Origin of the sequence: Psychroserpens burtonensis DSM 12212 (genome assembly GCF_000425305.1) — a bacterium.
Taxonomy (GTDB): domain Bacteria; phylum Bacteroidota; class Bacteroidia; order Flavobacteriales; family Flavobacteriaceae; genus Psychroserpens; species Psychroserpens burtonensis.
On record NZ_AUDE01000012.1, the window covers coordinates 1 to 57,671 of the forward strand.

44 protein-coding genes (1 of these 44 running past the window's edge) are annotated in these 57,671 nt (G+C 34.2%); 20 read left to right on the plus strand and 24 right to left on the minus strand.

The features are described from left to right. Positions 1-428: 428 nt before the first annotated feature. The 5 genes from H593_RS0105325 to H593_RS0105345 form a co-directional block, all read right to left on the minus strand. Entirely contained in the window at positions 429-2,327 is a 1,899-nt protein-coding gene (locus H593_RS0105325) for a putative porin (RefSeq protein WP_169338348.1), read from the minus strand. A 208-nt stretch (positions 2,328-2,535) separates the two neighbouring features. Continuing rightward, positions 2,536-3,381 (minus strand): hypothetical protein, encoded by an 846-nt coding sequence (locus H593_RS0105330; RefSeq protein ID WP_028871487.1) that lies wholly within the window; start codon positions 3,379-3,381, stop codon positions 2,536-2,538. A 19-nt stretch (positions 3,382-3,400) separates the two neighbouring features. After that, positions 3,401-4,171, minus strand: coding sequence for a hypothetical protein (locus H593_RS0105335; protein ID WP_028871488.1), 771 nt, complete (start codon positions 4,169-4,171; stop codon positions 3,401-3,403). A gap of 16 nt (positions 4,172-4,187) precedes the next feature. Further along, positions 4,188-5,585, minus strand: a complete 1,398-nt coding sequence (locus H593_RS0105340) for a RagB/SusD family nutrient uptake outer membrane protein (protein WP_028871489.1) — start codon at positions 5,583-5,585, stop codon at positions 4,188-4,190. Between the two features lie 12 nt (positions 5,586-5,597). Next, positions 5,598-8,711 carry a SusC/RagA family TonB-linked outer membrane protein gene (locus tag H593_RS0105345; RefSeq protein ID WP_028871490.1) on the minus strand — a complete coding sequence of 1,038 codons (3,114 nt, stop codon included), beginning with the start codon at positions 8,709-8,711 and terminating at the stop codon, positions 5,598-5,600. A gap of 202 nt (positions 8,712-8,913) precedes the next feature. Here H593_RS0105345 and H593_RS0105350 point away from each other — a divergent pair, with 202 nt between their 5' ends. The 4 genes from H593_RS0105350 (at position 8,914) to H593_RS0105365 (ending at position 14,429) form a co-directional block, all read left to right on the plus strand. After that, a complete protein-coding gene (locus H593_RS0105350; RefSeq protein WP_028871491.1) occupies positions 8,914-9,516 on the plus strand; it encodes a ribonuclease HII in 603 nt (200 codons plus the stop codon). 27 nt (positions 9,517-9,543) lie between these two features. Continuing rightward, entirely contained in the window at positions 9,544-11,973 is a 2,430-nt protein-coding gene (locus H593_RS0105355) for a hypothetical protein (protein WP_028871492.1), read from the plus strand. A 127-nt stretch (positions 11,974-12,100) separates the two neighbouring features. After that, the gene (locus H593_RS0105360) at positions 12,101-13,150 is read left to right on the plus strand and encodes a nucleoid-associated protein (RefSeq protein WP_028871493.1); all 1,050 of its coding nucleotides are present in this window, start codon (positions 12,101-12,103) and stop codon (positions 13,148-13,150) included. Positions 13,151-13,166: 16 nt separating this feature from the next. Continuing rightward, positions 13,167-14,429: a porin family protein gene (locus H593_RS0105365; RefSeq protein WP_028871494.1), complete on the plus strand. Its 1,263-nt coding sequence runs from the start codon at positions 13,167-13,169 to the stop codon at positions 14,427-14,429. A 143-nt stretch (positions 14,430-14,572) separates the two neighbouring features. Here the strand turns inward: H593_RS0105365 and lipB are convergent, their stop codons facing one another. The 3 genes from lipB to H593_RS20430 form a co-directional block, all read right to left on the minus strand. Further along, complete coding sequence (gene lipB / locus H593_RS0105370; RefSeq protein ID WP_028871495.1) at positions 14,573-15,271, minus strand: lipoyl(octanoyl) transferase LipB; 699 nt, start codon at positions 15,269-15,271, stop codon at positions 14,573-14,575. A gap of 164 nt (positions 15,272-15,435) precedes the next feature. Then, a complete protein-coding gene (locus H593_RS0105380; RefSeq protein ID WP_028871496.1) occupies positions 15,436-16,206 on the minus strand; it encodes a hypothetical protein in 771 nt (256 codons plus the stop codon). A gap of 40 nt (positions 16,207-16,246) precedes the next feature. Beyond that, positions 16,247-16,405 (minus strand): YqaE/Pmp3 family membrane protein, encoded by a 159-nt coding sequence (locus H593_RS20430; RefSeq protein WP_084142278.1) that lies wholly within the window; start codon positions 16,403-16,405, stop codon positions 16,247-16,249. 115 nt (positions 16,406-16,520) lie between these two features. Between H593_RS20430 and H593_RS21400 the strand changes: the two genes are divergently transcribed. From H593_RS21400 to H593_RS19895, 7 genes are all read left to right on the plus strand, one after another. Beyond that, positions 16,521-17,576 carry a helix-turn-helix domain-containing protein gene (locus H593_RS21400; protein ID WP_281168557.1) on the plus strand — a complete coding sequence of 352 codons (1,056 nt, stop codon included), beginning with the start codon at positions 16,521-16,523 and terminating at the stop codon, positions 17,574-17,576. Positions 17,577-17,679: 103 nt separating this feature from the next. Then, entirely contained in the window at positions 17,680-18,114 is a 435-nt protein-coding gene (locus H593_RS0105395; RefSeq protein WP_245585013.1) for a DUF1573 domain-containing protein, read from the plus strand. 420 nt (positions 18,115-18,534) lie between these two features. Then, on the plus strand, positions 18,535-20,223 hold the full coding sequence (gene lysS / locus H593_RS0105400; RefSeq protein ID WP_028871499.1) for a lysine--tRNA ligase: 1,689 nt from the start codon (positions 18,535-18,537) through the stop codon (positions 20,221-20,223). Positions 20,224-20,451: 228 nt separating this feature from the next. Continuing rightward, a complete protein-coding gene (locus tag H593_RS20435) occupies positions 20,452-21,987 on the plus strand; it encodes a fibronectin type III domain-containing protein (protein WP_084142274.1) in 1,536 nt (511 codons plus the stop codon). A gap of 126 nt (positions 21,988-22,113) precedes the next feature. After that, positions 22,114-23,370, plus strand: coding sequence for a hypothetical protein (locus H593_RS0105410; protein WP_245585014.1), 1,257 nt, complete (start codon positions 22,114-22,116; stop codon positions 23,368-23,370). Between the two features lie 148 nt (positions 23,371-23,518). After that, a complete protein-coding gene (locus tag H593_RS0105415; RefSeq protein ID WP_028871502.1) occupies positions 23,519-26,002 on the plus strand; it encodes a zinc-dependent metalloprotease in 2,484 nt (827 codons plus the stop codon). Positions 26,003-26,128: 126 nt separating this feature from the next. Continuing rightward, complete coding sequence (locus H593_RS19895; RefSeq protein WP_051229628.1) at positions 26,129-26,752, plus strand: RDD family protein; 624 nt, start codon at positions 26,129-26,131, stop codon at positions 26,750-26,752. A gap of 6 nt (positions 26,753-26,758) precedes the next feature. Here H593_RS19895 and H593_RS0105425 read toward each other — a convergent pair whose 3' ends face one another. The 8 genes from H593_RS0105425 to H593_RS20750 form a co-directional block, all read right to left on the minus strand. Then, a complete protein-coding gene (locus H593_RS0105425) occupies positions 26,759-27,505 on the minus strand; it encodes an alpha/beta hydrolase (protein WP_245585015.1) in 747 nt (248 codons plus the stop codon). Between the two features lie 34 nt (positions 27,506-27,539). Then, entirely contained in the window at positions 27,540-28,418 is an 879-nt protein-coding gene (locus H593_RS0105430; protein ID WP_028871504.1) for an alpha/beta hydrolase, read from the minus strand. 57 nt (positions 28,419-28,475) lie between these two features. Next, positions 28,476-29,030 (minus strand): GDYXXLXY domain-containing protein, encoded by a 555-nt coding sequence (locus tag H593_RS19900; RefSeq protein WP_028871505.1) that lies wholly within the window; start codon positions 29,028-29,030, stop codon positions 28,476-28,478. Positions 29,031-29,033: 3 nt separating this feature from the next. Then, the gene (locus H593_RS0105440; RefSeq protein ID WP_028871506.1) at positions 29,034-30,320 is read right to left on the minus strand and encodes a DUF2157 domain-containing protein; all 1,287 of its coding nucleotides are present in this window, start codon (positions 30,318-30,320) and stop codon (positions 29,034-29,036) included. A gap of 6 nt (positions 30,321-30,326) precedes the next feature. Continuing rightward, on the minus strand, positions 30,327-31,022 hold the full coding sequence (locus H593_RS0105445) for a CPBP family intramembrane glutamic endopeptidase (RefSeq protein ID WP_051229629.1): 696 nt from the start codon (positions 31,020-31,022) through the stop codon (positions 30,327-30,329). Positions 31,023-31,447: 425 nt separating this feature from the next. Next, positions 31,448-31,930, minus strand: a complete 483-nt coding sequence (locus H593_RS0105450; protein WP_028871508.1) for a hypothetical protein — start codon at positions 31,928-31,930, stop codon at positions 31,448-31,450. Between the two features lie 96 nt (positions 31,931-32,026). Further along, the gene (locus H593_RS0105455; RefSeq protein WP_028871509.1) at positions 32,027-32,485 is read right to left on the minus strand and encodes a hypothetical protein; all 459 of its coding nucleotides are present in this window, start codon (positions 32,483-32,485) and stop codon (positions 32,027-32,029) included. Position 32,486: 1 nt separating this feature from the next. Then, a complete protein-coding gene (locus H593_RS20750; RefSeq protein WP_157588780.1) occupies positions 32,487-32,645 on the minus strand; it encodes a hypothetical protein in 159 nt (52 codons plus the stop codon). Positions 32,646-32,836: 191 nt separating this feature from the next. On the opposite strand from H593_RS20750, the gene H593_RS0105465 reads away from it, so the two are divergent. The 3 genes from H593_RS0105465 (at position 32,837) to H593_RS0105475 (ending at position 35,351) form a co-directional block, all read left to right on the plus strand. Continuing rightward, positions 32,837-34,348, plus strand: a complete 1,512-nt coding sequence (locus H593_RS0105465; RefSeq protein ID WP_028871510.1) for a hypothetical protein — start codon at positions 32,837-32,839, stop codon at positions 34,346-34,348. A gap of 96 nt (positions 34,349-34,444) precedes the next feature. Further along, positions 34,445-34,909, plus strand: a complete 465-nt coding sequence (locus H593_RS0105470; protein WP_028871511.1) for a hypothetical protein — start codon at positions 34,445-34,447, stop codon at positions 34,907-34,909. A 112-nt stretch (positions 34,910-35,021) separates the two neighbouring features. After that, positions 35,022-35,351: a hypothetical protein gene (locus H593_RS0105475; protein WP_157588781.1), complete on the plus strand. Its 330-nt coding sequence runs from the start codon at positions 35,022-35,024 to the stop codon at positions 35,349-35,351. 49 nt (positions 35,352-35,400) lie between these two features. Here H593_RS0105475 and hemL read toward each other — a convergent pair whose 3' ends face one another. The 3 genes from hemL to H593_RS0105490 are packed head-to-tail and all read right to left on the minus strand — an operon-like array spanning position 35,401 to position 38,385. Further along, complete coding sequence (hemL, locus tag H593_RS0105480) at positions 35,401-36,687, minus strand: glutamate-1-semialdehyde 2,1-aminomutase (protein WP_028871513.1); 1,287 nt, start codon at positions 36,685-36,687, stop codon at positions 35,401-35,403. A gap of 1 nt (position 36,688) precedes the next feature. Then, the gene (locus tag H593_RS0105485) at positions 36,689-37,489 is read right to left on the minus strand and encodes a glucosaminidase domain-containing protein (RefSeq protein ID WP_028871514.1); all 801 of its coding nucleotides are present in this window, start codon (positions 37,487-37,489) and stop codon (positions 36,689-36,691) included. 5 nt (positions 37,490-37,494) lie between these two features. Next, positions 37,495-38,385 (minus strand): 1-aminocyclopropane-1-carboxylate deaminase/D-cysteine desulfhydrase, encoded by an 891-nt coding sequence (locus tag H593_RS0105490; protein ID WP_028871515.1) that lies wholly within the window; start codon positions 38,383-38,385, stop codon positions 37,495-37,497. A 205-nt stretch (positions 38,386-38,590) separates the two neighbouring features. Here H593_RS0105490 and H593_RS0105495 point away from each other — a divergent pair, with 205 nt between their 5' ends. The 6 genes from H593_RS0105495 (at position 38,591) to H593_RS0105520 (ending at position 52,342) form a co-directional block, all read left to right on the plus strand. Beyond that, positions 38,591-42,892, plus strand: coding sequence for a GEVED domain-containing protein (locus H593_RS0105495; RefSeq protein ID WP_028871516.1), 4,302 nt, complete (start codon positions 38,591-38,593; stop codon positions 42,890-42,892). Positions 42,893-43,386: 494 nt separating this feature from the next. Then, the gene (locus tag H593_RS0105500; protein WP_028871517.1) at positions 43,387-47,337 is read left to right on the plus strand and encodes a T9SS type A sorting domain-containing protein; all 3,951 of its coding nucleotides are present in this window, start codon (positions 43,387-43,389) and stop codon (positions 47,335-47,337) included. A 374-nt stretch (positions 47,338-47,711) separates the two neighbouring features. Beyond that, positions 47,712-47,876, plus strand: coding sequence for a C1orf53 family protein (locus tag H593_RS20975; protein ID WP_169338349.1), 165 nt, complete (start codon positions 47,712-47,714; stop codon positions 47,874-47,876). A 21-nt stretch (positions 47,877-47,897) separates the two neighbouring features. Then, complete coding sequence (locus H593_RS0105510; protein ID WP_037051593.1) at positions 47,898-49,895, plus strand: urocanate hydratase; 1,998 nt, start codon at positions 47,898-47,900, stop codon at positions 49,893-49,895. 20 nt (positions 49,896-49,915) lie between these two features. Beyond that, positions 49,916-50,536 carry a DUF4136 domain-containing protein gene (locus H593_RS0105515; RefSeq protein ID WP_084142275.1) on the plus strand — a complete coding sequence of 207 codons (621 nt, stop codon included), beginning with the start codon at positions 49,916-49,918 and terminating at the stop codon, positions 50,534-50,536. A gap of 129 nt (positions 50,537-50,665) precedes the next feature. Then, positions 50,666-52,342, plus strand: coding sequence for a SulP family inorganic anion transporter (locus tag H593_RS0105520; protein WP_028871520.1), 1,677 nt, complete (start codon positions 50,666-50,668; stop codon positions 52,340-52,342). Between the two features lie 75 nt (positions 52,343-52,417). On the opposite strand, the gene H593_RS0105525 is transcribed toward H593_RS0105520, so the two are convergent. From H593_RS0105525 to H593_RS0105545, 5 genes are all read right to left on the minus strand, one after another. Beyond that, entirely contained in the window at positions 52,418-52,789 is a 372-nt protein-coding gene (locus H593_RS0105525) for a hypothetical protein (protein ID WP_028871521.1), read from the minus strand. 202 nt (positions 52,790-52,991) lie between these two features. Further along, entirely contained in the window at positions 52,992-55,043 is a 2,052-nt protein-coding gene (locus tag H593_RS0105530) for an alpha-ketoacid dehydrogenase subunit alpha/beta (protein ID WP_028871522.1), read from the minus strand. 117 nt (positions 55,044-55,160) lie between these two features. After that, entirely contained in the window at positions 55,161-56,459 is a 1,299-nt protein-coding gene (locus H593_RS0105535; RefSeq protein WP_028871523.1) for a dihydrolipoamide acetyltransferase family protein, read from the minus strand. A gap of 53 nt (positions 56,460-56,512) precedes the next feature. Then, on the minus strand, positions 56,513-57,109 hold the full coding sequence (locus H593_RS0105540) for an acyltransferase (RefSeq protein WP_028871524.1): 597 nt from the start codon (positions 57,107-57,109) through the stop codon (positions 56,513-56,515). 86 nt (positions 57,110-57,195) lie between these two features. Then, a protein-coding gene (locus H593_RS0105545; protein WP_028871525.1) for an enoyl-CoA hydratase/isomerase family protein crosses the window boundary here: on the minus strand, positions 57,196-57,671 show its 3' portion. 277 nt of this gene lie beyond the right edge of the window; the window shows 476 of its 753 coding nt (coding positions 278-753); its start codon lies beyond the right edge, outside the window; its stop codon occupies positions 57,196-57,198.

Consider the following 57,671-nt stretch of genomic DNA (forward strand, 5'->3'; position numbering starts at 1 on the left):
AAATGGTCTATTCTTTTGTTTGTAAATTGTCGTTTCCAACAACATACTTACGCTGTCAATTCAATATGTTAATGAACTTTTTGTTTCTTTGCAAAAGCATTTTATTACCTTAGCGGGTGCAAATATAAACCCTTTTTTAATTCTTACAACACTATTTGATTTTATTTTTAAAAACTTTCTAAAACCTAAAAACAATACATTTTCTATAAGAACAGCGCCAAACATAATGCGCTTAGCGAATGCAAATATACAATACTTATTCTATTCTAAACTAACCTTTTTTAAGATTTTTTATTCTTATTTTTTATTTAATCCTCTATACCTTATAAATGAAAGTGTTAGATAATAAACTATTTGCTACATATACATAATACCCTATTTATAGTGTCATAGATACAAAGGCTATCGCAAAGAGTATACTCAAATTATTAAAGAAAAAAGTTCCAGACAAGCCCAAAACGTATCGCAAAATCCCTATAAGGATTATTCGGTGCAGAGAAATAATTATAACCCGTAAATGAAGAATTAAAATGTTCCGCCTTCAAGAAAATTCTTGTTTGTCTAATCTTAGCATTAATAAAAAAATCTAGCCTAGGGAAACCACCTAGTGTAGTTTGATCTTGAGAATAAAATTCTGCTAGTAACGGATCATATCCATCCATGTAATAATCAGTGAAATAATTGAATGTGATTCCTGTTTGTAGAAACAGCGCCTTTTTTTTAAAGAAATGATTTGAATAATAAAACGTATTTCTAACTACAAACTCCGGTAAATTAAGAGATTGAGTATCGTCGTCTACCTTTTGATATAAGATTGAATTATCTAAAGCAAATTTTCCAAACTTTAATTCCTTGTCTAGTCTTACTTTAAAAAATTTAATAGACTGATTTAACTGTTCTGGTCTAATCAAATTGTCATCTCCACCTCGTGAGAAAAATGAAAAATTATCAACAACGACATACTCAGCAGATATATCCAATATAGATTTAGAGTTAAATTCTGCTTTTAAATTTGTACTATTCTGGTTCTTAAAACTATCAACATTATTCCAGTTATAATTTATATAGTCACTTTGGTACAATAAGAGATTATAATTAGGAGAATTTGAAATATGCCCAATATCAGTCTTAATATGCATATCATCATTAACATCATAAACAATTTCAGATAAAAAATAATGGCTATCAAATTGACCAACAATGTTGGCACCCACATCAGTAATTAATCTAAAGCCTCCAAATTGATTTGAGTAATGTCCCTCTAAACTAATAACTTTGTCTTTAATTCTATTAATTATTTGTTGACTATTTAAAATAGTGACTTTATCATAGCCATAATTAATATCATTATAACCAACTCCAAAACTAATATCTCCTATTATAGGTTCTCTGTACTTAATTAAAACCTCAGTTTCAAAGTTTTCGATAGTTACCCTATCTCGAATATTAGATTGGTTAAATGAGTCTCCGAAAAAATCTGAGCTTGCCGTCTGATCAAACTGAAAATATTTATCTTCAAAAGCAATACTATTTTTAATTGATAATGATCTATTGATTGAATCTTTCTGAGGTATTATTATATACTCCTGATTTAAGAAGAATCGTTTACCAACCAAAGTGTTTTCAGCATTATCAAAATTAGGATCAAATACAGATCTATCTATAAAATTTTGATCTCCTGAAATAAAATTTGAAATATCTTCGTTATTTAATCCGCCATTTTCTTGATTTAACAAATCTTGAGTTACAATATGTGTTCTGGCTGAATATCGATTGTTTTTAGATTTAAAACTCGAAGTAAATCGCAAATTACCAGTACTAGTTAAAGCCTGTTGATAATTACCTAAAGACCTCATGCCTTTGTATGCGATTGAAAAATTAAATTGTCTGGATGTATTCACAGTAAAAAGAGCATCCAATAATTGACCTTGTTGAAATGCTGTTTTAAAAAACAACTCTGTTAAAGGCGTTGGAACCTCATAGTATTTCACATCCTCAACTTCCAGATAGTTAAAATGTCTTCCTCGAGCTCCAAACAAGGGTAAAAGATTAGTTGAACTAAAATCTTTAGTTAAACTGTTATATGTCTGGCCTAAATTGGCAAATTGGATTAGACCAAAATTATCCTTTCTTAAATAATTGAATTTATATTCTTTTTGAATCGTTAAAGATGTGTCTAATACTTCTACTTGATTATTAGCATCTATAATTTTATATTGATCGATAACGACGTCTTTCGACGAGACTTTATCTTTTTGACTTTTCCTGAAGACTAAGGAATCATTATTTGTAGTGGGATTTTTAACACTCTTAGTAGAGGATTTCAATTTTTGTGGTAACTTTTCTTGTGCACCACTAATTAAACATAGCAACAAGAAAAAAGAAACGATCGAGGTATGTCTAATCATATGATAAATTGAAAATCAAAAATAATTATTAAATAAGACAAAAACTTATTATGTTTTGTTAAAACAAAAAAAGACCGAGAAAAATTCCCGATCTTTTTTTAAAAACTTTAACTTATAATACTAAGTCCTACTGCTTAGTCAAAATAAATTGGTAAGGTCCAAAATTTCCTAATGGGCCGTCAGCAATCATAACTGCAGGAGACTCTGTATAAGATGTAACTTCTACAACCATATCAGCAAAATCACCTAGATTTAATGGGTCTGAAAACGTAATTGTTCCATTACAAGTATCTAAGGTAGCCGTCGAACCGTCTACAAAAAACTGATTGAATCCAATAGAATTAGTAAGTATAAATATTGTCTGTGTTAAATCAGTTGGATCCAAACTAATTTCAACCTGGTAACTTTCACCAAAGGCAGCTGCCAACGACAGACCTGCATTTACTCCCGAGGTAAAAACTTCATCAACATCGTAAGTACCTTCAATTGCAGCTACATCCAAAGGACATGGCGTTGAAATTCTATAGCTAACAATGCTATTACTCAAACCAACACCCACCGAATTTATATCAGTACTTGTTATAACCACGTCAAAGATGACAACCTCATTTAGCTCTGAAACTCCTGAAAAATCCAATTCAATATTACCAACGAAAGGACTTCCTTCGGCAGTAGCTTGAGCAGCCGGTAAGCTTATACTTGTTCCAGTAGTCAATATACTGTTAAAGTCACCCTGAACTGGCTCAATAACATAGTTTATAGTGATGCCATCTTGAAAGTTAGGAACTCTAACACTAACAGGCAAAACAACTTGTTCTGTAATTATTGTTATTGTTTGTCCAGATGTAGGAGTCGCAAACTCAACCCAACCTGTAGTAGGATCATTAGAAAATCTTGCATTATCGTCGTCACTATCGCAACCCAGAACCAACACTAAACACAAGATTGGAATTAATTTTATTATTTTTTTCATAATTTAAGTTTAAAGTTAGTTATTCTACTATACAAAAATCTGTTGACTCCTCAAAACCAAAGTTTCCGGCGCCAGAAGCATAAGAAACAACGGTTTGAGCCGCACAAAACAGATTGTAAGTTCCTTGAAAATTACCATCATCAAGTCCATCACCAAAAGAATCAGAGACAGTAAGTGTATAGCAACCTGGAGCTAAAGATATGTTAGTAATAATCTCATCACCCGAAGTACCGTCACTATAAGGTCCTCCTGACTCAACAACCGCACCAGTATCATCAGTAATCTCAAATGAGGTTTCTGACGCAAAGTTATCAGTTACAATACTTAATTTAAGATCAGAACATGGAAAAGTCGTGATATCAAATTGCTTCAGTACAAAAAATGTCACTGGAGGAAATGCACTCCCCTCAAGATCTACCTCAACCTGAAATCTATACTGCGTGAAATCTATCAAATCAGCATTATCAAAAGTTAAAGCTAATGTTCCCGTGTACTCTCCAGCTGGTATATTAATTACACCGACAGCTAAATTTGCCTCTGGAAGAGGTAACCACGTATCTGTTGAACCTGGAACTAGAGGTAATATCTGCACATCATAAGTTCTAGACTCTGTTGATACAGTTGTAGATGTTACCACAATTGTAGATACAATACCTTCTTCAGGAATCGAAACCTCAACAACAGTATCCTCAAAACCGATGGCCGTTGAACCATTAAAAAGGACAGGCTCTGTATCTTCACATGATGTGAATAACACAGCCAGAATTAAAATTTTTATTATATTTCTCATAATTTATTTTTTAAAATTAATAACCAGCTGCCTGGCCTATATTAGGATTAGCATTAATTTCGACTGTTGGAACAGGAAAAATCCATCTCTCAGAATTTATAGCAAGCTCACAAGGAACTGCACCAACGCAATCTGACGCATCACGATCAATACCTATATTCAACACTGATTTCATACGTTTAATATCAGTATACCTGTGACCTTCATACGCTAATTCCAAACGTCTTTCAGCTAGAATATCCACAAGAGCCGTTTGAATGCTAGTATGTGAAGGCATTACCGCAGACGTATTTCTAATCGAACGAACAGCAAAGACATCATTCTGTGACAACACACCGAACTGCATTGTTCTTGCGTACGCCTCAGCTCTTATTAAATACGCTTCAGAAACCCTCATAGCCTTAAAATCATTAATTGCTTGTTCATCAGTATTAAGTCCGTACTTACCAACAATAAACTCATTATCATCAGGGACACTTGCTGGATCAATATTTACAGTTGAACGAACATCAGAATCCTCTAATAATCCTCCCAATTCATTAGACATTTCCATAAATGGTCCTGGTCCATTAAAATTCCAAGTAGAGAATAAGCCTAAATTAGCACCTAGTGCACTGTCATATTTCCAAATAACTTCAACAGTATTAGCGTCGTTTCTATACATCGCCAAATATTGTTCTGCATTAGCTAACGGATAATTTGCTATAATATCACCAGCAAAATTAATTGCTCCAGGATAATCACCACTCTCTAAAGCTATTCTAGCTCTCAAAAATGTGACAAAATCTGCTGTCGCAAAATTAATATCATTAGTACCTACTGGCAAAAGGGCCAATACATTATCTAAATCTGCTTGAATACCTATAAGAACCTCACTTGTGGTATTTCTAGCTGGTAATGCTACAGCCGAAACATAATCTACGTAAGGCACCCCTAAAGCCGAATCATCTAAAAAATTAAAACCATAATACAATAACAACTCATAATGCATAAGTGCTCTAAACGCATAACACTGCGCTAAAATATTATTGTATTGATCCACCTCAAGAGTACCAGGAGTTATAGCTGAAGCAGCTTCTAACAATCTATTAAAATCATTAATTGCCCCATAACGTGAAGCCCATAGACCACGGTCACCCGTATCTGCATTCAATATCTGATTATAAGTATTAAGCTCCTGTCCACCATTATCATAACCCAATTTAATGTTATCTGTGAATATCGAGTTGAATGCAACTAATTGGTTTGGAGAATAGCCATTTATTGCACCATTAAGTCCAAGTTGCAGGTCTCCTACAGTTCTATAAGCTGTTTCTTCTACTAATGAATCAACAGGAGTTCTCTCCAATTGATCACTACAGCCCATAAAGACAATAGTAAAAGCCATTGTTAATATTAAAAAATATTTTTTCATTTCAATTTATTTTTAAAAAGTTAAGTCGAATCCTAAAGTAAATGTTCTTGGCACTGGATAATCAAAAAATCCACCTGACCCTGTACCTTCTGGGTCAAACCCTCTCCACTCAGTCCATGTAAACAAATTGGTCGCTTGAACAAATACACGAACACCTGTAAACACGTTAGTTTGTTCTAAGATCTTACGGTCTATATTATAAGATAGAGAAACGTTTCTTAATCTCAAGAAAGACGCATTTTCTAAATATCTGTCACCACTCACTGCTCTTAAACCACCATTAGATAATGCTGGAATATCAGTAATTTGTCCTGGAGTTGTCCAAGCGTTTAACATCGTAACCGATTGGTTCGCAAATCCAGCTAATCCTCCATCCTCAGTAATTGCTAAAGATGAATTCAACTTATATAAATCAGCTTGAAAAGAAAATAATGTATTCAAAGAAAAACCTTTATATCTAATATCAGTTCCAAAACCACCTGTATACGTCGGGTCAAGGTTCTTATCTAAATACACCGCATTAGCAGCACTAAAAGTATTAGTCAAATTACCCTCTACATCTAAATATAATGGTTCTCCATTAGCTGGATTTACTCCCGCCCAACGTGGCAAAAACCAAGTACGCGCTTGTCTTCCCTCAGCAGTTCTTAAAGTATTACCTATAAATCCACCTGGCAAGCTTGTTACTTCATTTTTATTATAGTTACCGTTAGCGGTTAACGTAATATCCCAAGGATTAGAATCTGTCTTTCTTAAGATATTATATGAAATCTGCAAATCAATACCTCTGTTATTTAACTCACCAACATTAGTTTCTACATTACTAAATCCAGTACCTGCAAGAGACAAAGGTTTATCAGCAAACAAATCAGTAGTTGTGTTGTTATAAACATCCAACTCACCACTTACGCGATTCTGCCAGAAACCGAAACTCAAACCAATATTCGTTTGATTCGTAGTTTCCCACTTAATTGCAGGATCTATTAACGCTCCTAACACATATGAATTAGCATTTTGATAACCTGAACCAGAACTCACCGTTTGTTGACCAATATACCTGTTGTTGAAACCTAAATTTTGATTTCCAACAACACCATAACTAGCTCTCAACTTTAGAGTTGATAACCAATCTGCGTTTTCCATAAAGCTTTCGTTGTCAATATTCCAACGACCTGAAACTGACCAGAATATACCATCTCTATTTTCTATAAATCGTGAAGTTGCATCATTTCTTATAGAACCTGAAAGACCGAAACGCCCATCATAATCCAAATCTAAAGTTGCAAAAACAGACGCCAAGGCTAATTCTGTTTCACTCGAACCAACGTCTGGTATATAATTATAAACATCACTATCATCACCTTCAGTCGCTGAACCAGATGTAAACCCACTACCTGATCCAGGTAATCCAGGATTTAAACCAAATGCTCTGTAGAAATCAAATTGTCTGTTGTTGTAGTTATATTCACCATACACCGCAGCATTTAAATTTAGCTTTTCAGTAATGTTATTATCATATCTGATAAATGCATTAGCAATCATACTCATATCCCTAAAAAACTGCTCTGTTTGAGATCCTCTAAACTCTGAAGCTAGATTAGGCGTGTTAATACCTCTAATACTAAGAGGTGATCTTATATCGATAAGTTCCTCGTTGGTATAATCTAAACCAAAAGATGCACCCCCTGTTAAATTTTTTGCAAAATTATAATCTGCAAACACACGAGCAACAACTTTAATTTCGCGCTCTTCATCTGTATTAAGTGCCGCTGTGTTTAAAGCTAAAAAAGGTGTATTTAAAAAACCTGCCGCACCATCAGCATCTAGTGTTCCATCTGCATTATAAGCTCCAGAACCACCAGCACCTGTTGGACCTGTACCCCATATATTAATGGATCCATCAGGGTTGTATGGTGATAAGTATGGTAAGCCAATATAAGGCACAATAAATGGATTATCTAACTGACCACCTGTATTACCACCTCTCGCTGCATCAACGACAAAATTACTTACAGAATAATTCAACGTAAGATTTGTACCAAAGTTGAATTTTTTATCTGCAGAAGTCGTGTTAAAATTATTTCTAAATGAAAAACGTTTTAAACCACTACCTATAGTTATTCCCTCTTGCTCGTAATATTGAACTGAAGTAAAGGATGTAGATTGCTCTCCACCAGTTGTAACTGTAATCTCATGAGATTTTGTTTTTCCATTTCTAAAAAATATATCAGTCCAATCGGTATTAGTTTGTCCTGCAACACGCGCAATATCAGCGTCGCTCAAGGTATCACCATATTGGTTACCTGGCAATAAATCTCTTTGAAATGTCAAGAATTGAGAAGCATTCATTACATCAAATCTAGCTTGAGGCTGCACAGCAACTCCATATAGACTTCTGTATTGTACTTTAACACCAGATCCTAATTTACCCGTCTTTGTAGTAATCAAAATTACACCACCAGCACCTCTGTTACCATAAATAGCTGTTGCTGCTGCATCCTTTAAAACTGACATTGTTTCAATATCATTCTGGTTTAAACTACGAAAGTTATCCTGATCTACAGGAACCCCATCAATAATAAATAGTGGCTCTACATCCCCATTAAGTGATCCTCGACCACGTATTACAATTGTAGCACTTTGCCCTGGCTGCCCTGATCCCGTATTCACGTTCACACCTGCGGCTTGACCTTGTAATAATTGATCAATTGAATTAATTGGAATTTGCTCAATAGACTCTGAAGACACCGTTGCTATTGCAGAGGTTATCTTTGAGCTATTGGTAGCTCCAGCGTAACCAGTAATTACTACCGTTTCAAGCTGGGCTAAATCTTCTGCCATGGCAAGATTCAATGTTGAGCTTTGCCCAATTTTCTTTTCTGACTTTTTCATACCAACAAAGCTAAAAACTAGTGTTTCACCAGTACTCGCTTTAATGGAGTAATTACCATCAAAATCTGTTTGAACTCCTCGTGAAGTTCCTTTTACTATTACACTTACACCAGGCAACGGAAGTCCGTCTGCAGCCGATGTAACTGTTCCTGTGACCGTTTTCTCTTGTGCGAAAGAGAGTTGCATCACAAACGCCATAAATAGCGTCATTAACCATGTTAACTTTAATTTCATAAAACAATTATTTGAGTTAGTCTTCCGCAAACATCTTAATAATATATTAAATAAACAAGTATTTATGCTAAAAAAATGTTAACAAACAATTAATTCTCACAAAGGGTTTTCACTAACTTAAACCTTAGTGTTACTAGTAATTAGATACATAAATTGGAAATAGGTTGCGTTAAAATTTTAACTTTGTTCAAACTTTAACATTTTGAGACTTAAATCTTCGTTTTCCCAATTTCATTTAGAATGTGGCACAGATGAAGCTGGACGCGGGTGTTTAGCTGGTCCTGTGACCGCTGCAGCTGTGATTTTACCAAAGGGTTTTCAAAATTCTATGATTAATGATTCGAAGCAACTTTCAGAAAAAAAAAGAAATCTATTGCGCCCAATAATTGAAAATGAAGCCATAAGTTATTCGTTTTCAAATGTATACCCATCTAAAATTGACAGTATCAATATATTGAATGCTTCCATTCTAGCCATGCACAAATCTATAGAGCAACTTAAAATTTCTCCAGAGTTTATTATTGTTGATGGCAATAAATTTAAACCATTTCATACCATTCCTTTTGAAACCATTATTAAAGGAGACCGTAAATACCTTTCTATTTCTGCAGCTTCCATTCTAGCAAAGACATATAGAGATGACTATATGAATAAGATTCATGAAGAATTCCCCATGTATAACTGGAAAAAAAATAAAGGTTATCCCACAAAAGAACATAGAAATGCTATTAGAAAATTTGGAATAACAAAATACCATAGAAAAAGTTTTAGATTATTACCAGAACAATATCAATTGGACCTCTAACTTTTTATATTTGTAAAAATATTTTCAATGAAAAAAATTTGGTTTGCCTTTTTTTGCTTTTTATTATTTTTTAATTGTGAGAACTCTAAACCGGAATCACTAAGCCTATTATCATTAGTTCCAGAGCAGACAGAAATCTTAATTAAAATAAACTCTTCTGAAGGTTTAGCAAATGGATTAAAGAATAATGCACTAATTAATGAAATTGTAAACTATTCTCAAATTAAAGATTTACAAACTTTACTCCTTCCTTTATATGAGATCAACAAAAAACAAAGTTTAATTGCTCTCTCTAAAAACAGCAATGACAGTTTAGAAATCAGTTATATAATTCCGCTATCTAAAGAAAGCCCTTCTCTTGACTCTATTGACGGTTTAAAAATAGATTCTGTTTATAATACGTTTGGAATACATAAATTAGAATACAACAATCAGACTTTTTACAGCGTCATAAAAGACAGCATTCTATTTGCCTCCAACACACTAGCAATAGCAAAAAAATCTCAAAACCCAACTGTCGTTAATTCAGAAATAGAAACCCTTTATAACGCTTCAAGTGGTGATAAAATGGTGTCAATACTCATAAATCACAATACCTCTTTTTTTAATCCGAAACTATTTAAAGACTCCTCACTTAATGCCATAAAGTTCTCCAAATACACCATGCTAGAAGGTGATATTTCGCAAAACTCAATACTATTCAACGGAATAACTAAGGCGAATGACTCTACAGAAAGTTTAATTAATATTTTCAAAAACACAATCCCTCAAGAAAACAAAGTAGCCTCTATTTTACCTTCAAATATCGAAAGCTTTACAAGTTTAACTTTTGATAATTATGACCGTATCAAAAATAATTTACTGCGGCATCACCTAATTGATACTTCCAATGCAACAAATTTTAATTTTCATAATATTATTGAGGTTTGTCAAGCGAAAACAAAAACACAAGAAGCAGCAATTATACGATCTCTTGACCCATCTGTTACGCTTGACAATTTAAGTGCGAAAACAATACATGATACATACAGAAATATTAGTATTTTTACTTTAGAAAACAGTGCGTCATTTTTAATTGATTTCAAATCTATTTTAAATTTAAAACCGCCAAAGCACTTTATTTCTATTGATGACTTCTTTGTGTTCTCAGACGATATTGATTTTTTAAAATCAATCATATCAAGCCATCAAAATAATGTAATCTTATCTGAAACCGACTCCTATAAAAATTTAAAACTGAACCTAAGTGATGAGTCATCTCTATTAATTTACGGAGATTATGAAGAATTAAACGCGATATTGAATCTTAATTTTACTGACGACAAAAAATTAAACATTTCAAATTATAAGTCCTGTGCTGTGCAGTATGTTTACGAAACAGATTTCGCACATATTGTCGCAGTCTTTGAAACTCATAAGGATAAAAGCAACAATAATTCAGTCACCGAAGAATTCAATATTTCTTTAGATGCTGAGCTTTTGACCACACCACAATTAGTTAAAAACCATACCAATAATCAAATGGATATTGTAGTTCAAGACGTAAACAATAACCTATATCTCATATCAAATCAAGGAAAAGTCTATTGGAAAAAACAGCTTCCTGGAAAAATACTAGGAGAAATCAATCAAATAGACACCTATAAGAATGGAAGACTGCAACTCGTATTCAATACTTCTAAACGCCTTTATGTTTTAGATAGAAATGGCAAAGATGTAAACCATTTTCCTCTAGACTTTAATGACCAGATAACGCAACCTGTATCCGTATTTGATTATGATAAGAAGAAAAAATACAGACTCATGATTACACAAGGAAAATCTGTATTGATGTATGATAAGAATGGAGATATTGTTAAAGGTTTTAAATACAGAAAGGCAGATAACCTGATTACATCTCAACCAAAACATTTTAGAATTGGCAGAAAAGATCATATTGTTTTCGCACATGGCAACACGCTTGAAATTTTAGATCGTGTGGGACAACCAATAACAAAATTAAATGAGCAGATTAGTTTTTCTGAAAACGAAATCTATTTGTACAACAACAGTTTTACCACATCAAATACAGATGGAGAACTTATACAGATAAATTCAAGAGGAACAGTTAATCATAAAAATCTGAACTTAAATAGCAACCACAAAATAACAACTACAAGTAAAACGTTTGTATCGTTAAGCGATAATAAACTAACGATAAAATCTAAGACGATAGAATTAGATTTTGGGGACTATACGGCTCCTAAAATCTTTTACATCAATGATAAAATTTATGTTACAGTTACCGACCTTCAGTCTAAAAAAGGATTTCTTTTTGACAGTCAAGCAAAACCAATTGCTAACTTTCCTATCTATGCAAATTCTCAATTAGAACTAAACAACATCGATAAAGACAGTGCATTAGAAGTCATTACAAAGGGTGATAATAATGCGATTATTGTATATGAAATTCAATAGAAACAAGAGGACTAAAAATGAAGCAAAATACGCTTGTATTTAGTATCAACATGTACCAAGCCTTTTTTAGTATTTTTTTATTTTAAGACCTTAAATTTTAGTAGTATTGTGACTCTAATTATAGATTATGATTAAACGTAACAAAGCCTCGATTTCTAAATGTATTCTTCATAAGGTTGGCAACAAATTTAACAGCACTAAAAATGCTTTTTCTGAGCAACCAATTGATTTTGAGGAGATCAGTTATGATTTAATGCTTCCCTATTTACTGAGACCTTTCACTAGTCTTGCAGAATCTTATAGATTTAACCATCACTCCAACGTTGATCTTAATGAGATCAATAGTTATGCCTCTCAATTATTACAAGATGACACAAATTTTGTAGATATTTCAAAACATATTGTAACGCATTTATTTGAGCAATCTAATTCCTCTCAAATAAAAACTGGAGATGTTATTGTTTGCATGTTCCATGATATTCAATATGAAGATTATCAAACCGATGCCATCGGTATTTTTAAAATAGAAAATAAATCTCATTTCTTTCAAACGTATTTAGAAAAAGGGAGTTATGATATCGTTGCACAAAAAGGAATTGCGACTAAAAAAGTAGATAAAGGTGTCTTAATACTAAATGCAGCTGACGCTGAAGGCAAAATCGTACTTAGTGTCGACAACAACAACTATGATGCCCAATATTGGATTAAAAGCTTCTTAAACATTAAATATCCTGATGATTCTAATCAGCACACAAAGAATTATATCGAAATGTGCCGAGACTTCTCAAAAGAGATTATGCAACCTCAATTTGGCGGACAACAACAAAGCAATTTCTTAGCTAAAACAGTCGATTTTTTTAAAGAAAATGAGATTGTAAATGTTGAAACGTTTAAGGAAGAAGTTTTTGATGAAGAAGACACGATTCAGTTGTTTGAAGATTACAAAAAAGTATATGAAAGCGACCACAACATAGTCCTTAGAAACCAATTTGATGTTTCTGAAGTTGTCTTAAAAAAACAAAAGCAAAAGATTAAAACAGAGATAAAACTTGACACTAACATACAAATTAAACTTGATGTTGATGCTCCGGATGCCTCTGCCGAATATTTAGAGCGCGGTTATGATGAAGAGAAAAAAATGCACTTTTATAAAGTGTTTTTTAATGAAGAAGCTTAAGAATTAAATTTAAAAAATGTATTTTTTTAAAAAAAAACCGATATCAAAGCACGCTTCAATAAAAAATTTATCTACACTATTTATTCTCTTTTTCTCATTATTAGCAACTGCTCAAATACAATATGAAAAAGGCTATATCATAGACAACAGTGATAACAAAACAGAATGTTTAGTACGGTTTTTGGACTGGGATAATAATCCAGAAAAGTTTGAATACAAATTAACGGAAAACGGAGACATAATAACGGGTGATGTGAATTCAATTAGCAAACTTGAGATATACAATAAAATTATATTTGTTAGCAAAACTGTAGATATTGACATCAATACTTCTAAGTCAAATGAATTGAATAAAAATCCAGAATTAGAACTCACTAAAAAAAGAATATTTCTTCATCTTTTAGTTCAAGGAAAAGCAAATCTCTATTTCTATAATGATGCAAATACTAGACGCTTTTATTATCAAATGGATAGTAAAGAAATTATCCTTTTAGAATATAAGAAATATATTAGAGATGATAATAGAATTGCTAAAAACGAGAACTACAAAGGAGAATTGTGGAATAATCTAAAGTGTTCGTCCCTAGATCTAAATAGTATTAATAAAGTAAAATACAAACAAGCCGATTTAATAGCAATACTTGAAACTTTTAATTCATGTAAAAATGAATTAACATATACTTTCAAAAGGGAGAAACGAAAAGATGTTTATAATTTAACACTTCGTCCTGGTATTAATTTTTCGTCATTAAGCCTTGACAATCCTGGAACTAACCAAACACTGATAAGAGACTTAGACTATGATCAAGAAGTGTCAATTCGATTTGGAGTACAATTAGAATACATGTTGCCAACTAAAAGAAGAAAATGGTCTGTAACCCTAGAACCAACTTATCATTATTATAAAACAGAAAAAAATTACAGTACTATTCCAAATTCTGAAAGCGGTCAATCGGTTACTGCCACAGTAGATTATTCATCAATCGAAATTCCAATTGGGATAAGACATTATAGTTTATTAAATACTGATTCTAAGTTATTTATAAGTGGATCTTATGTGTTAGATATATCTCTCAAAACAGATATAGTGTTCTCTGAAAGTTTGAAGTATAAAGGAGATACTGGAAATAACCTAGCCTTTGGAATAGGCTATGTTTTTAAAGACAAATATAGTATTGAAGCTAGATTAAATACGAGTAGAGAATTATTGAAAAATTTTGATGAAGCTAGTGGGGATTTTAAAAGTTTTTCATTGATTTTTGGTTACACAATTTTCTAAACTTAAAAGGCGCTTAGGTGTATCAATTGGCATTAATAGTCGTGTTTTTCGCTTAATTCACAAATCAAGGCATTATAAAAAGAAAAGGCACTTTTATAAAGTGTATTTTGATAATTAATGATAGAAGAAAAAAAGCAGTGATTTTAAACAAAGTCTGCTTCAAAAAGCACTTTAAAATGCTTCAATAGCTTTTCTTTAACCTCAGCTTCATTTACTTTTTTAACCCCTAGCTCAATATTCAAAGACGTCACTGCTTTACCGCGAATTCCGCACGGGATAATATGATCAAAATAACCTAAATCTGCATTGACATTAAGCGCAAAACCGTGCATGGTTACCCATCGACTTGCTCGAACTCCCAAGGCACAAATTTTTCTAGCAAAAGGCGTCCCAACATCTAGCCAAACACCTGTTTCTCCTGAACTGCGTTCGGTTTTTAAGCCATATTCCTCCAAAGTAAGAATAATGACCTCTTCAAGAAATCTGAGGTATTTATGTATATCTGTAAAGAAATTATCTAAATCTAAAATAGGATACCCTACAATTTGACCAGGCCCATGATAGGTAATATCTCCTCCTCTATTTATTTTATAGAAGGTTGCTCCTTTTTGAGTAAGCTGCTCTTTAGAGAGCAATAAATTAGATAGGTCTCCACTCTTACCTAAAGTGTACACATGAGGATGCTCAACAAACAGAAAATAATTATCCGTTTCTAATCCAGCATCCTCGCGTCTATTCTTGATTTTTGTTTCTAAAACACCTTTAAAGAGTTGTTCTTGGTAATCCCAAGTCTCTTTAAAGTCTTTAGTTCCTAAATCTTGGAGTTTTATAACTTTATTCATTGAATTCATCTTGACCTTTAGTTTTAAACCGAAAAGTTTGGTATTTGTGCTGTAAAGCAGGTGTTTTTTCTCAACATAGCACCGCTACATTTATAAAAAACAAGGAAATTAAAGTGCAAACTAGAAATTTTGCAGGTAAAAGAAAAAGTGAAGATAAATTCACATTATTTATCTTCTAAAACAACTTCAAAATCCAATACCTCAGGATCTTTAAGCATGTCCATAAATCCAACTTCAAAAGTAACAGTTTTTCTGTCCTCACTATACATAGCACCTTCTTTAGAGAATGATTTTACAGCTCTAGGAAAATGGTAATTGATTTTATATTTAGACGCACCAAACATCGCAGCAGACTGACCTATACTGTCTATTGACTGGGCATGTAATTCTTTGTCTATAACTTTAGAAAATCGTTTAAAAACAGTCCCATCAAAAGAATAACTAACCGCTGTAGAACCATCCTGTCCCATACCAGAAAAAGGACTTGATGGTGAATTTTGAGACGCTCCACCTTGACCTTGTAAGTTGCTAAAGCTATTCATCGCTTTAAACATGTCCTGAAGTTTATTCGCATCTTTAAAATCTGTAGTTAAATCAAAGACCATTTTCTTTGTTTCAGGATTCATTTGTATGTGCATCTTAAAATCCTCTAATGCCATTATTTTTTGTTGCTCTTCAGGAGATAAATTAGCGATGCTGTCTCTATTTTCTCTAATAAAATCCTTGAAAACTATCGTAGAGTCCATCACTTTATCCATTCCCTTTGCAGCTTCTCCATCTCCCATTTGAGAAACCATTTCCATCATTTCTGAGGCGTCCATAGAAAACTCCATTTTACCGCTTCCGTCCGCATTGATATATATGTTTTCAGAAAACTGACAACTCGTAAGTGTCAATGTTATAGCGCATACTATACCTGTAAAAAACTTATTCATTTCAAACTATTTAATGATTTACTACTACAAAGATACGGTTTTATCTCTCGGGATTATTTAGAATTATTAGTGCTGCGATCACACCGGGAACCCATCCACAAATCCATAATATAAAGACAATTAGGATAGAACCGCAACCTTTTCCTATAACAGCTAAAGGCGGACAAATAATAGCGAGAATAACTCTCCAAAAACTCATATTTAAGTATTTTAATGATGCCGAACTATACCCGACAAGAATTGTATTGCTATAACTATAGGACGTCAATTGCTTTTCTTTGTTACATTTCAATAAAATATAGTAGTTTAGTGCTGTGAGATATTTAGGATACATCATTATTTTTTTCTTCGGAAATGTGGCTGTAGCACAACACCATTTTGAAGGTCATATTGACAATGAGCGTTGGCAAAACGAAATCTATCTTTCGGTTATTGAAGACTACCGAACATTTGATGGCATTGACGAAGAACAGATTATTACAAAAGTTAAAAGTGATTCTAGTGGTTTCTTTAAGTTTGATCAAAACCAGCTGGATATCAACCAAAAAATATATAAGCTGCATGTCGACAACTGTACATCATTTAACCAAAGCGGGAACCATTTTGATGGTTATTGCACAGATTACAAGGATATTTTATTCATTGCGAAACGCACAGACTCTATAACATTCCCACTATCTTTTGATGCCCAAATGTTTTGTGATATCATCTCAAACAATCCAAAGACGAGCGCTTTCATTAAAATTGACTCGCTTAAAGAGGAAATGAAATTTGCTTATTCTGAATATAGAAGCAAAGCCAACCGACAATTAAACAACAAGAAATGGTTTAAAACGTTACAAGATTATGGCCAAGACCTGAATGAACCTCTAGCTGAACTCTACATTTATGCCTTCTTATCTGATCGTGGTAATCAATTACATTACTATTATCTAGAAGATTTAAAAACGAACTCCTATTATGACGAGTTCCTAGAGCGATTAAAAAGCGTATATCCAAACTCTAGCTATACAAAACAGTATGAGGCCGAGTTAACTTCAGATAAGTTTCTTGTGTTTTCTTCGGAAAAAAAGTCAAGTTTTAACTGGTCTTATCTCTGGTTGAGTCTACTTATTGTGTCATCTATCGTAAATTTATGGTTTCTCATTTCAGCAAAACAAAAAAAATCAAGACAGCGTAACAACGCTAAAGAAGGGCTCACAAAGCAAGAACAGAATGTTTTGGACTTACTGCTTGAGGATAAGACCAATAAAAACATAGCAGAAACTCTTTTTATAAGCGTGAGTACCGTAAAAACTCATGTAAATAACATCTACAAAAAGCTAAATGTAAATTCTAGAGACGAATTAAAGTCTCTGTTTTATAAATAGTTACAAAAATCAACCTAGGGACTAGTACCTATTTCAACCTACAATTTCAAACAATTTTAATAGTTATTCATGATGTTTGTTTCCTATTAACCAAAAACAAAATATGATGAATTTCATTACACGTAAAACAAACAGTTTAAAATCAATTTTAAATGTCACTCTAGTTGCCATCGTCTTACTATTTACTAGTCTATCCATTGCTCAAAGCCAGACGTCTGGCATACTTACATTTGAATCTGAAACCATAGATTATGGCACCATAGAACAACATGCAGATGGTGTTAGAATTTTTAGTTTTAAAAATACAGGTCATGCTCCAATTGTTATTTCTAATGTAAAAACGTCTTGTGGTTGCACGGTGCCCACGTATCCTAAAACAGCTCTTCTCCCAGGGGACTCTGCAGAGATTAGCATCAAATATGCAACCAACAGACTTGGTAAGTTCTCTAAAACTATTACTGTGATGTCAAATGCTAGTGAGGGCAATAAGACATTAAGGATTAAAGGTGACGTTTTGAAAAATTTAGATGATCAATAATATATCTAGTATAAACGCTACCGTGTAGACAAAAAGAGACCATTATAACATTTGCTTTGGATACTAAGTTATTTCCAGACAATAAAAATCTCCTAGAAAATCTTGAAGTTGTAAAAACAAACGACATTAAATAGTTGCGCAATTGGGTGTAACCCTAGCATAATTAGTTTAAAGTATCTGTTTTTCAAATCTCCTGGAAACTTTAACACCAAAAGTGGAAACCAAAAATTTAATCGGTATGTCCTGTGGCATTAAGGAGAAATCGATGAAATAATTCAAAATGAACATCGGGTTAAATTAATAGATTAAAAAGAGACCATTAGGATCATAAAACCTAATGGTTTTTTTACGTTAATAATGGTAAATAATGTAATTTTGCGATTCTTATCGTTAAGATAAGTTCTCTAAAATATATTTAGCATGCAGCTTTCAGAACAAGAATTAGTAAGACGCGAGAAACTCGTAAAATTAAGAGCCTTAGGCATCAACCCTTATCCTGCAGATTTATTTCCTGTAGATCACACCTCAAAACAGATTAAAGACAATTTTGAAAATGGTAAAAAGGTTGTTATTGCTGGTCGATTAATGGTTATTAATATTCAAGGAAAAGCTTCTTTTGGACAGTTACAAGATAGTGAAGGTCGCATTCAATTATATTTTAATAGAGATGAAATATGTACTGGCGAAGACAAATCTTTATATAACGATGTCTTTAAAAAATTATTAGATTTAGGAGATTTCGTAGGTATTGAAGGTGAATTATTCACAACACAAGTTGGCGAAAAAACCGTCATGGTAAAGCATTTTAAATTGCTAAGTAAATCTTTAAAACCCTTACCAATTCCTAAACAAAAAGACGGCAAAATTTATGATGCTTTTACAGATCCAGAATTACGTTACAGGCAACGTTATGCAGATTTGGTAGTAAATCCAAAAGTTAAAGAAGTCTTTGTGAAGCGCACAAAGTTGTTCACTGCAATGCGTGAGTTTTTCAATACATCGGGATATTTCGAAGTAGAAACACCTATCCTTCAACCTATTCCTGGAGGTGCAGCTGCTCGTCCGTTTATTACACATCACAATAGTTTGGACATTCCGTTATATATGAGAATTGCCAATGAGTTGTATTTAAAACGATTGATTGTTGGTGGTTTTGATGGTGTCTATGAGTTTTCTAAAAACTTTAGAAATGAAGGAATGGATAGAACTCATAATCCTGAGTTCACCGCTATGGAAATCTATGTATCCTATAAAGATTACAATTGGATGATGGATTTTTGCGAGCGTCTTTTAGAACATTGCGCAATGGCTGTTAATGGTACAACAGAAGCCACCTTTGGAGAGCATAAAATCAACTTCAAAGCACCTTATGCTCGTGTAACCATGGCAGATTCTATAAAACATTTTACGGGTTTTGATATTACGAGTAAGAGTGAGTCTGAAATTCGCCAAGCTGCAAAAGACATGCATATTGAGGTTGACGATACTATGGGTAAAGGGAAGCTTATTGATGAGATTTTTGGCGAAAAATGTGAGGGTAATTATATCCAACCAACGTTTATTACCGATTATCCAAAAGAAATGAGCCCTTTATGTAAAGAACATCGGGATAATCCTGAACTAACAGAGCGTTTTGAATTGATGGTCTGTGGGAAAGAGATTGCTAACGCCTATTCTGAGTTGAATGATCCAATTGATCAACGTGAGCGCTTTGAGCATCAACTAAAACTTGCCGCAAAAGGTGATGATGAAGCTACCGAATTTATAGATGAAGACTTTTTACGTGCCCTAGAATATGGCATGCCTCCAACCTCTGGAATGGGAATTGGAATGGATCGTTTAGTGATGTTTTTAACAAACAATCAATCCATCCAAGAAGTATTATTTTTCCCTCAAATGCGCCCAGAAAGGAAGAAAGTTGAAATGAGTGAAGAAGAGAAAGCAATTTTCACCATCCTTAAATCAAATTCGCCAATAGCTCTTAATGACCTTAAAGCACAATCTGGTTTAAGCAACAAAAAGTGGGATAAATCTATAAAAGGATTAACATCTAAAAGTGTTGCAAAAGTCATCAAGAACGATGATGACTTGTTTGTTGAAATGGTTTAATACCCAATTTTCTGCGGAAAATATATTAAAGACTATATAGAACATAAAATCACAAAGCATATTCTTAATTAGGATATGCTTTTTTGTTTTCTCAAGCCTTGAGAAAACAAATAGATCAAAATTATTATTATTTCAAAGTCAAAATACTACCTAACAACGAATTAATAAGTCTTCTGAGAATAAAATTACTACTTTCGTTGTGCTATTAATCAGAAACAAAGAACCCAAATGTTTAAAAAAATTGCTTTATTGCTGTTTGTCTCAGTATTTATAACTGCCTGCAATACTGATGACGACATGGTAGCTGCTTGTAATGTTGTTAATAGCGTATCATCAAATTCAGTAACAGATAGTTCAACAAATATATCTTGGAATGATGCTAGCAATACAGGATCCTACATTGTCGAATATGGCCTTTCTGGCTTTGCAATAGGCGGAGGTACTTCACTATCGTCAACAAATACTAATATTTCTATTTCAGAATTGCAAGGTAACACAACGTATGATGTGTATGTTCAAACAGTTTGCTCTGAGAATAACATAAGTATGCTTACTGATGTGTATAGTTTTACAACGTCTGAAACACCATGTGCAGCAGTTACAAATATAAGTTCAAGCATGATTACAGATACGTCTGCAGTTATAGCATGGGAAGATACTGTTAACACAGGTAGCACTTATGAGTTAGAATTTGGAGCCCTTGGATTTAGTCTAGGTTCTGGGACAACCCTAGCAGCCAACAATACATCTTTAGAAATTACAGGTCTATTACCTAATACCAATTACGACTTCTATATTAAAGCTATTTGTAATGTTAGTAATGTGAGCCCTAGTACGAATCAAAATACGTTCACAACATTAGCAATTCCTGTTATTCCAGAATTTAGACCAACACTTTCAGAATTGAATTTATTCATAGACGACCTCAACAATTTAGATATTACACCTTATGGTTTTGAATACAATTTAAATTCAAAATTATTTTCAGATTACGCTACAAAACAACGCTTTTTTGTTTTACCTACGGGTGAAAAATTAACATATAATGGAGAAGGCTTACCTATTTTTCCGGAAAATTCAATCATAGTAAAAACATTTTACTACAATATTGATGATAGAGATCCATCACTTGGACAAAAAATTATAGAAACGAGACTACTTATAAAGATTGATGGATCATGGGAAACTGGAGACTACAAATGGAATGACGCTCAAACTGAAGCTTTTTTAGATTTCAATGGAAGCACTGTTCCTGTGAGTTGGATTGACTCTGAAGGCCAATCTAATAGTGTTAACTATGAAATCCCATCAAATACAGATTGCTTTAAATGTCACCAAACGAGTGGCTCAATGACTCCAATAGGTCCAAAAATGCGTACTATCAACTTTGACTTTAATGGATCAAATCAAATACAGCGTTTAATTGATAATGATATGCTCGAGGGTTTATCTGACCCAACAAGCGTGAGTCTTTTACCTAAATGGGACGACCCAACGGTATCTTTAGACAGGCGCGCGCGCGCCTACATGGATATCAATTGTGCGCACTGTCATATTCAAGGTGGTTTTTGTGAAGAACAATCAAATTTAAGATTAGGATATGAAACGGCTTATGAAGAATCTTCAATCTCACAAAGTCGCAATAGTATTCTAACAAGAATTCAAAATACAATCCCACAATATGGGATGCCTTTAATTGGCACTACAATTATTCATGACGAAGGCGTTGACCTGCTTATTGAGTACATCAACTCACTTGAGTAATCCAGCAAAATTTCAAAATAATAAGTAACAAAAAAGCCACGATGTCGTGGCTTTCTTGTCGACACTAAGAATTACTATTTTTTTATTAAATTCGTACTCCAATTGTAAAAAGAAAAAGCATCACATATGTTCAAAAAAATATGCTTATTAATTTTCACCCTTACGTTTTTATTTAATTGTACTAGTGATGATGATTTAATTGCAGCGTGTGATCAAGGTATTAATGTATCATCGAGTTCTGTAACTGATAACTCAGCAATATTGTCTTGGGACAGTGAAAGCACAACAGCACTTTACACACTAGAGTATGGAATTACTGGATTTTCCTTAGGATTTGGAACATTAATTTCTACATCAGAAACTAGTATTGACCTTCTAAGTTTAAATCCTAATACCACCTATGATACTTATTTACAAACTATTTGCTCGGCGAGTAATATTAGTATGTATACCAATGTTTATAGTTTTACGACCAATTCACCAGCTGTAATTCCTGAGTTTAAACCAACACTTTCAGAATTAAATCTGTTTGTTGGAAATATTGAAAACTTAGAACCCACACCACAATCATTTGAATACACTTTGAATAGCACGTTATTTTCAGATTATGCCTACAAACAACGTTTTATCGTACTTCCTGATGGTGAAAAAATGACTTATAATGGAGATGGCTTACCTTTATTTCCTGACAATTCATTGATTTCCAAGACCTTTTACTACAATAATAATGAGACAGATTTATCTCTTGGTAAACATATCATCGAAACTAGAATTCTTATAAAAATTGATGGATTGTGGCAAACTGGTGACTATAAGTGGAATGCCGCTCAAACTGAAGCTTTTTTAAATCCAGATAGTAGTATTGTTCCAGTAACTTGGATCGGTGCTGATGGAGAAACAAACTCTATTAATTACCAAATACCCTCAGACAACCAATGCTTCACTTGCCATAGAAGTAATGAAGTAAAAAGACCAATTGGCCCAAGACTAAGAACATTAAATTTTAATGTGGATGGCGTAAATCAATTACAAAGTTTAATTGACAGTGAACTTCTCGACGGATTAACAAATCCATCTGAGGTGACTATTTTACCAAAATGGGATGATACTAATTACTCATTAGAGGAACGTGCAAGAGCTTATTTCGATATTAATTGTGCACATTGCCATACTGATGGAGGCTATTGTGAAACACAATCTATATTGAGGCTAGACTACGAGAATAGCCTTACAGATTCAAAGATTCAAGATAGAAAGAGCAGTATTATATTTAGGGTCGCCTCAGATTTCCAACCAGGCTTAACAATGCCATGGATTGGAACGACAATATTGCATGATGAAGGTGTTGCATTAATTTCAGAATATTTGAACACTTTAGAGTAAAATTATAAAAAAACTCACTTTAGGCTGGCTTTATCTATTTCTCGATTTACTAAATATTAAGTTAAATTAATATTAAAAGCAGCCTATACATTTTCATCACACATAGGGATTTCTTATTTTAGAAGACTAATTTAAAAAATCAACCACCTTGAAACACTTTACTATTAAACTACTTCTAGTAGTTTCCGTATTCTTCGTTGCTGTATCCTGTTCAACAGCAAAGAAAGCAAGCAAAAAAGAGGCAGCTGCAGCTGCTAAAACTCCAGCAAAGAAGCCTGTAAAAAATGACCCCAAACCTTATAACAAAGTCATTACTAAAGATGCAAAAAGTGATGTTGGACTTTTTACTGTTCACACATTAGATGACAAATACTACTACGAAATTCCAGATTCTCTTTTTGATAGAGAGATGTTAATGGTGACTCGTATTTCTAAAACTGCCAGCGGATTAGGTTTTGGTGGTGGAAAACAAAATGAACAAGTATTGCGTTGGGAGAAAAAAGGCAAAAAAGTAATTGTACGCGTTGTATCTTATAACGTTGTTGCCGCAGACTCACTGCCAATTAGTGAAGCAGTCGTAAATTCAAATTTTGAACCTGTTCTATATACGTTTCCAATTGAGGCATTCAGTAAAGATTCAACAAGTACGGTAATCGATGCGACACCTTTATTTGAAAAAGACGTGAAATCTTTGGGCTTACCTTCTTTCCGAAGAACACCTTACAAAATAACACGCTTAGAAAGTGATAAATCTTTTATTGAAAACATCAAAAGTTACCCAAGAAATATTGAAGCGCGACACGTAAAAACATATGCTGCAGGAAGACCTCCTTCTAATTCAAGCACGGGAAGTATTTCTATTGAAATTAATAACTCTATGATCTTATTACCAGACACCCCAATGAAGCGTCGTTATTTTGATGAGCGAGTTGGTTGGTTTACAAGTAGTCAAACAGATTACGGATTAGAGGATCAAAAAAGTAAATCTTTAGAGTTTTTAGACCGCTGGAGATTAGAAGTTAAAGATGAGGACATCGCTGCATTTAATCGCGGAGAATTAGTGATTCCGAAGAAACAAATCGTTTACTACATAGATAGAGCGACGCCTGTAAAATGGAGAAAATACATAAAACAAGGTATTGAAGATTGGCAAATCGCATTTGAAGCTGCAGGCTTTAAAGAAGCAATTATTGCTATGGATCCACCAACAGCAGAAGAAGACCCGGAATGGAGCCCAGAAGACGCACGTTACTCGGTTGTACGTTATTTAGCATCTCCTATTCCAAATGCAAATGGACCTCATGTAAGTGATCCTAGAACGGGAGAAATTCTTGAGAGTGATATTAACTGGTACCACAACGTAATGTCTTTATTACGTGGTTGGTTCTTTGTACAAACTGCTGCTATTAATCCTGAAGCTCAGAGTCCACAATTTAAAGATGAAGTTATGGGACGTTTAATTCGTTTTGTATCCTCTCATGAAGTTGGACACACCTTAGGTTTACCTCATAATATGGGAAGTAGTGTTGCGTATCCAGTAGAAAAATTACGCGATGCAGCATTTACTCAAAAATATGGTACTGCGCCATCAATTATGGATTATGCACGTTTTAACTACGTAGCACAACCAGGTGATGAAGGTGTCGCACTAATGCCAGATATTGGAACTTATGATAAGTACGCTATTTCTTGGGGCTACAGACCTATCTTCGGAAAAACTGCAGAAGAAGAAAAGCCTATCCTTAACAAATGGATTATGGATCATGCAGGAGATCCAATGTATCGTTTTGGACACCAACAAGGTGGTGATGTTGTAGATCCAAGTTCTCAAACTGAAGACTTAGGTGACGATGCTATGTTAGCCAGTTCCTATGGAATTAAAAACTTGAAACGTATTGTACCCAACTTAATTGAGTGGACTACAGAAGCTGGGGAAGATTATGACGACTTGCAAGAAATGTATGGTCATGTAATTTCTCAGTACAACCGTTATATGGGACACGTTTCTAATAACATTGGTGGTGTTTATGAAAATTATAAAGCTGCAGATCAGCCAGGAGCAGTCTATACTGCTGTACCAAAAGAGAAACAAGAGGAGGCAATGCAATTCATCCAAGATAATTTATTTACAACACAAGATTGGTTGATTGACAAAACTATTTTTGATCGTATAGAATTTACAGGTTCAGTAGAACGTGTTCGCGCAATACAAGTAAGATCACTTAACAATATTATGAGCTTAGGCAAAATGCAACGTTTGACAGAAGCTCATACTTACGATAGTGAAGCGTATTCATTACCTAATATGATGAGTGATCTTCGTAAAGGTATTTGGAGTGAATTACAAACGGGTAGTAAAATTGATACTTACAGACGTAATTTACAACGTGCACATATTGATAGATTAGCTCAAATGATGACTATTGGTAATCAAAGTGGACGCTCATCTAGTCCTTATGTAAAAATCACTCCTGTTAATACAAGCCAGTCAGATATTAGAGCTGTTGTAAGAGCAGAACTAAAATATTTACGTAGCTCTTTGCGTTCATCTCGTGGTGCAGATACCTTAAGTAGAATGCACATTGCAGATGCTCTTGAGCGTATTGATGCGATATTGAATCCTAATGGATAATTAATTAGACTTGTTTATCAGACACTTTAGTGTGTTTATATAAGATAAGAAATATGGGAAAAGCTTCAGAGAAATCTGGAGCTTTTTCTTTTTTTAGTTTATATCTTTGAACCTTAGTTTTAACCTATGAAAATAACGCACCAAAAATACCCAGATCACAACTTAGCCAACGAAACTGAACGTGGTGAAAATCTAGGTATCGATTTTATTTTATCTTCTATTTTAGGACTTCTAGTTGTAGCAATCATCTACCTAATCTATCCTTCAATAATATTAGGGTTTTCAATATATCTTAAAGCTTTCGGCATTTATCTAGGTGTCAGATTTGTGTATTATTTTTGTTTTGAAGTTATGTATAGTAGAACTCCTGGGAAATTCCAAACACAAACAAAAGTGGTCAATAAGGATGGTAAAAAACCGAGTATTTATCAATTACTTATAAGAAGTATAAGTAGATTTATTAGTATTTTTTCTGGAATTAGCGATGACGAAAGAGCTATTCATGACACGATATCTAATACGTTTGTTGTTCAAGACAGTACTTTAAAAAGGATAGAATCTAGACAACCAATGATCCTGTTATTCAATTTACTTTTGGTTGTTTGTTGGGTTTATTACTTCACAGTTAATCTTGATAAATCATCTTCAGAAACCGCCTTACTCCTTGCGCTAATACTCGCAACAGTTTATGCAGTACTGGTTGGATTTAGAAGAATTGGCAAAAAAAAAGCACTAAAAAAATACAGATAAACCGCCTTAGAGAATAGAATCAATTCCTTTCCTATATTCTTCAAAATCAATCAGATTATTATGACTACCACTTTCTATGGTGATCAACATCGCTTTGTTTTTTAAGACCACCGCTTTTAATTTTTCTGCGGAAGAATATGGTACCACACTATCATCTGTGCCATGAAACATAGTAATTGGACATTTTACATCCACTATAAACTCATTTGATGGAAACTTATATTTCAGCAATGAAGACACAGGAAAAACAGGAAATCGATTTTTAGCTACATCCAAAATACTATAATAAGGTGTTTCTAAAACCAATTGCTTCGGGTTATTTTTAGAAGCCAAAAACGTTGCAATACCGGTTCCTAAAGAACGACCGTAGATGGTAATACTGCTTTCCGAATACTGCTTCAATAAATAATCGTAACAATATTGCGCATCCTCATAAAAAGCTTGCTCGCTAAGTTTCCCTTTGCTTTTTCCATAGGTACGATAATCCATAATGAGTACGTCATAATCTTTTGCCACGAAAAATTGAGAAATCAGTCCCCAACGACTTAAATCTCCTGCATTCCCATGGAAATATAAAATAACTCCCTTTGGGTGTTCGGTTTTAAAATGAATAGCATTGATACTAACGTTTTCTGAAGGTTTAAGAAACAGCTCTTCAAAAGGATATGCAAATTGATATTGATAATCTTGAGCTAATTCCGTAGGAAAAAATAGTAGTTTTTCTTGTAAAGAGTAGAGTAATGTGCTTATCATAAGATATAAAATCAAAAGTATCTTGAATACTTTGTTAAGCCTTTTTTTTATTCGGTTTTGAGGAATGGATGACATTGATACTTGTGGTTTGTAAATCGATGGTTTTAGGTATTTTATTTAAAATATCGTCCAACATAGTATGATACGATTCAAAATTATTTAAGTTTTTATGTCCACCTCCTATCACGGTATGTAATTTCGTCAATTTTGGGTTTACTTTCGATAATTTAATACTCGTTTTAAACGGAATTAATTTATCGTGTGTCCCGTGAATAATATGAATTGGACATTGCACATATTTGAGCCATTTATAGGTTGGTAGTGGATATTTTAGCAATAAAGATAAAGGCATAAAAGGAGCATATCGCGCTGTTACTTTGGTTAAACTGTAATATGGCGCATCGAGAACCAACATTTTAGGATGGTTCATTGAAGCGAGTTTTGCTGCAAAACCTGAGCCTAGTGATCTTCCGTAGAGAATAATACGATCTTCTGTTGTTTGCTCTTTGAGCTTATTATAGACGAGTTGTAAATCTCGTTTAATAGCTTTTTGAGAGCGCCTGCCCGTACTTTTACCGAAGCCACGATAATCAACCATCAACACATTATAGCCATGTCTTGTAAAATCTACTGCAAACTTACCCCAACCTTTGATGCTTTTAGAATTTCCTTTGAGGTACAAGACAACGCCTTTGCTTTCTCCCTTAGGGAAAAAGCGTAATCCGTTGATAGTTGCGCCATCACGCGTTTCAAGGTTATACTCCTTCGTTTCCTGATTTTCATAGTCAAACTGAAAATCTATTGGCAACTTCTCTGGCTTAAAGAGCATGTAGTCTTGTAAATAATACAATGCGATACTAATTGCAATATAAATCACAAGAACTGTAATAATACTAGATAACCAATATGCCATATAAGAGACTTTGTTTTAATAACAAGATAAGAAAAAATTACAAGGCATAAGATTTAACTACTTCTCAATAAAAGTGGCGATTGGAATCTCATTAATAAATACGTTATCCAAAACAGCATCGCCATTTTTAATATAAACCAAAGCAAACGTATTATCCGGTAACGAATCACGTTGAGCCTCTCTATATGCTAGCTCTGCGCTATAGGCTTTAGTTTCTTCCATATAAAATTCATTAAAGGATAATGAAAACCTCAAAATACTATCATATTCTGAATAACTGTTGACCTTAGCCTTTAAAAAATCTCCCTTTTTAGGATTTTCTAAACTAGCAGAAATTACCTTAGCAAAGCCCAAACTGTCATTTGTAATTGAAATATAGACCTCTTGATTTCGCATCCAAATTGTATCTTTTGTTTTAAAATTATCAAGTTCATAATTTAAAGAAATATATTTTCCTTTAAATGGATCTGAGGGATCTACCGGTTCTGTCTTAAATTTAAAAGCTGTTCCTGATTTTAAAATAGCCTCGCGATTAAAAATCATTTGTGCTGGCACTGCAATTTGAGCTATCGCCAAAATGATAAATAAAATAAATATATGTTTACGTTGCATAACTTAATGTTTTAATGATTCAACTCTTGATTTCTGTTTTTTGAGCATTACATAATTGGTTAGAAAGAATCCTAAACCAACACATACAAATAATAAACCTCTAATGACAAAGCTCATATTAGTATCAAAAAACCGACAAGTAACTAATGCTGTAATGATTAATAATCCATAATTTAAAACACCAAAATGAAATTTATCTATTCCTATTTTAATAGTCGTAACCCCTAAAGCCAAGACAATAAAATTAACCACTATTGTGCCCACAATTGGTATGTTTAGTCCAAACAAATACATCACAGAAAACAGTATAAATACAAATTGAAAAAAATTGAATGTTTTCAACCATCCCTTTGAATAGGAATATATAAGAAGACCCAAATTAGCTGCAAATAGAATTGTTGACACATAGGTCTCTTGAGAATTAAAAAAGAAACGCTCCATATACCAAAAGTCGTCAAAACTCATGGTTAAAACCATAATTACGATTCCTAAAGAGCCAAAGATTAAATAGCCATTGCGTCGTAATTTTTGTTCATCAAAAAACGGAGTCTTACCAACATTATAAAATAGACTAAACAGTAAGAGATACATTAAGAAGCCTAATTCTGTTAACTGATCTACAAAAGCACCTAATACTATCGTTAGACTTATTGGGATTAACCAATTGAATATAGACGTTATATTAGCCTCTTTGTGATGTTTGAGTAATTTGTAATAATGAGGAACAATTAGAGCCATCATTACAAGATATAACCAAGGTGTATGACCAATTGACATAAAACTATAACCCAGCTCGCAGGCATAATACGTAATACATATCATATTTAATATTGCAACTGTATTTGATTTGAGTAGATAGATTAAAGGCAAACTCAAAATAATCCAAGTCAATATATATGTACTCAAATTGCCTGGGATATTATAAATCTGACTTACAAGCGCAATACTAGATCCTATGGTAAAAAACAGAAAAGTGCCTGATGCCTCTTTCCATGCGACGCTTTTCTTCTTGAGAATTGAAAACGCTACAATACATTGACCAATTACCAATGGCAGAAAAGCTAAAATAGTTTTAGCACCTCTTGGAAAATTATCCCAATTATGGGCAAGAATGAGAATGATACCCAAACCAACCAATAGCGATCCTAAAACTCCAAATACCGCAAATAACCTATTAGGAGCCTGCTGTTGTTTGGCTAAATAATACTGTTCGATTTTTGAAGCAACATCCTGAGAAATCACATCGTTAGTTACCAAATCTGGTAAGTCTTTAATGAGCTTTGAATTCATAACTTATTAATTTAAATATTTTAAAAACACATCTGCAAATGGATCTTGATTAACAACCGTATAATAAAACAAAGCGCCTAGCCAACCGTGAAATACTCCTAATACATAGAGGTTTTTAGCTTTCAAATAAATACACCCATAGAATACGGCGAGGATAAATGTAACAATCAATAACCAAACAGTTGGATAATGTACTAAAGAAAACAAAGTAGAAGTGATAAGAATGACACTGACCTTTTTAAGTTGTATTGATTTTAATGTACCCAGGTTTCCAGCAACCAAACCAATAGTTATAAATTGTTGGACCGTTCCCCAGATAGGATATGTAATGAGTAATGGTATAATGTGCCATGTTAAATTTAGTGTTCCTTGAATATACCCAATACCAATAAAGACAACAATTGATACTGCTGCAAAAGGCATTACTAACTTTAAAACCGATTTAAAATTATCGCGTCTAAATCCCCAGTCTTTTAATACTTGATTTCCCTTTTTATAGCGATATCTTGCATATAGCGACCAAAATAAAATAGCAAAAATCACAAATGCTAATCTCCAATTGAGATAATCCATAAAGACAAACTTCCCCACTCCTGTTAATACAACTGCTAATATTTCAAGTAGTCTCACTTTATCACTACTTGGTCTCGTCAAATTGAAGTTTGAGAAATCTGTTAGATATTTAGTGAGTTTTTGCTTCATGATGATTACATCTAATTTATAGCTATGAACAAAGGTGTTATTGTAAGATACAGGAGAATTAAAATAATGGACAAGATTAAATATGATTTACAAAAACTCAATCTTTCTTTTCGTTTTGCGTGATTATAAAATGTTGAGATAATCAAAAGAAGAACAATTAAATTAGAAGTGAAAATTCCTAAAATTGTAAAAACTGAAAACATACCAGAGCTTACAGCAGACTCGAGACAACATGGCCATCCAGATATTAAACTCAACACAAAAATACCGTAAGGCAAAAGACAAGTGATTAGAAATATAAACGAAAGGTGTCCAATACTTAATTTACAATTCCAAACCTCTTTCAAATCTTTCATCTCTTTTAATTTTTAAAACCCTCTAGGCTTTTACACCTAAAAGGTTTTGGGTTCCTAACTAACCAATCATCAAAACAAAAAAATCATATAAACAATAATACCTTCAGCAATTCCTGTAATAATGCTCATACCTAGAATATCTTTGATCTTACTTTTCAAAAAGAACACGGCACTTAAAATTGCCATTATAGCTGCTAATAATATTTCTAGAGCCTTGATTTCTGAAAGTAAATATGTAATTCCCGTAAATGCTAAAGTAATACCAACTGTTATTAAACAGAATTTAATAATCTCATCTTTAGTATAATTCCCTTCTTTGAAACCTTGCCGTAAATCCCTAAGAATGGATAAAATAAATAAAAGAGGGACCACAGATAAAAAAGGAGCAAAAATGATTTTAATCCCATTTACAACAGGTAAATCATAGTAAAAGAAAAACGCAATAGTTGTAAATGCTAATAAAGCTGTAACAATTATGGATTGAAATGTAAATAGCAATTCCCTTTTGTTTGAATTACTTCTAGGTTTTGGAGGTTGAATAATTGGATTCATAATTTTAAATTTTTGATGATTTATTAATTTGTTTTTTTAGATACTTCACTGCGCTCTGAATGACATCCATCATTAAAATTCATAACAGTTAACCGGTTATAAGAACACATGAATAGCTAATGAGAGTAGGACACCACTTAAAATTCCGTTGACTCTCAAATTATTGTACAAAATGTAATTAAGCACATAGCTACTTATCGTTGTAGAGTTAATGAGATGCGCAAAAATGAGATGGTCTTCTAGTTTTTGGCCTGTTATCCATTCTACAGCCTGCATACTCGCAACACCGATAACGATACTCACCACGAGCAAAATCGTTGCTGGTTTTTGGTGTTTCAGCTTATATTCATCTGTATTTTGTGGCAAAAAATGTTCTATCAATAGAAAACGCACAAAAAACAATAAGGGTATTGGGAACAAAATGGACGCTATAATTTTCACAACATCCTTTAACGTTTTAATTTCATCATATCCCAAAAACACCAAATAAATAAACACTAGTACTGATACTCCAGTGGTGACAATAAATGCGGTATTTAACTTTTTGAGTTGCATCCTAAAAGCCCATAGGATTTGAACTCGTCATCGTTCTACTTGCTAATTGCTCTACACAATGGTTATAACTATCTACAATTTCATCTTGAATTTGTTTTGAAAACACCACTAGTGCGCTTATGGCAAGTATAAAGCTGGTGGTTTTAATAAACTGTCGCATATTATTTTGTTTTGTGGATTACCATACAAATGTGCGACAGTTTGTAGTGCTTACAAATACATATTTTACTAAAAACTGACGATTACATATAGATAAACACATCAATTAATGATATATTTAAAGCATACAATACATTTTAACTGACGACTTATAATATATAAAAAAGATTTTCGTTTCTACGGAAAGTGAACATGACAGACCTAAACGCTATAGTTTCGACGTTTTCTTCGGAAGATGAGCAACATTTCATTAAATATCTAGAAAAGAAGAACAAACGCAGCGACACAAAAAACATAGAACTCTTTAAGCTATTGACCCAAAATGAATTGAGCTCTAAAGCCATTTGCAAAACCCTCTATAAAGCAGATAATAAAGTAGCTTATCACGCATTGAGAAAACGACTATACCAATCTCTTATTGACTTTATAGCGAATTTAAACTTAGAAGAAGAAAATTCTGTTGACATGCAAATCTTTAAGTACATATTGGCATCTCGAACGTTTCTCATTCACAAAAAACCAAACATAGCTTATAAAATTCTAGACAATGCTGAACGTTTAGCCCAAGAACATCAGTTGTTTCCTATTTTAAATGAAATTTATCACACAAAAATCCAGTATGCCTATCTTAATCCGTCCGTGGATATTAATGTATTGATTGCAAATTTCCGAAGTAATCAAAAACATCATTTTATTGAAGAGGAACTCAATATTGTCTATGCAAAGATCAGACAAACCTTAAATGATATGATTTATAAAGGGAAAGTTTTAGATTTTGAAACCATTCTCAATAATACGCTTAAAGAACACAATATTGAAATAAGTGAATCCTTGTCATTTAAATCCTTATATCAGTTAATGACCATTGTGAGTCTCTCTGCTTTTGTAACTAATAATTATTTAAAAATTGAGCCTTTTTTAATCGCTACATACGAGAAAATAAAGAACCACAAAACACGGGACAAACAGTTGGTGTACCATATACAAGTGGTTTATATGATTGCTAATACACTATTTAGAAATAAAAAATTCAAAGAATCTTTGGAGCATTTAGATGTGATGAATGACTTAATGCATCAGCAACGAAAAAAACATTATTCTTCATTTAAACTTAAATATTACTTACTCGCAGCCCTAAATCATAATTACAGTAATACACAAGATAAAGCCATTGAGCTCTTAGAATCTGTCAAACAAACTAAACATGCAGACATTGAATCTTTATTAGATATTAATCTAGGTCTTGTCATGTTTTATATCCAAAAAGCAGAATTCAAAGAAGCTAAAACCATCTTTTCTAAATTCTACCACACCGACAAATACTACATTGAAAAAGCTGGCAAAGAATGGATAATTAAGAAAAATATAGCAGAAATAATTCTCTATATAGAACTTGGAGAATTAGACTTAATAGAGTCCCGACTTAAAAGCTTTAAACGCTCATATTTTGATTACTTAATGCAAATCAAGCAGGAACGTGTTATTACGTTTATAAAAATAGTCGAGTATTTTTACAAAAACCCAGAGCATGTCACATCACAAAAATTTAAAGATAAAGTAGAACATTCCTTTAGATGGATTAATGAACAACAAGAAGATATTTTCGTAATGAGTTTCTACGCATGGCTAAAAAGTAAAATGGAAAATAAAACGCTTTATGAAACCACGTTAGCCCTTGTAAAAAAAGCACAAGGTGTTAATTGAAGGTTAAAATCATAATTGATATTAAACCTAATTTAAATTAAACAGTCTAAATAACAATCGATTAAAAAACAAAACAATAATTAAATCAGAAATATTATGAAGACATTAATTTTAATTGCGTTTGCTTTTATAACACTTCAAGCAGTTGCACAAGACAACAGAAAAGGAGATGAAAAAGGCGAAAGAAACGGTAAAAGAGAACTGATGAAAGACCTCTCTCCAGAAGAAATGGCAACCTTAGGTTCAAAAAAAATGACTTTAGCATTAGACTTATCTAAAGATCAACAAGGTAAAGTAAAGGAAGCGCTCTTAGAGCAAGCAACGATTAGAAAACAAAACATGGCAGAGCGTGAGAAAATGAAAAATAATGATGATGCCAAAAAACCTACAAAAGAAGAGCATGTTAAACATTTGAATGCAAAATTAGATGGCGAAATTGCAATGAAACAAAAAATGAAATCCATTTTAACAGCAGAGCAATATGAAAAATGGACTAAGATGAAAACACTTCGTCAGCATAAATCAAAAGGCAAAAAAGGATCTAAAATTAAAAAGCAATAGTTTAGATTAGATTAGATTTTATTAATAGGCATCGATTTTTAACGTCGATGCTTTTTTTTATGACAAAAAACACTAATTTTATAATTCGTAAAACCATTTACAAAACACCACAATGAAAAAACTAATTACACTTTGCCTATTTGCTCTAACATTATTATTGAGCTCTCAAAATATGACTGCACAAAATACACTAGAGATTAACGCAGAAGCAAACTCTAAAACCAAAGCGCTTAGAAAAACCGTAAAGTTTGAGGAAACAAAAATGGATGCTGTTTATAAAGCTTACCAGTCTTACGGTATCGCTTATAAAAAAATAAGCAGTGACTTAGAAGGTAATGCAGATCGTCTTAAAAAAATTGACACTTTCTTAGATAGCCAACTTGGAGAAATTCTTACCGAAGAACAATACATAATTTATCTAAAGTATTTTAGAGATAAATAAAAATCGAAATACATAAAAAATGCGACTCATCTGAGTCGCATTTTTTGTTTTATAATGTTTGAGCTACTTTTTCAACAGCCCTTATGGTTTCATCTAAATCGGTATAGGTTAAAGCATCTGTTATAAACCATGATTCATAGGCACTTGGTGCGATATAAATACCTTCATTCAACATGCCATGAAAAAAGGATTTAAAGGTCGGATTATCCCCTTTTGCAGCGGTTTCAAAATCCACAACTTCTTCTTCGGAAAAATGAATTGAAATCATTGATCCTTCCCTATTAATTGTATGCGTGATATTATATGTATCTAAAGCTCTAGCAAAACCTTTGTGCAAATACTCAGTCTTATCTGCTAATCTTTGAATTAGATCTTTATCATTTTTAATTGCAGTTAACATAGCCAGACCTGCAGCCATTGCTAATGGATTCCCACTAAGTGTTCCTGCTTGATACACCCTCCCTAAAGGCGCGAGATGATTCATGATCTCATTACGAGCAGCAAATGCCCCAACAGGCAAACCTCCACCTATGACTTTTCCGAAGCAAATAATATCAGCATCAACTCCGTACAATTCTTGGACACCACCCTTAGCAAGTCTAAAACCTGTCATTACCTCATCAAAAACGAGAAGAATATTGTGTGCATCGCATAATGTTCTAAGCTTCTGTAAAAAATTATCTTTTGGCGGAATGCACCCCATATTACCAGCAACTGGCTCTACAATTATGCAAGCAATTTCATCTTTGTTCGCTTCTATTAATGCTTTCACACTATCAATATCATTGTATCTGGCTAATAAAGTATCTTTAGCTGTACCCTGAGTAACGCCTGGACTATTTGGACTCCCAAAAGTCACGGCTCCACTTCCTGCTTGGATTAAAAAAGAATCACTATGACCATGATAACACCCAGCAAATTTTATGATTTTTTCTTTACCAGCGAATCCTCTCGCTAGTCTTACAGCACTCATGCAAGCTTCTGTTCCAGAATTTACAAAACGTATTTTATCAACATTTGGCACCATTGAAACGGCTAACTCTGCGATTTTAGTTTCGATTTCTGTCGGCATTCCAAAAGACGTACCATTTTTCGCTTTTTCAATAACCGCTTTTACAACTGGCTCATACGCATGACCCAACAACATTGGACCCCAAGAATTAATATAATCGATATAACGATTGTCATCTTCATCATACACATAAGCACCCTTTGCTGATTTAGCGAAAATTGGAGTTCCACCTACTGCTTTAAAAGCTCGAACTGGTGAATTCACACCTCCTGGAATAACGTTTTTAGCATTTTTAAATAACGCACTACTACGTTTATATAACATATTAATTTGGTTTAATAATAAGAAATTGACCTAATGAAATCTCATTAGAATTAAGACTATTGAGACGTTTAAGTTCATCAACGGTCGTATTGTATTTTTTTGATAATGAATATAATGTATCACCTTTTATCACAATGTGATTAAAAGACATGTCTTTTACAGCGGACTTGTTACCCAAAATAATTATATCATATTTATCGAGATTATAACGCTCAATTAAGCTAATCAATTTTTCTGGATATTTTCTATCAGTCGCATAACCAGCAGCTCTTAGCCCGTTTGCCCAACCCTTGTAATCATCAGGCTTAAGTTTAAATAGTTGTGCATACCTGCCTCTTCCTGTTAAAAATTCAGAGTGATCTTTAAAAGAAGAATGTGCATAATCATATTTTCTAAAACACTCTTGAGACCGATCATCATCGTGATATATTTTTTCACCAATCCATCCATGACATTTTATTCCGAAGTGATTATTCGCCTCAACCGATAATCGCCCTTTACCAGAACCAGATTCTAGAATCCCTTGAGCTAATGTAATACTTGCTGGAATTTTTGATGTACGCATTTCATCCATAGCGATAGCGTTATATTTCAAAATGTAAATTTCTACAGCATTAAGATTTGAATTTTCGGGTACATCAGGTATAGTCATAACCTTCTTAGGCTGAGTAGCTGTCTTTGGATTTACAATGCCTTGCTCAGTTTTTGGAGTCCTTTTGTCTCTTTTAGTGACGCTCTTTTTCTTAGAACCACAACTAAAAACCACAAAACTCACTAATAAAAAAACAACTATTTTCTTCATAAATATTAAACGATTAAGGGCTTATTTTGTTGTTTTAATCTTTGATTCATTCCTTCAATACCTTGCAAACCACCTGTATGTATTGCTAATATTTTAGAATGCTTCGGAAAATAGCCTTTGTCAATTAAATCGTAAATTCCAAACATCATTTTACCAGTGTAGATGGGATCTAACGGTATGTTATGCACTTTCTTAAAATTATTGATAAACTCTATTAAACTATCGCTAACTTTTCCATAGCCACCAAAATGATAATCGGTAATTAACTCCCAATTTTCATGAGTTACAAATTTAGTGATTTCTTCACTTAAAAAATCACCTTTTAGGGCAGGAAAACCAAGAATTTTTTGGTGTTGAGATGCAGAACTTATTAATCCTGAAATCGTACCTCCGGTTCCTACGGAGCAACAGATATAATCGTATTCTCTATCTGCTTCTGTTAATATTTCTTCGCAACCTTTGATAGCTAAAGTATTTGTACCACCTTCTGGGATAAGATAAAAATCACCAAACTCATTTTTTAAATCTGAAATGAACTCATCAGTTGTCTTATTTCTATACTGCTCTCGTGAAATAAACTTAAATGACATACCAGAAGATTGGGCAAACTTAAGCGTTGGATTTGAATCTATCTTTGAAGCTAATTCTTCTCCCCTTATAATCCCAATTGTTTTAAACTCAAATTCTCTTCCAACTGCGGCAACTGCCGCTATATGATTTGAATAAGCACCACCAAAAGTTAACAAGGTATCTTTTTCTGTTTTTCTAGCCTCAATGAGGTTGTATTTTAACTTTCTGTATTTGTTGCCAGAAATATAAGGATGATTTAAATACTCAGGTTTTATAAAAACCTGAGTATCGATACTTACGTTCCTTTTATCTTTAAATTTCAACATTTAATCGAATAAATTTTGGGTATTAATACAAAGAACGTCAAAAAAACTATCTTTAGTTTAAGATTATAACCTAGTTTATAAATCCTTACTAAGGACACTACTATCAGCGGGTTATAATCTTAAAGAATGACGTTATATCTTTATAAGTTTTTCTTATCCTAGTTATTGTTTAATTTTATTGAGCTATGCTTTAAATTGATTTTTTATGAATAAAAACCTACTATTAAGTGCCGTATTTACTATTATAATTTGCTTAGGATTAAATGCACAGACACCTTCTGCCAATTGCAATACAGCTGCAGGATCAGAATTAACAGTTGGAGTCATTTGCAATAATATTGCGTGGGATTCTAATAACAATAGTGATTACTGGGATGGAGCAGCTGGCTGTTTCTCTGGAGACTTTGATGATGCTTGGGGCTGGTTTACTGCTACAAGTACTTCCACAACCATAACATATGAGCCCAACGCTAACCGAGATGCGATTTTAACATTATTTGATGCTGCATGTGATCCAAATATGGTAAGCCTTGATTGTTCTGATGCAGGCGGAAATGGAGTTGCAGAAACTATTGTATTCAATACAGTTATTGGCATTGACTACAAAGTAAGAATCCAAATATACAATAGCAATATTAATATGAATGGTCAAATCTGCGTCAGTAATACACCTTCTCCACCAGATAACGATGACTGTGCTGATGCAACAAATATTGGAGTAAGTAGTGATGACACTTGCACAACAAGTGTATCTGCGACGACGGTTAGTGCTACCCAAAGCATAACAGGGATTAATTGTAATAATTTTACTGGTAATGCAGACGATGATGTGTGGTTTTCTTTCATAGCGACCGCAACAAATCATGACATTACAGTAAGCCCTGGGATTCTAAACGATTTAGTAATAGAACTGAGGTCTGGGGCTTGTAACGGTACTAATATTGATTGTGCAGACAATACCGTTGGAGCTGCTAATGAAGTAATCAATGCAACAGGTTTAACGATAGGTGCAACATACTACGTTAGAGTTTATAGTTATGGCGGCGCAGGAGATGCTGGCACCTTTGACATCTGTATAACCACTCCTGGCCCATATTGCAGTACTACTACAGAAACACCAGATGCACTCTACATTACAAATGTTAGTTTTCAAGGCACATTAGAAGACACTTCAAACACCTCTGGATTTGCTGCAGGTTATCAAGATTTTACAGGATTGACACCTATAGCAAGACAAGTAGAGGGAGAAGGGGTCAATGTCTTCGTGGGAGCAACTTTTTCTGGACGAATTAAAGCCTGGATAGACTGGAACAATGACGGGAATTTTGATAATGACCCCAATACAGAGCTAGTATACGATACAAATGGAATAAATACAGCAGAAACAACCTTCGGATTTATAATTCCATTAGGCACAGCAGCTGGAGATTATAGAATACGTATTCGAAATTATACCGACTCGGTAGATACGTTCTCCTTTGGTTTAATCGATTATGATGCTTGTCAACCATTTATTGACGGATTTACAGACGATTGGGGAGAAGCAGAAGATTACCTATTCACAGTTGAACCTATTTGCAATGCTATAATTACGAGTATTACAGGCGCAGATACCTGTGGACCAGGAAGCGTAACAATCAATGCGACCGCAACAGGAACACCGTCTGTAATTGACTATCGATGGTACGCAAATGAAATAGGAGGAACACCTCTAGCTACAACAGCAACTGGAACTTGGAATACACCTTCTCTTTCAGCGACGACGACCTATTGGGTAACTACTTATAATGGCGCTTGTGAGTCTTGGGCGAGAACACCAATAATTGTAAATTTCAATCCAATACCGACGCTTTCTGTTTCGCCAGATATAACAAACAGAGTCGTGTGCGGAGAAGACAATGCGCTTGAAATTTCGGCAATTGGAGATATTGACGATGTTTACTTATTTAATGAAGATTTTGAAGTAGGAACACTAGGCGTTTTCTCGAATATAATCATTTTAGATAATGGCCCAACAATTAATGCACTTACAAGCTGGCAAAATAGAACCAGTACGTTTATTCCTAACGAACAAGTATGGTTTCCAGCTATTTCCTCTGGTTTTGGATCTAATCAATTTGTAATGTCCAACTCTGATGTTGGACCATCTATAACCAATAACGCACTAGAAACGACCAATTCTTATGACACCACAGACTTTACTAGTCTAACATTGAGCTTGAGAAGTTACTACTCTCGATATTGGAATGATGGTGATCAAGTTGGCCTCGATTATGTTGCAATAGAAGCGTCAACAGACGGCACGACTTGGACTAACGTTACCCCAAATATTATTGCTGATGTTGGTATTGGGAACAGATTTGAAACATTGTCCTACAACTTAGATGCGTATATCAATGAGCCAACATTAAGTGTAAGAATAAGATTTTACGGTGATTGGGTAGACGGAGTGGCTGTAGATGATGTGAAGCTTTTTGGCGATCAAGATATTACTGCAGTAAGTTGGAGTACATCTCCTGCTGGCATTATTGATTTATATATTGATACAGATAATGATAATATTGGTGATACTCCTTACAGTACTGGAGCATTTACAACGGTGTATGCGATACCTAATATTACACAGCTTGAACAAGCCACCTATTCTTTTACTATTAATGCGACACTATCTAATAATTGTGGTGCGGCTACACTCCCTTTTACGGTAACTAATAACACTAAAATTTGGAATGGATCTGACAATAACACTTGGGGTGATCCTGATAACTGGTATCCTAATGGTATACCTACAAATGATAGTTGCGTTATTATTGAAGATGTTGGAGCTTTACCAAATCCTACCATATTAGGACCACCATTTCCTCCTAGTCCTTCTTTTGCAAGAAACCTTACGATTAAAAATAATGGTTATCTAGAATTAGAGCCATCTACATCATTAACAGTAACAGATTGGATAAACGTAGATCCAAGTGGTACCTTTAATGTTAGAAATAGTGCCAACTTGGTTCAAATCACTAATGTAGCAACCAATAATAATACAGGAACTATAAATATGCAAAGAGAAGTTTCTGGGTTAACGTCCTCAGATTATGTGTATTGGTCATCTGCTGTAGAGAATTTTAATGTCTTAGGCGTATCTCCTGGGTCTAATGCAGGACTTATACTCGAATGGCGTCCAACCGTTGCAGGAAATGGAGCAGGTAATTATGGAGAATGGCAAGCAACTTCTGAAAACATGATTCCCGGTAAAGGCTATGCTATTAGAGGATTAGCAGGAACAGCTACAGCTAATGCTGCTGAATTCACCGGTCGTCCTAGTAACGGTATTATTAATATGCCAATTAATAGAGGAACGTATGATGGTATAGATTATTCAGGATCTGGATCAACTTTTGCTACGGCTATAGATGATAACTGGAATCTAGTAGGCAACCCTTTCCCTTCTGCTTTGAATACTGATACATTTATCACTAGGAATGCTGCGAATATTACAGACGATATAGACCCAACAATAGCAGGAACTGTCTATTTATGGTCTCATCAATCTGCGCCAAGTAATGCGGTAACAGATCCGTTCTATGGTGATTACGTTTACAATTACAATCCAAATGATTATATCGCTTATAACTTAACTGGATCTGCACCTCCTGGGTTTAATGGATTCATTGGAGCTGGTCAAGCATTTTTTGTATTAATGGATGATGCCGCCACTAGCCCTTCAAATCTTGTCTTTGATAATACAATGAGAAATGGTGTGTATAGTAATGATCAATTCTATAGAATAGATCATTCAACTGAAAGCGAAGAAACAACTGTTAATGAAAAAAATAGAATCTGGCTAGATTTGATAGACAGTAATAATAATGCCAACTCAATTCTAGTAGGCTATATCCATGGTGCAACGAATACTAAAGACAGACTTTATGATGGCACCCAATTTGCCGGAACTAACACGCTTTTTTATTCATTAATTGAAAATGATAAAATGAGCATTCAAGGAAGAGCGCTTCCTTTTGAGGTCACGGATGTTGTTCCCCTTGGATATGAAATTCCTCAAAACGGTGATTACTCAATTGCAATTAATCATGTTGATGGATTATTTGAAACATCAAATCAAGATATCTTTTTAGAAGACACTTATACCAATACAATTCATAATTTAAGATTGAGCGCTTATACTTTTAATTCCGAATCAGGACTGTTTAACGATCGCTTTGTTTTGAGATATAATGAAGATACATTATCATTAGAGGAATTAAAATCTATTAATGGACTTACGATTCTAGTGCCTAATGGAAAATATATTAAAATCCAATCAACTCTAAGCCCTATTCAACAAATAGCAGTTTATGACCTATTAGGCAGAGTAGTCATTGACAGACCAGATGTTGGGAATTTATCTGAATTGACTATAGAAACAAAACAGCTATCAACCGGAGGCTACATCGTAAAAGTAAATCTTATTGACGGAATAATTAAAACACAAAAAATCATACTTAAACAATAAAAATAATAGTGTGTCACTTAAATAAAAATCAGTCTAAAAAGGGTCTTAATAAAATATTAAGACCCTTTTTTTTGTGAATAATAATTATTAATATCCAAAAATTACTCAGCTGGTTAATACCTCCAAAGGTCTTCCAATCAATTCTAATTCTCAAAATATATTTAGATTATTTACTTCCTAAATCTAATATTAAATACCTCCTTTTTTTATTAACCTAAATAACTTTATATCTATATTTTTCCAATTTATCACAAGACACAACTTCGTAGTTCACGAACCTTTTTTTTATAATTACTTGATTATCAATTTTAAACTTATTCTAATCGGTTATTTTCAACTGATTAACTAATTATAGAATAATTTCATAAAAAAATGTTAAAATTAAGATTAATTTTAATATTTTAACACTTTCGTTCCCAAATCTATACTTAACAACAGTTACAATTTAAGTAATGCTAATTATCATATAATTGGTGTGTTCAAAAATATAGATTATGATTAAAAAATTACTCTTATTAATGGTACTTGTATTTTTTATTAATACAAGCTCATTTGGACAATGCACTAACACAGTTTCTTATGGTTCTGCAATTGCTCCTTCAAATAACACACCCACTACAATTAGTGGTTGTAATTACCAAAATGAATATGCAACAGTTTCTAATGTAGTGGCTGGTGAAACCTATGAAATCACAAATTCTTGCGGTGGCTACGTTACCATAAGAAGTAACACATTTAATGGACCTCTTGTAGCAAGTGGTAATGCACCTTTTTCGTTTACAGCTCTTAGTAGTGGCAACCATTACGTTCACTTCAATACCAATGCTGCATGTGGCACTGCTACTAATTGCTGTGTTACTGAAATATCATGTACGTCTTGCAGTGGACCTCCTCCAATAACTAATGATGAACCCTGTACTTCAATTTCCTTGGCTGTTAATACAAGTTGCGTCTATTCTAGTTTCACAAATGCTGGAGCAACAGGAAGCACAGGACCTCCAGCGCCTGGTTGTGCAAACTATTCTGGTGGTGATGTGTGGTTTACAATTACTGTCCCTGCGAGTGGTGCAGTTAATATTGATACAAACTCAGGTGTATTGACAGATAGCGGAATGGGAGTTTATTCTGGAGCATCTTGTAATGGTTTAACCTTAATCGAATGTGATGATGATGGTGGCCTTAATCTCATGTCCTCCATCACATTGTCAGGGAGAACTCCTGGTGAAACTATTTATATTCGTTTTTGGAATTTTGGAAATAATAATCAAGGCACTTTTAGTATATGCGTTTCTGAACCTCTTCCTCCACCTCCAAATGATGAGCCATGTAGTGCAGACACGCTCACACCAAATGGTGTTTGTGTAAATACATCAGGTTCTATTTATAATGCTACAGACTCAGGCATTGATGCTTGTGGCGGAACACCAAACAATGATGTATGGTATGTATTTCAAGCTACAAACCCAACTCATACAATTAATATTTCAAATGTAACTGGAAATACGACAGACATGTATCATTCCGTATATGGCCCTTTCACTTCCGCAGATTGCAGTGTTGTGGTCGGAGCCAATTTAAATTGTTCTGACGGCGACAATAGTGTTACTTCAGGATTAGCAGTAGGTTCTTATTATTTTGTACAAGTGTTTTCTTGGTCATCTGCCACAGGTGCAACCTCTGCATTTGATATATGTGTAACAGAGCCTTGTTTAATCTCAACTCCGCCTTTAACAACACTTGCATGCCCTATCGTAGATATTACACCAGATACAGGTTCAATAGCCTCTTGTGGCTCAGCAACTAGCTCTGTAGATTTAACTGCTACTTATACAGATTTAGGAGATACTTCAGATTATGATGTAGATTTAATTACCTTCAACACGACTTCATTCAATAATTTTGCAGGAGCAGCTACAAATTCCGTAGCACTTGCGGGTGACGACAGATGGTCTGATGTTTCTTATGCAATCCCTTTTAATTTTTGTTTTTATGGTGCTACTGTTACTGACTTTGTTGTTGGTGCAAACGGAGTATTGTCCTTTGATACTAGTTTAACTAATACGGCTTCAGGTTATTCATTTAATAATGATTTGCCGAGCACTAATGGAGCGCTCTTTGAAAATGCTATTTATAGTGCCTATCAGGATATAGATCCAAGTGTCGGTGGCTCCATAAGCTATGGAACAACTTCAGTAAATGGATGTAACGTTTTAGTAATATTATGGGACAATATTCCAATGTTTGATAATGGTAATTTTGGATCAAATACCAAACGTCATACAGCAATGATTGTATTGTATGAATACACCAATATTATTGAAGTCCATATTGAGGAAAAGGTTGTTGATGATGGCCCTTGGAATGGTGGTAATGCTATAGTTGGCGTACAGAACCTAGGAGCAACTGATGCAGTTGTAGCTCCCTGTAGAAACAGCTTAGATGATAATTGGGCAACAACCAATGAAGCATGGAGATTTACTCCTGGAGGAACTTCTATTTCCAACTTACAGTGGCTAGTTAATGGAACTCTAGACCCTACATATAATGGGCAACCAACAATTTCAGTAAGTCCGATAGCTACAACAACTTATACTGCACAAGTCACATATAACCTTTGTAATAGCACCACACTAATTATTACTGATGATGCGATAGTGAGCACTGGAGGTGGTAAAATTTGGGACGGATCGGAAACAACAAATGATTGGATGGAACCTTTAAACTGGTCTGATAATGCTATACCAACCTCTTCAGACTGTGTCATTATTCCTGTTACTGGTAATGACCCTATAATTTACATTAATGATAATGGTGATGGCCTCAACTTAAGCATTTTAAATGGAGCCACATTAACAATTCAATCTGACGCTTCTGTAACAATTCAAGATTTTGTTGACATTCAAGGTACAAGTACATTTCAGTTAGATAATGGTGCTAGTTTAATACAAGTAAATAATGTAGTCAATACTGGAAATATTACACTCGACAGAACAACTAATATTAGACTTACTGATTATGTATATTGGTCTTCTCCAACAACTAACTTTAGTGTTTTTAATATTTCACCAGCAACACCTGCTGGATATATCTTACAGTGGAATCCTTCTTTTGACAGACCCAATGGCCCTCCTCCAACAAATGTTCCAAATGATTATGGTCGCTGGGAAACTGCCACAGGGAACATGTTATTGGGGAAAGGATATATTTTAAGAGGCCCAAATGGTCATCCAACCACTCCCACAAACTATACTGCAACTTTCACCGGAACTCCAAATAATGGGGACATAATTAGCAATATTTTTAGAGGTGTAAATATTTCAGATACTTATTTTGATCAAAGTAGTACGCAAATCACATCCGAAGATGATAATTGGAACCTAATTGGCAATCCATATCCTTCAGCAATAGATGCCATTGACTTTCTAACTACAAATGGAAACATCGATGGTGTGGTTTATTTATGGACCCATGGAACTGAAATAAACACAACTAGTGGTGACCCTTTTTATGATGATTATTTTTATAATTATGAAGTTGCAGATTATATTGCATATAACCAAACAGGCACATCTACTCCTGCTAGCTTTGATGGTAATATTGCCTCGGGACAAGGTTTCTTTGTTCTTATGAATGAACCACCAGCACCAGCATCTTCAAGTTCAACTGTCTCATTTAACAATACTATGAGGCAACTATCTCCTAGCTATAATAATAGTCAGTTTTATAGAGTAGATGCTCAACAGAATGATAATAATACAATTGAAAGACACAGAATTTGGTTAGATATGATTACTCCAACAGGAAAAACAAATACAACACTTGTAGGTTACGTTGAAGGCGCAACAAATACTAGAGATAGAATGTATGATGCCGTCACTGCAACTGGAGAAGGTTTCAACCTTTACACTCTAATAGATGATAAAGCGTTCTTGATTCAAGGGAAAGAAGCGCCTTTTATTGATTCGGATACTGTGCCACTAGGAGTTAATCTTATAGAAACCGGGATCTATAGTATTGCCATAAATACTCTAGATGGTTTATTTTTATCTAATCAACAAATCTATATAGAAGATAAACTGTTGAATAGTATTCACAATTTAAAAAATGCTCCTTATGTCTTTACTTCTAATCAAACAGAAACTATTGATGATAGGTTTGAACTTAGATATACAAATGAAACTTTAGGAGTAAACGCGTTAGACGGTACTGATGGTATTTCAATAATTACTCCTAACAGCGACTATATAAAAGTCACTTCGGAAATTGGAATCATCAATACTATAGCTATTTACGACATTGTAGGCAGAGTGCTTTTTAAAACGGAAGCTATAAATCAATCAGACTTTATTTTAAACCAAACAAGATTATCTGATGGCACTTATATTGTAAAAGTAGAACTGTATAACGGTAAGCAAAAAATCCAAAAAGTCGTCATAAGACAATAATTATTAGTAATCAATAAACGACTAAAAAGGCCATGATTTTAAATAATTAAGGTCTTTTTTAGTTACATATGTTTCGCGTCCAAAAGATATATTTTGGGAGGTAACATGACAAGTGCTGTATTTTATCAAATGAGCGAAGACATCCAAACCATAGATGATATAAAAAGGGGTCATCAATAATTCAATTTGCTATCTCAAAATGAATCTGCTCATGATTCATTAAAACAGAAGTTGTTTTCAAATTATAATATTTCAGAAAAATAAAGGAAAAAACAGCCATACCAATGTACCCTCTAAGGACTAAATGTTTAGAAATTATAACCATATCAAACTCTATTCAAAAATCTTTTTAATTTACATTATCTTTGTAAGATATGAAGAAATTTATTCCCATTGAAGACGGTGATTACTATCTAACACCCGAAGGCTATCGCTGTTTCACAGAACAATATCATCTCAAAAGAGGTTATTGCTGTGAAAGCGGATGCAGGCACTGCCCATATGGCTTTAACACTTCAACACAAACCAAGACAAACTAATTCTACATTAAAAAAAAAGTAATGCCAAAAACAACATTTCAAGACCAAATACAAGAAGGCATTCCCAATAGTCTTCCAGAACCAAAAGCCTATGATTCATCTATAAATCATGCACCAAAACGCAAAGCTATTTTATCTTCGGAAGAACAAAAACTAGCCTTAACAAATGCACTTCGTTATTTTGATAAAACGCATCATAAAACGCTACTTCCAGAATTCAAGAATGAATTGGATACCTATGGCAGAATTTATATGTACCGTTTTCGTCCGGACTATAAAATATATGCTAGACCAATTGATGAATATCCTGCAAAGTCAAAACAAGCAGCGGCCATTATGTTAATGATTCAAAACAATTTAGATCATGCTGTAGCTCAACATCCACATGAGCTTATTACTTATGGAGGTAATGGAGGTGTATTTTCTAATTGGGCTCAGTATCGACTTACGATGAAATATCTTTCAGAAATGAATGATGAGCAAACACTTGCCATGTATTCTGGTCATCCAATGGGATTATTCCCTAGTCATAAAGACGCACCACGAGTTGTGGTCACCAATGGAATGATGATTCCCAATTACTCACAACCTGATGATTGGGAGAAATTTAATGCTTTAGGTGTTACACAATACGGACAAATGACCGCAGGAAGTTACATGTATATTGGTCCACAAGGCATTGTACATGGAACCACAATTACAGTACTTAACGCCTTTAGAAAAATAAAAAAATCACCAAAAGGAAACCTCTTTGTGACCTCAGGACTTGGAGGAATGTCTGGAGCGCAACCAAAAGCAGGAAATATTGCTGGCTGCATTACGGTTTGCGCAGAAGTAAATCCTAAAATCACACAAGTACGATTAGACCAAGGTTGGATTGATGAAAAAATCACAGATTTAGACCAATTAGTTACTCGTGTTAGAAAAGCAAAAGAAGAGAAAGAAACTATCTCTTTAGCGTACTTGGGAAATATAGTTGAGGTCTGGGAAAAATTTGATCAAGACAACATTCATATAGATTTAGGGAGTGATCAAACCTCACTTCACAATCCTTGGGCTGGTGGCTACTATCCTGTTGGGTTATCTTTTGATGACGCTAATGAGATGATGTCTAATGATCCAGATGTGTTTAAAGCGAAAGTTCAAGAATCATTACGACGCCATGCACAAGCAGTTAACAAACATACCGCTAAGGGCACTTACTTTTTTGACTACGGAAACGCCTTCTTATTAGAGGCTTCTCGCGCTGGAGCTGATATCATGGCAGAAAACGGTATAGATTTCAAATACTCTTCATACGTTCAAGATATCATGGGACCTATGTGCTTTGATTATGGTTTTGGTCCGTTTAGATGGGTTTGTGCCTCTGGAAAACCAGAAGATTTAGCGAAGACTGATGCGATTGCATGCGCTGTACTAGAAGACATTAAAAAGAATTCACCTGAAGAAATCCAACAACAAATGGAAGACAATATCCAATGGATTAAAGGAGCTCAAGACAATAAATTAGTTGTTGGCTCTCAAGCTAGAATTCTATATGCAGATACAGAAGGACGAATGAAAATTGCGCAAGCTTTTAATGATGCCATTCAAAAGGAAGATATAGGCATCGTGATTCTAGGAAGAGACCATCACGATGTATCAGGGACAGACTCTCCATATCGTGAAACTAGCAACATATATGACGGCTCGCGCTTTACAGCAGATATGGCCATTCAAAATGTAATTGGAGATAGCTTTAGAGGAGCAACATGGGTAAGCATACACAATGGTGGAGGTGTTGGTTGGGGCGAAGTCATAAATGGTGGTTTTGGTATGGTTATTGATGGTAGTAAAGATGCAGAAAGACGTTTAAAATCTATGCTTTTTTGGGATGTCAACAATGGGATTTCAAGACGTAGTTGGGCAAGAAATGAAGGCGCTGTTTTTGCCATAAAACGTGCGATGGAAAACGAACCTAATTTAAAGGTAACACTTCCTAACATAGTAGATGATACACTATTGGCCACATTACAGTAACTCAAATAAAAAAAATCAATATGAACGATTTAAAAAATGTCCACGATCACTTAATCAATACGAGTGGCGTGGGTAGAAAAATACTGAGAATAGCACCAATCTTAATACTTTTAATGTTCATAACCTCATGTAGTTCTATAAAAGTTGCTGCAGATTATGATAAAGAAGCAAATTTTGATAGCTACAAGACATTTGCCTTCTTTAAAACAGGTATCGATAAGGCCGAAATTAGTGATCTCGATAAGCGTCGAATTCTGCGAGCAATTGAAAACGAATTATTAGCTCAAGGCTATATCAAATCTGAAAACCCAGACTTATTAGTAAGTATATTCACTAAATCCCAACAACGTGTAGACGTTTACAATAACAATTGGGGCATGGGTGGCTGGGGCTGGGGAGGTTTTGGCCCTTGGGGAATGGGTAGATTTGGTGGAATGGGAATGGGAATGAATCAACCAATGATTTCAACGCAATCTGAAGGCACACTCTTTATTGATTTAGTAGATGCTAGAGAAAAAGAATTAGTTTGGCAAGGCATGGGAACAGGTTATCTCCCTCGTAATATTGAAAAGAAAGATGAACGCATTAAAGAATTCGTATCAAAAGTTATGGAAAAATTTCCTCCTGAGGTTCAAAAATAGAATTTAGAAAATAAAAATTAAAAAGAGCACTAACATAAATGTTAGTGCTCTTTTTTTATGGTTAACGACTAAGCATTTGTGCTTCATTTCTAAAAGCCTACCTTTGCCGACTTTTAAGAGATGTAAACTATGATACTAGGTCAAATAACCAGGAAAAATTTCACACAAAACCCTAAAAACGATATTCTTTCGGGATTAACCGTAGCGTTAGCATTGGTTCCAGAGGCAGTTGCCTTTGCCTTTGTTGCTGGAATACCACCTCTTGTAGGTTTGTATGGTGCCTTTATGATGGGTATTGTAACCGCTCTTTTTGGAGGCCGACCAGGAATGATTTCTGGAGCTACAGGCGCAATGGCTGTAGTCATGGTGCATTTAATACAGAAAGGAAATGAAGTTGGTGTAAATTTAGAAACTCCAATTGAACTACTTGGGCTACAATGGTTATTTATCACTTTGCTTTTTGTTGGTGGAATTCAAATGTTAGCAGGTGTTTTAAAATTAGGAAAATTTGTGCGCCTAATTCCGCATCCTGTGATGATGGGATTTGTCAACGGATTGGCAATAGTGATTTTTCTTTCACAATTAACAATGTTTCCTAATGCAGTACCTAACGATATTTCGTTCTTAGATAATACTTCAGAGTGGTTTTCAGCTTTATTCTCTAATGGGATATTTTGGAAAATGATGGCATTTATTGCCTTAACTATGGGAATCATGTTTGGTTTACCTAAACTCACTAAGAAAGTCCCTTCTGCGTTAGTTGCCATCCTCGTTGTTGCAGGTATTACTATTTTTGGAGGCATCGATGTCAGTACAGTAGGGTCTTTTATAGTTGAAAAAGGCGGAGAAGGATTAGAAGGAGGATTACCAACATTTCAAGATCAAATTTTTGGTCTCTTCGGAACAATTGCTGGACACTGGGATTTGATATTATCAACTGCTTTCATACTTGCTGCTGTTGGTTTAATTGAATCTCTTATGACGCTTAACCTCATTGATGAAATGACAGAGACTAGAGGAAGTGGAAATCGCGAGTGTATTGCTCAAGGTGGAGCAAACTTACTTAACGGATTATTTGGAGGTATGGGAGGCTGTGCCATGATTGGACAATCTATTATCAATGTTGATTCTGGAGGTCGTGGCCGACTATCGGGAGCAATAGCCGCTATAGCTCTTCTTTGCTTTGTATTATTTGGCGCTCCATTAATTGAGCAAATTCCAATTGCGGCTTTGATAGGTGTTATGTTTATGGTAGTTATCGGTACGTTTGCTTGGAGTAGTTTCAGGGTTATTAGAAAAATCCCTTTATCAGATGCTATTGTACTTATCGCAGTATCTGCTATTACCGTTTGGCAGGATTTAGCAATTGCAGTTATTGCAGGTGTAATTATTTCTGCTTTAGTATTTGCATGGAAAAATGCAACAATGATTAGAGCACGAAAACGCATACAAGCTGATGGTACGAAAACTTATGAAATATGGGGACCACTATTCTTCGGTTCAATTCAAAATTTCAATAGCAAATTTGATGTTAAAAATGATCCGCAAAATGTAGAAATAGACTTTGTAGAATCTCGAGTGAGTGATCATTCTGCGTTAGAAGCTATATCTAATTTAGTGAACAAATATGAAGCCGAAGGCAAGACCATAAGACTGAAGCATCTTAGTGAAGACTGTAAACTACTAATGTTTAAAGCCAGCCCTAAATTTAAGGAAGTTATTGTAGAAGCTATAGACGATCCTCGCTATCACTTGGCAGCAGATCCTGAGAAATTCACAAAGCCACTTTCAGAATATAAAATGTAAAAAAAAAGGACCCTAATACCTTAACAATAATCAGTTAAGGTATTAGGGTCGTTTAACTATTAAACGAAGATAGAATTACTTCGCTATTGTATTTTCCAAATACGTTTTAAATTGCTGTTCTGTTAGAACAGTTTTTAATTTACTATTAATATAATCTTGCATTTTGGCTCTTTTTGCGTTCTTTTTAGACGCGTCTTCAATCGCTTCAATACCATTCATTTTTTTCTCTGCCGACGCAAAAATACTGTATATTTTTTTCTGTTGATCAGCTTCTAACTTGTTAGTTCTTGCTAATATATTAACAACCTGATTTGTCTTCTTTTGAGCAAAATCTTGCATTATTGTGCTAGAAGATGCTAATTGAGAGTTCGCTTCGGTTTGAGCAAAAGACGATTGGCTACCAGCAAACAAAAGACATGCGACACTTAAAAATAAAATTTTTTTCATGATATATGTAAATGAATTAGAGGTTCAAGATACAAAATTTGTTTAATCAACACTACCGCATTTCGCAAATAATATATATCAAATTACAACTTAGCTAACAGTGGCTTGTAATCAGATAGCAAAATAGCAGTATTATAATTGACAGTTATTACTATATTTACCGATTGCTTACTATAAGAAAACAAGCGTGCATAAACGCTAATTAATAATTGAGTATTAATTCAATCTTATCTTTAACCTTTTCCGTAGAAGGAATCATAGTTTCCTCTAAAACTGAATTTAACGGGATTGCTGGCATATTCTCACTACCAATAGTCATTACTGGAGCATCTAAATACTTGAAACATTCTTCTTGGATTTTTCCAGCCAAAGCTCGTGCAAAACTATTATTCGACGGTTCTTCGGTTACCACTAAACACTTTCCGGTTTTCTTGACAGACGTCATAATGGTATTTTCATCTAAAGGAAATAAGGTTCTCAAATCAATAATTTCAATTTGATCTTTCATTCCCAATTCTTCTGATGCATTCATTGCCCAATGTACTCCCATTCCGTAAGTCACGATAGTTAGCGTTTCTACATCTTCTTGTTTCCAGATTTCTTGTAATACCCATGCTTTACCAAATGGCAACACATAATCTTCACTTGGCTCAATAGACGTTGCACCTTGTGTTCCTTTAACTTTAGACCAATACAAGCCTTTGTGTTCTAAAATAACAACCGGATTGGGATCATAATATGCAGCTTTCATTAAACCTTTTAAATCGGCTCCATTACTTGGATACGCTATTTTTATGCCTCGAATATTAGTAATTACACTTTCTACCGAGGACGAATGATAAGGTCCACCACTGCCATAAGCTCCAATTGGTACACGAAGAATCATAGACACAGGCCATTTCCCATTACTTAAATAGCAACTACGGCTCACTTCAGTAAATAATTGGTTCAATCCAGGCCAAATATAATCGGCAAATTGAACCTCAACAATCGGCTTCAACCCTACAGCGCTCATACCAACTGTAGAACCCACAATAAACGCCTCTTGAATTGGCGTATTAAAGACACGATCATCTCCAAATTTCTGAGCAAGGGTTGCTGCTTCTCTAAAAACACCACCAAGCCTTCCACCAACATCTTGGCCGTAAAGTAAACACTCTTTGTGTTTTTTCATGAGTTCTTCAACTGCAAATAAAGCACAATCTACCATGACCACTTTTTCTGCGCCTTCCGGTGCTCGTGTTCCTTTTTCTTCGGAAATAGGCGTTGGTATAAAATCGTTAGTAAATAAATCTTCAGACTTTGGGTCTTCTGCTTTTAAAGCTTTTTCAAAGTCGGACTGCACTTTTTCTTTTGCCTCTTTTTCAATACTATCTATCGCTTCCGAAGTAAATCCGTTATCTAATAATTGCTGTTTTAAAACAGGGTAAGGATCTCTCGATCTCGCTTCTTCGAGATCATCACGATACCATTCCATTCGCACACCAGAGGTATGATGATTCAATAAAGGTACTTTAGCATGCACCAAAAATGGACGACGTTCTGTTCTAATCGTATCAATTACTTTTTCAACCGCTTCGTAACTCTCCACGAAATTAGCACCATCAATAGAGATAGCTTCTAATCCATGAAAACCTTGTGCATATTCAAAAGCATTTTGCGCTCTTGTTTCTGCAGCATTTGCCGAAATATCCCAACCATTATCTTGCACTAAATACAAAATTGGCATTTGCTTTAAAGCTGCCATTTGAAAAGCCTCAGCTATTTCACCTTCTGTTACAGATGCATCCCCTAAAGAACACACTACAAACGGTAAATCTTTAAGTGCTTTATCATCTAAACCTTGCAATTCTTTATACTGCATTCCCATCGCAACTCCAGTTGCAGGAATAGCCTGCATACCTGTTGCTGAGGATTGATGCGGAATTTTAGGTTTATCATCATCCTTTAAACTCGGATGAGAATAATAGGTTCTACCTGCAGAAAACGGATCAGATTTTTTTGCTAATAATTGCAACATTAAATCATAAGGCTCTAATCCAAATGACAACAACATCGCATCATCTCTATAATACGGAAACGCATAGTCTTGAGGTAATAATTGCATTCCTAAAGCGATTTGAATCGCTTCATGACCTCTAGAGGTGGCATGTACATATTTTGAAACTTGCTTAAAATTTGCTTCGTACAATTCTGTCATTGCTTTCGCTGTGCACAGTTTTGAAAATCCTTTTCTTAGTATGTCTTTATTCATCTTTAGTGCCCACGAAATTGGGTATCTATTTTAATTATTCAGTCTGTCATTACGAGGAGAGAAATGACGCAGCAGTCTAAAATAAGATGCTTCGCTTCACTCTGAATGACAATTCAATTATATTTTTCTATCCACATCAAATTGCTCAAAGTAATCCGCAACACGACGTACAAAGCTTCCACCTAAAAACCCATCAACAACTCTATGATCAAATGACAACGACAAATACATCATACTTCTAATGGCTATTTCGTCACCTTTTTCAGTTGTTATCACTTCTGGTCTTTTCTTGATAATTCCTACAGCAAGAATAGCCACTTGAGGTTGGTTAATTATTGGTGTTCCCATGACACTCCCAAAAGTTCCAACATTGGAAATCGTGAATGTGCCATCGCTAATATCATCTCCAGATAGTTTATTTTCTCTTGCTTTCCCTACTAGTTCATTTACGTTTGAAGCTATTGTTTTCAAATCTTTTGTGTCAGCATTTTTAACCACTGGGACAATTAAGTTTCCACTAGGCAGCGCTGTTGCCATACCAATATTAATAGCTTCTTTTACGATAATATTATGACCATCTACCGAGGCATTTATATTTGGGAAATCTTTTACTGCTTTTGCCACTGCTTCAACAAACAACGGTGTAAATGTTAAACGTTCACCATACTTTTCTTGAAAAGCGACTTTATTTGCATTTCTCCAATTAACCATAGTAGTCATATCAGCTTCTACATAAGCTGTAACATGCGGAGATGTGTGTTTTGAATACACCATATGATCAGCAATCATTTGACGCATTCTATCCATCTCAATCACTTTCCCTTTCCCTTTATCGAAGGTCAATTGTGGGATCCTATATGCAGTTGGATCTTTCTCTGCAATGGGTTGCGCAAATTTATATGGTCGGCCATCCTCTATGTACTGAAAAACATCACTTTTACGCAAACGACCATCCTGGCCAGTTGCTGGAATTCTTGCTAACTCATCAAAACTGATATGTTGCGTTTTCGCTATTTCAATAATTAAAGGTGAAAAGAAATTATTTGAATTCGACACACTAACACTTTGATTAGAAGCCTCCTGAGGCTTAACAACTCTCTGTTTTTTGATCTCTTTTTTAGTCTCCTTTTTCTCCTCGGAAATTGGCGCATTTTCAGACTTTGGCTTTACCTCTTCAGACCTCTCTAAAATTGCAAGCACCTCTCCTACTGGAACAACATCCTTAGCATGAAATATAGTTTTCAACAATGTACCAGATACTGGAGCAGGTACTTCGTTATCCACTTTATCTGTAGCAACTTCAAGTATGATATCACCTTCTTCAAAGCTATCTCCTTCAGCAATCAACCAATTAATGATTGTGCCTTCAGTAATGCTTTCACCCATTTTAGGCATTTCTAATTCAAATTTCGACATGTTTATTTTTTTAGACCACAGGTTTTAAAATCTATGAAGTCTTTTTAAACTCTTTATTTCTTCATAAAATCCCGAAGTGTTTTATAAACATCTTCTTGAATTTTCATCGTTGAAGGCACCTCTCTTAAGGGCTCTACTTCTTTTAAACTCTCATGACAATCTGATGGTAATTGCTGGTACAATTGTGTTCCTTTTGTTTTCCATGCCATCATATCATCACTAACTTCTTTAATCACTTTTGCTGGATTACCGACTACTAAACTTCGTTTTGGAATCCTAGTTTGAGCTTTTACAAAGGCCATTGCACCTACGATGCACTCATCTCCAATTTCCGCATCATCCATAATAACGGTATTCATACCAATGAGACAATTTCTTCCCAAATTAGCGCCATGAATAATGGCTCCATGACCAACATGTGCACTTTCTTTAAGTGTAATTGACTTTCCAGGAAACATATGAATTGTACAATTTTCTTGAACATTCACACCATCTTCTAAAATGATTTGTCCCCAATCACCACGAATTGCAGCTCCAGGTCCTATGTAACAGTTTTTACCAATAATTACATTTCCTGTAACTGCAGCTAGTGGATGCACGAAACTTGTTTCGTGAACAACTGGTGTATAGCCTTTAAAACTGTATATCATAAATAAATTATTAATTATATCGTTACGAGGACGAAGAATGTCGCAATCTTATCACAAGATTCTTCGCTATGCTCTGAATGACAGCTCTATTTAAATCCTTTTAATTTCTCTTTTGTAAACTCAGACAATACTAGTCGTCCGCTTGTTTTTGCACGTTCTGCTAACAACTCATCCCAATCATCAGTACCTTTCCAGAATACTTTTTTCATTTCGACAATTGCCTCTGTGTTATACGTGCATAAATGCTCAGCTGTTTCTTTTACAGCAGCATCCAATTCTTCATTACTCTCATATACCTGTGTGAATAAGCCTTTTTGTTTAGCCCATTCTGCAGGATAAAACGAATTCGCATCAATCGCTATTTGTGACATAGCGCTTAATCCCATTTTACGTTCAATAGCTGGTCCAACAACGAATGGTCCAATACCAATATTTAATTCACTCAACTTAATAGCTGCGAATTTTGATGCCATGCAATAGTCAGTCGAAGCAGCTAAACCAACACCACCACCTACGGTTTTTCCTTGTATACGTCCAATGATAAATTTTGGACATTTACGCA

Coding starts and splice junctions, on each gene's coding strand:
- H593_RS0105445 (WP_051229629.1), bottom strand. CDS start 31,022: ATGAAGCAAAAACTCACTAAATATCTAACAGATTTCTCAAACTTCAAT.
- H593_RS0105440 (WP_028871506.1), bottom strand. CDS start 30,320: ATGAATTCAAAGCTCATTAAAGACTTACCAGATTTGGTAACTAACGAT.
- H593_RS19900 (WP_028871505.1), bottom strand. CDS start 29,030: ATGCAACGTAAACATATATTTATTTTATTTATCATTTTGGCGATAGCT.
- H593_RS0105340 (WP_028871489.1), bottom strand. CDS start 5,585: ATGAAAAAATATTTTTTAATATTAACAATGGCTTTTACTATTGTCTTT.
- hemL (WP_028871513.1), bottom strand. CDS start 36,687: ATGTTATATAAACGTAGTAGTGCGTTATTTAAAAATGCTAAAAACGTT.
- H593_RS0105450 (WP_028871508.1), bottom strand. CDS start 31,930: ATGAATCCAATTATTCAACCTCCAAAACCTAGAAGTAATTCAAACAAA.
- H593_RS0105465 (WP_028871510.1), top strand. CDS start 32,837: ATGACAGACCTAAACGCTATAGTTTCGACGTTTTCTTCGGAAGATGAG.
- H593_RS0105540 (WP_028871524.1), bottom strand. CDS start 57,109: ATGATATACAGTTTTAAAGGCTATACACCAGTTGTTCACGAAACAAGT.
- lysS (WP_028871499.1), top strand. CDS start 18,535: ATGCAGCTTTCAGAACAAGAATTAGTAAGACGCGAGAAACTCGTAAAA.
- H593_RS20430 (WP_084142278.1), bottom strand. CDS start 16,405: ATGAGTTTTTGGAGAGTTATTCTCGCTATTATTTGTCCGCCTTTAGCT.
- H593_RS0105475 (WP_157588781.1), top strand. CDS start 35,022: ATGAAAAAACTAATTACACTTTGCCTATTTGCTCTAACATTATTATTG.
- H593_RS0105515 (WP_084142275.1), top strand. CDS start 49,916: ATGAACGATTTAAAAAATGTCCACGATCACTTAATCAATACGAGTGGC.
- H593_RS0105455 (WP_028871509.1), bottom strand. CDS start 32,485: ATGCAACTCAAAAAGTTAAATACCGCATTTATTGTCACCACTGGAGTA.
- H593_RS0105410 (WP_245585014.1), top strand. CDS start 22,114: ATGTTCAAAAAAATATGCTTATTAATTTTCACCCTTACGTTTTTATTT.
- H593_RS0105470 (WP_028871511.1), top strand. CDS start 34,445: ATGAAGACATTAATTTTAATTGCGTTTGCTTTTATAACACTTCAAGCA.
- H593_RS20975 (WP_169338349.1), top strand. CDS start 47,712: ATGAAGAAATTTATTCCCATTGAAGACGGTGATTACTATCTAACACCC.
- H593_RS0105355 (WP_028871492.1), top strand. CDS start 9,544: ATGAAAAAAATTTGGTTTGCCTTTTTTTGCTTTTTATTATTTTTTAAT.
- H593_RS0105430 (WP_028871504.1), bottom strand. CDS start 28,418: ATGGCATATTGGTTATCTAGTATTATTACAGTTCTTGTGATTTATATT.
- lipB (WP_028871495.1), bottom strand. CDS start 15,271: ATGAATAAAGTTATAAAACTCCAAGATTTAGGAACTAAAGACTTTAAA.
- H593_RS0105510 (WP_037051593.1), top strand. CDS start 47,898: ATGCCAAAAACAACATTTCAAGACCAAATACAAGAAGGCATTCCCAAT.
- H593_RS0105330 (WP_028871487.1), bottom strand. CDS start 3,381: ATGAAAAAAATAATAAAATTAATTCCAATCTTGTGTTTAGTGTTGGTT.
- H593_RS0105365 (WP_028871494.1), top strand. CDS start 13,167: ATGTATTTTTTTAAAAAAAAACCGATATCAAAGCACGCTTCAATAAAA.
- H593_RS0105490 (WP_028871515.1), bottom strand. CDS start 38,385: ATGTTGAAATTTAAAGATAAAAGGAACGTAAGTATCGATACTCAGGTT.
- H593_RS0105395 (WP_245585013.1), top strand. CDS start 17,680: ATGATGAATTTCATTACACGTAAAACAAACAGTTTAAAATCAATTTTA.
- H593_RS0105485 (WP_028871514.1), bottom strand. CDS start 37,489: ATGAAGAAAATAGTTGTTTTTTTATTAGTGAGTTTTGTGGTTTTTAGT.
- H593_RS0105500 (WP_028871517.1), top strand. CDS start 43,387: ATGATTAAAAAATTACTCTTATTAATGGTACTTGTATTTTTTATTAAT.
- H593_RS0105535 (WP_028871523.1), bottom strand. CDS start 56,459: ATGTCGAAATTTGAATTAGAAATGCCTAAAATGGGTGAAAGCATTACT.
- H593_RS0105380 (WP_028871496.1), bottom strand. CDS start 16,206: ATGAATAAGTTTTTTACAGGTATAGTATGCGCTATAACATTGACACTT.
- H593_RS0105525 (WP_028871521.1), bottom strand. CDS start 52,789: ATGAAAAAAATTTTATTTTTAAGTGTCGCATGTCTTTTGTTTGCTGGT.
- H593_RS0105520 (WP_028871520.1), top strand. CDS start 50,666: ATGATACTAGGTCAAATAACCAGGAAAAATTTCACACAAAACCCTAAA.
- H593_RS0105425 (WP_245585015.1), bottom strand. CDS start 27,505: ATGATAAGCACATTACTCTACTCTTTACAAGAAAAACTACTATTTTTT.
- H593_RS19895 (WP_051229628.1), top strand. CDS start 26,129: ATGAAAATAACGCACCAAAAATACCCAGATCACAACTTAGCCAACGAA.
- H593_RS20750 (WP_157588780.1), bottom strand. CDS start 32,645: ATGCGACAGTTTATTAAAACCACCAGCTTTATACTTGCCATAAGCGCA.
- H593_RS0105495 (WP_028871516.1), top strand. CDS start 38,591: ATGAATAAAAACCTACTATTAAGTGCCGTATTTACTATTATAATTTGC.
- H593_RS0105360 (WP_028871493.1), top strand. CDS start 12,101: ATGATTAAACGTAACAAAGCCTCGATTTCTAAATGTATTCTTCATAAG.
- H593_RS20435 (WP_084142274.1), top strand. CDS start 20,452: ATGTTTAAAAAAATTGCTTTATTGCTGTTTGTCTCAGTATTTATAACT.
- H593_RS0105345 (WP_028871490.1), bottom strand. CDS start 8,711: ATGAAATTAAAGTTAACATGGTTAATGACGCTATTTATGGCGTTTGTG.
- H593_RS0105530 (WP_028871522.1), bottom strand. CDS start 55,043: ATGAATAAAGACATACTAAGAAAAGGATTTTCAAAACTGTGCACAGCG.
- H593_RS0105335 (WP_028871488.1), bottom strand. CDS start 4,171: ATGAGAAATATAATAAAAATTTTAATTCTGGCTGTGTTATTCACATCA.